General features: G+C 70.7%; 52 protein-coding genes and 1 pseudogene (1 of these 53 only partly in view). 35 read left to right on the forward strand and 18 right to left on the reverse strand.

Annotated features, from left to right (window positions below):
* Positions 1-1,012 carry the beginning of a DNA topoisomerase IV subunit A gene (locus tag PZ894_RS06360; protein ID WP_275743583.1) on the reverse strand. It extends 1,463 nt beyond the left edge of the window, so the window shows 1,012 of its 2,475 coding nt (coding positions 1-1,012); the start codon lies at positions 1,010-1,012; its stop codon lies beyond the left edge, outside the window.
* Between the two features lie 149 nt (positions 1,013-1,161).
* Between PZ894_RS06360 and PZ894_RS06365 the strand changes: the two genes are divergently transcribed.
* From PZ894_RS06365 to PZ894_RS06375, 3 genes are read left to right on the forward strand one after another with little or no spacing between them, the layout of a single operon-like run.
* Positions 1,162-3,858: a bifunctional GNAT family N-acetyltransferase/acetate--CoA ligase family protein gene (locus PZ894_RS06365; protein WP_275743585.1), complete on the forward strand. Its 2,697-nt coding sequence runs from the start codon at positions 1,162-1,164 to the stop codon at positions 3,856-3,858.
* Between the two features lie 26 nt (positions 3,859-3,884).
* Positions 3,885-4,472: a DUF5998 family protein gene (locus tag PZ894_RS06370; RefSeq protein WP_275743587.1), complete on the forward strand. Its 588-nt coding sequence runs from the start codon at positions 3,885-3,887 to the stop codon at positions 4,470-4,472.
* A gap of 10 nt (positions 4,473-4,482) precedes the next feature.
* Positions 4,483-5,595: a nucleotide pyrophosphatase/phosphodiesterase family protein gene (locus tag PZ894_RS06375; RefSeq protein ID WP_275743589.1), complete on the forward strand. Its 1,113-nt coding sequence runs from the start codon at positions 4,483-4,485 to the stop codon at positions 5,593-5,595.
* On the opposite strand, the gene PZ894_RS06380 is transcribed toward PZ894_RS06375, so the two are convergent.
* Complete coding sequence (locus PZ894_RS06380; protein ID WP_275743591.1) at positions 5,588-5,776, reverse strand: hypothetical protein; 189 nt, start codon at positions 5,774-5,776, stop codon at positions 5,588-5,590. The genes PZ894_RS06375 and PZ894_RS06380 overlap by 8 nt on opposite strands.
* 220 nt (positions 5,777-5,996) lie before the next feature.
* Between PZ894_RS06380 and PZ894_RS06385 the strand changes: the two genes are divergently transcribed.
* The 3 genes from PZ894_RS06385 to PZ894_RS06395 all read left to right on the forward strand — a co-directional run bounded on the left by PZ894_RS06385 (position 5,997) and on the right by PZ894_RS06395 (position 7,807).
* Positions 5,997-6,200 carry a cold-shock protein gene (locus PZ894_RS06385; RefSeq protein ID WP_275743593.1) on the forward strand — a complete coding sequence of 68 codons (204 nt, stop codon included), beginning with the start codon at positions 5,997-5,999 and terminating at the stop codon, positions 6,198-6,200.
* A 161-nt stretch (positions 6,201-6,361) separates the two neighbouring features.
* Positions 6,362-6,622 (forward strand): hypothetical protein, encoded by a 261-nt coding sequence (locus tag PZ894_RS06390; RefSeq protein WP_275743595.1) that lies wholly within the window; start codon positions 6,362-6,364, stop codon positions 6,620-6,622.
* A 243-nt stretch (positions 6,623-6,865) separates the two neighbouring features.
* Positions 6,866-7,807, forward strand: coding sequence for an HNH endonuclease signature motif containing protein (locus tag PZ894_RS06395; protein ID WP_275743597.1), 942 nt, complete (start codon positions 6,866-6,868; stop codon positions 7,805-7,807).
* A 67-nt stretch (positions 7,808-7,874) separates the two neighbouring features.
* Here PZ894_RS06395 and PZ894_RS06400 read toward each other — a convergent pair whose 3' ends face one another.
* Entirely contained in the window at positions 7,875-9,080 is a 1,206-nt protein-coding gene (locus PZ894_RS06400) for a hypothetical protein (RefSeq protein ID WP_275743599.1), read from the reverse strand.
* 59 nt (positions 9,081-9,139) lie between these two features.
* On the reverse strand, positions 9,140-9,793 hold the full coding sequence (locus PZ894_RS06405; protein ID WP_275743601.1) for a thymidine kinase: 654 nt from the start codon (positions 9,791-9,793) through the stop codon (positions 9,140-9,142).
* 16 nt (positions 9,794-9,809) lie between these two features.
* Between PZ894_RS06405 and PZ894_RS06410 the strand changes: the two genes are divergently transcribed.
* Complete coding sequence (locus PZ894_RS06410) at positions 9,810-10,613, forward strand: sulfurtransferase (protein ID WP_275743603.1); 804 nt, start codon at positions 9,810-9,812, stop codon at positions 10,611-10,613.
* On the opposite strand, the gene sepH is transcribed toward PZ894_RS06410, so the two are convergent.
* Positions 10,610-11,554 carry a septation protein SepH gene (gene sepH, locus PZ894_RS06415; RefSeq protein WP_275743605.1) on the reverse strand — a complete coding sequence of 315 codons (945 nt, stop codon included), beginning with the start codon at positions 11,552-11,554 and terminating at the stop codon, positions 10,610-10,612. The two genes, PZ894_RS06410 and sepH, sit on opposite strands and share 4 nt — an antisense overlap.
* 205 nt (positions 11,555-11,759) lie before the next feature.
* Between sepH and PZ894_RS06420 the strand changes: the two genes are divergently transcribed.
* The gene (locus PZ894_RS06420; RefSeq protein WP_275743606.1) at positions 11,760-12,395 is read left to right on the forward strand and encodes a trimeric intracellular cation channel family protein; all 636 of its coding nucleotides are present in this window, start codon (positions 11,760-11,762) and stop codon (positions 12,393-12,395) included.
* Here PZ894_RS06420 and PZ894_RS06425 read toward each other — a convergent pair.
* Together PZ894_RS06425 and PZ894_RS06430 are read right to left on the reverse strand one after the other, a co-directional pair.
* Positions 12,392-13,705 carry a D-arabinono-1,4-lactone oxidase gene (locus PZ894_RS06425; RefSeq protein ID WP_275743608.1) on the reverse strand — a complete coding sequence of 438 codons (1,314 nt, stop codon included), beginning with the start codon at positions 13,703-13,705 and terminating at the stop codon, positions 12,392-12,394. The genes PZ894_RS06420 and PZ894_RS06425 overlap by 4 nt on opposite strands.
* The gene (locus tag PZ894_RS06430) at positions 13,702-14,907 is read right to left on the reverse strand and encodes an MFS transporter (RefSeq protein WP_275743610.1); all 1,206 of its coding nucleotides are present in this window, start codon (positions 14,905-14,907) and stop codon (positions 13,702-13,704) included. The genes PZ894_RS06425 and PZ894_RS06430 overlap by 4 nt, the downstream gene beginning before the upstream one ends.
* A 70-nt stretch (positions 14,908-14,977) precedes the next feature.
* On the opposite strand from PZ894_RS06430, the gene PZ894_RS06435 reads away from it, so the two are divergent.
* From PZ894_RS06435 to PZ894_RS06445, 3 genes are all read left to right on the forward strand, one after another.
* Positions 14,978-16,081 (forward strand): ferrochelatase, encoded by a 1,104-nt coding sequence (locus tag PZ894_RS06435; RefSeq protein WP_275743612.1) that lies wholly within the window; start codon positions 14,978-14,980, stop codon positions 16,079-16,081.
* A complete protein-coding gene (locus PZ894_RS06440; protein ID WP_275743614.1) occupies positions 16,078-16,896 on the forward strand; it encodes an inositol monophosphatase family protein in 819 nt (272 codons plus the stop codon). Before PZ894_RS06435 ends, PZ894_RS06440 begins: the two co-directional genes overlap by 4 nt.
* Positions 16,897-17,057: 161 nt before the next feature.
* Positions 17,058-17,348, forward strand: a complete 291-nt coding sequence (locus PZ894_RS06445) for a DUF4193 domain-containing protein (protein WP_275743616.1) — start codon at positions 17,058-17,060, stop codon at positions 17,346-17,348.
* Between the two features lie 87 nt (positions 17,349-17,435).
* On the opposite strand, the gene PZ894_RS06450 is transcribed toward PZ894_RS06445, so the two are convergent.
* Positions 17,436-17,732, reverse strand: coding sequence for a DUF4235 domain-containing protein (locus PZ894_RS06450; RefSeq protein WP_275743618.1), 297 nt, complete (start codon positions 17,730-17,732; stop codon positions 17,436-17,438).
* Positions 17,733-17,770: 38 nt separating this feature from the next.
* Positions 17,771-18,238, reverse strand: a complete 468-nt coding sequence (locus PZ894_RS06455) for a DUF3093 domain-containing protein (protein WP_275743620.1) — start codon at positions 18,236-18,238, stop codon at positions 17,771-17,773.
* A gap of 55 nt (positions 18,239-18,293) precedes the next feature.
* Between PZ894_RS06455 and dut the strand changes: the two genes are divergently transcribed.
* From dut to PZ894_RS06475, 4 genes are read left to right on the forward strand one after another with little or no spacing between them, the layout of a single operon-like run.
* Positions 18,294-18,776: a dUTP diphosphatase gene (gene dut, locus PZ894_RS06460; RefSeq protein ID WP_275743694.1), complete on the forward strand. Its 483-nt coding sequence runs from the start codon at positions 18,294-18,296 to the stop codon at positions 18,774-18,776.
* Positions 18,777-18,782: 6 nt separating this feature from the next.
* Entirely contained in the window at positions 18,783-19,439 is a 657-nt protein-coding gene (locus tag PZ894_RS06465; RefSeq protein WP_275743622.1) for a DUF3710 domain-containing protein, read from the forward strand.
* A gap of 17 nt (positions 19,440-19,456) precedes the next feature.
* Entirely contained in the window at positions 19,457-19,819 is a 363-nt protein-coding gene (locus PZ894_RS06470) for an OB-fold nucleic acid binding domain-containing protein (RefSeq protein ID WP_275743624.1), read from the forward strand.
* A complete protein-coding gene (locus PZ894_RS06475; protein ID WP_275743626.1) occupies positions 19,816-20,541 on the forward strand; it encodes a DUF3159 domain-containing protein in 726 nt (241 codons plus the stop codon). The genes PZ894_RS06470 and PZ894_RS06475 overlap by 4 nt, the downstream gene beginning before the upstream one ends.
* 24 nt (positions 20,542-20,565) lie before the next feature.
* Here PZ894_RS06475 and PZ894_RS06480 read toward each other — a convergent pair whose 3' ends face one another.
* Both PZ894_RS06480 and PZ894_RS06485 read right to left on the reverse strand, forming a co-directional pair.
* Positions 20,566-21,237: a TrkA family potassium uptake protein gene (locus PZ894_RS06480; RefSeq protein WP_275743628.1), complete on the reverse strand. Its 672-nt coding sequence runs from the start codon at positions 21,235-21,237 to the stop codon at positions 20,566-20,568.
* A gap of 7 nt (positions 21,238-21,244) precedes the next feature.
* Positions 21,245-21,907 carry a TrkA family potassium uptake protein gene (locus PZ894_RS06485; RefSeq protein WP_275743630.1) on the reverse strand — a complete coding sequence of 221 codons (663 nt, stop codon included), beginning with the start codon at positions 21,905-21,907 and terminating at the stop codon, positions 21,245-21,247.
* Positions 21,908-21,988: 81 nt separating this feature from the next.
* On the opposite strand from PZ894_RS06485, the gene PZ894_RS06490 reads away from it, so the two are divergent.
* Positions 21,989-24,037: an APC family permease gene (locus PZ894_RS06490; RefSeq protein WP_275743632.1), complete on the forward strand. Its 2,049-nt coding sequence runs from the start codon at positions 21,989-21,991 to the stop codon at positions 24,035-24,037.
* Positions 24,034-25,155: a TRAM domain-containing protein gene (locus PZ894_RS06495; RefSeq protein ID WP_275743634.1), complete on the forward strand. Its 1,122-nt coding sequence runs from the start codon at positions 24,034-24,036 to the stop codon at positions 25,153-25,155. The genes PZ894_RS06490 and PZ894_RS06495 overlap by 4 nt, the downstream gene beginning before the upstream one ends.
* Before the next feature lie 310 nt (positions 25,156-25,465).
* Here PZ894_RS06495 and PZ894_RS06500 read toward each other — a convergent pair whose 3' ends face one another.
* Complete coding sequence (locus PZ894_RS06500) at positions 25,466-25,987, reverse strand: peroxiredoxin family protein (protein ID WP_275743636.1); 522 nt, start codon at positions 25,985-25,987, stop codon at positions 25,466-25,468.
* 591 nt (positions 25,988-26,578) lie between these two features.
* Between PZ894_RS06500 and PZ894_RS06505 the strand changes: the two genes are divergently transcribed.
* Positions 26,579-26,917, forward strand: coding sequence for a VOC family protein (locus PZ894_RS06505; protein WP_275743638.1), 339 nt, complete (start codon positions 26,579-26,581; stop codon positions 26,915-26,917).
* A 43-nt stretch (positions 26,918-26,960) separates the two neighbouring features.
* Here the strand turns inward: PZ894_RS06505 and ugpC are convergent, their stop codons facing one another.
* Positions 26,961-28,037, reverse strand: coding sequence for a sn-glycerol-3-phosphate ABC transporter ATP-binding protein UgpC (gene ugpC / locus PZ894_RS06510; protein ID WP_275743640.1), 1,077 nt, complete (start codon positions 28,035-28,037; stop codon positions 26,961-26,963).
* A 109-nt stretch (positions 28,038-28,146) separates the two neighbouring features.
* Between ugpC and PZ894_RS06515 the strand changes: the two genes are divergently transcribed.
* From PZ894_RS06515 to PZ894_RS06580, 14 genes and pseudogenes are all read left to right on the forward strand, one after another.
* Positions 28,147-29,118 (forward strand): SDR family oxidoreductase, encoded by a 972-nt coding sequence (locus PZ894_RS06515; protein WP_275743642.1) that lies wholly within the window; start codon positions 28,147-28,149, stop codon positions 29,116-29,118.
* A 1,223-nt stretch (positions 29,119-30,341) separates the two neighbouring features.
* Positions 30,342-31,724 (forward strand): FAD-dependent oxidoreductase, encoded by a 1,383-nt coding sequence (locus PZ894_RS06520; protein ID WP_275743644.1) that lies wholly within the window; start codon positions 30,342-30,344, stop codon positions 31,722-31,724.
* A 180-nt stretch (positions 31,725-31,904) separates the two neighbouring features.
* A complete protein-coding gene (locus PZ894_RS06525; RefSeq protein ID WP_275743646.1) occupies positions 31,905-33,863 on the forward strand; it encodes a Na+/H+ antiporter NhaA in 1,959 nt (652 codons plus the stop codon).
* Positions 33,864-34,060: 197 nt separating this feature from the next.
* Positions 34,061-35,746: an FAD-dependent oxidoreductase gene (locus PZ894_RS06530; RefSeq protein ID WP_275743648.1), complete on the forward strand. Its 1,686-nt coding sequence runs from the start codon at positions 34,061-34,063 to the stop codon at positions 35,744-35,746.
* Positions 35,746-37,173, forward strand: a complete 1,428-nt coding sequence (locus PZ894_RS06535) for an ATP-binding protein (RefSeq protein WP_275743650.1) — start codon at positions 35,746-35,748, stop codon at positions 37,171-37,173. The genes PZ894_RS06530 and PZ894_RS06535 overlap by 1 nt, the downstream gene beginning before the upstream one ends.
* A 251-nt stretch (positions 37,174-37,424) precedes the next feature.
* Positions 37,425-38,681, forward strand: coding sequence for a beta-propeller fold lactonase family protein (locus tag PZ894_RS06540; protein ID WP_345799140.1), 1,257 nt, complete (start codon positions 37,425-37,427; stop codon positions 38,679-38,681).
* An 88-nt stretch (positions 38,682-38,769) separates the two neighbouring features.
* Positions 38,770-39,072, forward strand: a complete 303-nt coding sequence (locus tag PZ894_RS06545; RefSeq protein WP_275743696.1) for an urease subunit gamma — start codon at positions 38,770-38,772, stop codon at positions 39,070-39,072.
* Positions 39,073-39,111: 39 nt separating this feature from the next.
* Positions 39,112-39,414: pseudogene (gene ureB / locus PZ894_RS06550) on the forward strand (urease subunit beta); the annotation flags it as partial.
* A 74-nt stretch (positions 39,415-39,488) separates the two neighbouring features.
* Positions 39,489-41,207, forward strand: a complete 1,719-nt coding sequence (gene ureC / locus PZ894_RS06555; protein ID WP_275743656.1) for an urease subunit alpha — start codon at positions 39,489-39,491, stop codon at positions 41,205-41,207.
* A gap of 7 nt (positions 41,208-41,214) precedes the next feature.
* Entirely contained in the window at positions 41,215-41,970 is a 756-nt protein-coding gene (locus tag PZ894_RS06560) for an urease accessory UreF family protein (protein ID WP_275743658.1), read from the forward strand.
* Between the two features lie 16 nt (positions 41,971-41,986).
* Positions 41,987-42,691: an urease accessory protein UreG gene (ureG, locus tag PZ894_RS06565; RefSeq protein WP_275743660.1), complete on the forward strand. Its 705-nt coding sequence runs from the start codon at positions 41,987-41,989 to the stop codon at positions 42,689-42,691.
* Entirely contained in the window at positions 42,688-43,632 is a 945-nt protein-coding gene (locus PZ894_RS06570) for an urease accessory protein UreD (RefSeq protein ID WP_275743662.1), read from the forward strand. Before ureG ends, PZ894_RS06570 begins: the two co-directional genes overlap by 4 nt.
* A gap of 212 nt (positions 43,633-43,844) precedes the next feature.
* Positions 43,845-44,435: a ferritin-like domain-containing protein gene (locus tag PZ894_RS06575; protein ID WP_275743663.1), complete on the forward strand. Its 591-nt coding sequence runs from the start codon at positions 43,845-43,847 to the stop codon at positions 44,433-44,435.
* 154 nt (positions 44,436-44,589) lie between these two features.
* On the forward strand, positions 44,590-45,246 hold the full coding sequence (locus PZ894_RS06580) for an FAD-binding oxidoreductase (protein ID WP_275743665.1): 657 nt from the start codon (positions 44,590-44,592) through the stop codon (positions 45,244-45,246).
* Positions 45,247-45,282: 36 nt separating this feature from the next.
* Here PZ894_RS06580 and PZ894_RS06585 read toward each other — a convergent pair whose 3' ends face one another.
* A complete protein-coding gene (locus tag PZ894_RS06585; protein ID WP_345799139.1) occupies positions 45,283-48,426 on the reverse strand; it encodes an AAA family ATPase in 3,144 nt (1,047 codons plus the stop codon).
* Between PZ894_RS06585 and folE the strand changes: the two genes are divergently transcribed.
* Complete coding sequence (folE, locus tag PZ894_RS06590; protein ID WP_275743698.1) at positions 48,425-49,024, forward strand: GTP cyclohydrolase I; 600 nt, start codon at positions 48,425-48,427, stop codon at positions 49,022-49,024. The two genes, PZ894_RS06585 and folE, sit on opposite strands and share 2 nt — an antisense overlap.
* On the opposite strand, the gene PZ894_RS06595 is transcribed toward folE, so the two are convergent.
* Positions 48,983-50,086, reverse strand: a complete 1,104-nt coding sequence (locus PZ894_RS06595; RefSeq protein WP_275743669.1) for a serine/threonine-protein kinase — start codon at positions 50,084-50,086, stop codon at positions 48,983-48,985. The genes folE and PZ894_RS06595 overlap by 42 nt on opposite strands.
* 294 nt (positions 50,087-50,380) lie before the next feature.
* Here PZ894_RS06595 and PZ894_RS06600 point away from each other — a divergent pair, with 294 nt between their 5' ends.
* Positions 50,381-53,107: a LuxR family transcriptional regulator gene (locus PZ894_RS06600; protein ID WP_275743671.1), complete on the forward strand. Its 2,727-nt coding sequence runs from the start codon at positions 50,381-50,383 to the stop codon at positions 53,105-53,107.
* Between the two features lie 205 nt (positions 53,108-53,312).
* The gene (locus tag PZ894_RS06605; protein ID WP_275743673.1) at positions 53,313-53,852 is read left to right on the forward strand and encodes a hypothetical protein; all 540 of its coding nucleotides are present in this window, start codon (positions 53,313-53,315) and stop codon (positions 53,850-53,852) included.
* A gap of 132 nt (positions 53,853-53,984) precedes the next feature.
* Here PZ894_RS06605 and PZ894_RS06610 read toward each other — a convergent pair whose 3' ends face one another.
* From PZ894_RS06610 to PZ894_RS06620, 3 genes are all read right to left on the reverse strand, one after another.
* A complete protein-coding gene (locus tag PZ894_RS06610; RefSeq protein WP_275743675.1) occupies positions 53,985-54,308 on the reverse strand; it encodes a hypothetical protein in 324 nt (107 codons plus the stop codon).
* 161 nt (positions 54,309-54,469) lie between these two features.
* The gene (locus PZ894_RS06615) at positions 54,470-54,664 is read right to left on the reverse strand and encodes a hypothetical protein (protein ID WP_275743676.1); all 195 of its coding nucleotides are present in this window, start codon (positions 54,662-54,664) and stop codon (positions 54,470-54,472) included.
* A gap of 219 nt (positions 54,665-54,883) precedes the next feature.
* Entirely contained in the window at positions 54,884-55,687 is an 804-nt protein-coding gene (locus PZ894_RS06620; protein WP_275743678.1) for a sigma-70 family RNA polymerase sigma factor, read from the reverse strand.
* Positions 55,688-55,902 lie beyond the last annotated feature (215 nt).

A 55,902-nucleotide genomic window follows, 5' to 3' on the forward strand; every position in this document is an offset into this window, starting at 1 on the left:
AGTCCTCCATGGGCGTGAGCTTGTAGAGCTGCTCGAGCAAGGCCTCGGGCACGAACCCGTTCTTGACCTCGATCACCAGGCGCAGCCCGTTGTCGCGATCGGTGAGGTCCTTGATGTCGGAGATCCCCTGGAGCTTCTTGCCCTGCACCAGCGTCTTGATGCGCTCGACGACCTTCTCGGTGCCGACGCCGTAGGGCAGCTCGGTCACCACGATGCCCTTGCGGCGGTTGGTGACGCTCTCGACGCGAGCCGTCGCGCGCATCCGGAACGTGCCGCGGCCGGTCTCGTAGGCGTCGCGGATGCCGTCGAGGCCGATGATCTTGCCGCCGGTCGGCAGGTCGGGCCCGGGGATGAAGCGCATCAGGTCGTCGACGTCGGACCGGGGGTGCTTGATCAGGTGCCGCAGCGCCTGGACGACCTCGACGAGGTTGTGCGGGGCGCAGTTGGTCGCCATGCCGACCGCGATGCCCGTCGTACCGTTGACGACCAGGTGGGGGATCGCGGCCGGCAGCACGCCCGGCTCGTACTCGCGGCTGTCGTAGTTGGGCTTGAAGTCGACGGTGTCCTCGTCGATCGAGGCCGTCATCGCGACCGCGGGCGGCGCCATCCGGCACTCGGTGTAGCGCATCGCCGCCGGAGAATCGTCGGGAGATCCGAAGTTCCCATGGCCGTCGACGGTCGGCAGCCGCATCGCCCAGGGCTGCGTCATCCTCACCAGCGCGTCGTAGATGGCGCCGTCGCCGTGCGGGTGCAGCCGGCCCATCACCTCGCCGACGACGCGTGCGCTCTTGACGTGCCCCCGGTCGGGGCGCAGGCCCATGTCGTTCATCGTGTAGAGGATCCGGCGCTGCACCGGCTTCAGCCCGTCGCGCGCGTCGGGCAGCGCGCGGGAGTAGATGACGGAGTAGGCGTACTCGAGGAACGAGGTCTCCATCTCCTGCTTGATGTCGGTGTCGAGGATGTGCTCCTCGAAGTCGTCGGGGAGATCGCTCTTCGTCGTACGCCGGGCCATGGGCGCCATTCTTCACGGTGCCTCCGACGATTCCGCGGAGGCTGCCCGATCTGGCCGGAGTGGCGACCGGCACCCGCGGCCGGCGTCCCGATCCGCCACCGGGGCCGGACCCGCGCTCCCCGGTCCGCGGCGGCCGGTAGATTTCTCGTGTGACCCAGCAGGACGTGCCCGCCGCCCCGGCCCACTGGGAGGCCGACGTCCTCTTGCGCGACGGCCGGACGGCCCACATCCGGCCGATCCGGCCCGACGACCGCGAGGTGTTCGTCGAGTTCTACGCGCGGGTGTCGGACCAGTCGAAGTACTACCGCTTCTTCTCGCCGATGCCCCGGCTCTCCGAGCGCGACGTCGACCGCTTCATCCACGTCGACCACGTCGAGAGGGTGGCGTTCGTGCTCACGCTCCAGGGCGGGATCATCGCGGTCGGCCGCTACGACGTGATCAAGCCGGGGGAGGCCGAGGTCGCCTTCCTGGTCGAGGACCGGCACCAGGGCCGCGGCATCGGCCAGCTGCTGCTCGAGCACCTCGCGCAGGCGGGCCGCGAGCGCGGGGTCGAGCGCTTCGTCGCCGAGGTCCTGCCCGACAACACGCGGATGATCCAGACCTTCCGCGACGCGGGCTACCGGGTGGCCAGCGAGTACGAGGAGGGCGTGCTCCAGCTCGAGTTCTCGATCGATCCCACCGACACCGCGATCGGGCTGATGTCGGCGCGTGAGCACCGGGCCGAGGCGGCCTCGATCGAGCGGTTCTTCAACCCGCGCTCGGTCGCGGTCATCGGCGCCAGCCGCCGTCAGGAGACCATCGGCCAGGCGCTGGTGCGCAACCTCGTGACCGGCGACTTCACCGGCCGCGTCTACGCCGTGAACCCGACGTCCAACGCCGTGTCGGGGCTCCCGACGTACAAGTCCGTCACCGACATCCCCGACGACGTCGACGTGGCGGTCGTCGCGGTGCCGGCCGAGTCGGTGCAGGACGTCGTCCTCGACTGCGCGGCCAAGGGCGTCCACGGCCTGGTGGTCGTGTCGGCCGGCTTCGCGGAGACCGGCGACGACGGTCGCGTCCGGCAGCGCAAGCTGGTCGGGCTCTCGCGGTCCTACGGGCTGCGCCTGATCGGCCCCAACTGCCTGGGCATCATCAACACCGACGGCCGGGTGTCGCTCAACGCCTCGCTGTCGCCGCTGATGCCGCCGCGCGGCCGCGCCGGCTTCTTCTGCCAGTCCGGTGCGCTCGGCACCGCGATCCTCGAGAAGGTCTACAACCGCGGACTCGGCCTCTCGACGTTCGTGAGCGCCGGCAACCGCGCCGACGTCTCCGGCAACGACCTCCTGCAGTACTGGGAGGAGGACGACTCCACCGAGGTCGTGCTGCTCTACCTCGAGTCGATCGGCAACCCGCGCAAGTTCTCCCGGATCGCGCGGCGGGTCTCGCTGCGCAAGCCGATCATCGCGGTCCGCTCGGGTCGCACGACCCAGGGCGTGCCGATGGGCCACGCCGTACGCCGCATCGCGGCACCGCCGGCCGCGGTCGACGCGATGTTCCGGCAGGCCGGCGTGATCCAGGTCGACACGCTCGACGAGATGTTCGACGTCGCCCAGCTGGTCGCCCACCAGCCGCTGCCGCGCGGCCGTCGGGTCGCGATCGTCGGCAACTCCGACGCGCTCGGCCTGCTCGCCGCCGACGCCGCCGCGGCCGTCGGCCTCGTCGTGAACAAGTCGACGGCCCTGGGCGCGGAGGCGAGCGGGGAGGACTTCGAGGACGCCCTCGACGACGCCATCGACGACCCCGAGATCGACTCGGTGATCGCCGTCTACGTGCCGCCGATCAACGTCTCGGGCGAGGACGTCGCCAACGTGCTCGCCGCGGTGGGCGAGCAGTCGGACAAGCCCCTGGTCTCCTCCTTCCTCGGGGCCGAGGGCGTGCCAGAGCTGCTGCGCGTCCCCGACGTCGCCGGCTCGACGGCCGGGCGCGGCTCGGTGCCGTCGTACCCCGGCGTGGAGGCCGCGGTCCGCGCGCTCGCCCACGTGGTGGAGTACGCCGTGTGGCTGCGCACGCCCGAGGGCGAGGCCGTCGGCCGCGAAAAGGTCGACGAGGCCGCCGCCAAGCGGCTGGTGACCCGGATCCTCGCCGAGCACCCGCAGGGCACCGAGCTCGGGCTCGCGGACCTCACCGAGCTGCTGGCCGCCTACGACATCGAGCTGTGGCAGACCCGGGCGGTCGACTCCCGCGACGAGGCGGTCCGCGCCGGGGAGGACCTCGAGTGGGACGTCGTGCTCAAGGCGACCGCCGAGCACCTGCGCGAGCGTCCGGACCAGGCCCACGTGTGGCGCAACATCGACGACGCCGAGGAGATGGCCGACGCCTGGGACACGCTCGGCAGCGTGATCTCCGAGCCGGAGCGGGCGGGATTCGTGGTGCAGAAGAACTCGCGGCCCGGCGTCCCCGTCGCGATCCGCAGCATCGAGGACCCGCTCTTCGGCCCCGTGGTGTCGTTCGGGATCGCCGGACCGCTCACCGAGCTGCTGGCCGACCGCTCCTACCGGATCCCGCCGCTGGGCGCCCGGGACGCGGCGGCGATGGTCCGCGAGATCAAGTCGTCGCCGATGCTCTTCGGCTACCGGGGCAGCGAGGTCGTCGACGTGGCGGAGATCGAGCGGCTGATCCAGCGGCTCGCCCAGCTGCAGAACGACCTGCCCCAGGTGAGCGCGCTGGAGTTGTCGCTGGTGCTCGCCGGCGCCGACGGGGCGACGGTCCTGACCGCGTCGGCACGCGTCGAGCCGGTCGTCGACCCCCGCTCGGACTGGTTCGTGCGGCGGCTCTCCCAGCCGGCTGGGGACACTCTGCCGTCGTGATCTCGGCTGCGTGACAGACTGCACGTATGCGCAGCACCAGGACCGAAGGTCGCGACCGCTCCGTCGAGCTGAGGGACGCCATCGACCGCACGGGCTACTACCCCGACGTGGTCACCGAGGGAGTGGAGAGCGCCGTCGCCGGTGAGGAGATCGTCTCCTTCTACGTCCACCACGAGCCGACGTTCGACCGCGACGAGGTGCGCCGGCACCTCTCCGTCGTCGTGCTCACGCCGAGCCGGCTGATCCTGGCGCACACCGACGAGCACGAGGGCGACGACCTGCTCCCGGAGCCCTACACCTCCACCTCCACCGAGGCGATCCGGCTGACCTCGGTCCGGTCCGTCGTCGTCACCCGGATGGTCGCCAACCCGACCGCCGGCCCCCGGCCGCCGGCCGAGGCCGTGATGACCATCGGGTGGGGTGGCGTCAGCCGGGTCGACCTCGAGCCCGCCGGATGCAGCGACCCGCAGTGCGACGCCGACCACGGCTACACCGGCGTGCTCGCCTCCGACGACTTCTCGCTGCGCGTCTCGGCCGCGGCCGACGGCACCGGCGCCGTGGACGGGCTGCTCGCCTTCGCGGAGTCGCTCTCAGCGCGCACCCACGCCCGCTAGCCTCTCGCGTGTGGGGGAGTTCCTCGAGCCGGCGTACGGCGAGCGCTCGCTGGGCGACGTCGTCCCCGCGGTCGCGGGTGCGCTCGGCCTGTTCATGCCCGACGCGCCGACCCGCCTGGTGCTGCCCGAGGCCGCGGCGTACGTCGTCTTCCTCGTCGACGGCCTCGGCTCCCGGCTGCTGCAGCGCTACGCGCACGCCGCCCCGTTCCTCGCCGGACTGACCGACACCCCGGCGACCGCCGGCGTGCCGTCGACGACCGCGACGAGCCTGACCTCGCTCGGCACCGGCCTCACCCCCGGAGCGCACGGGCTGGTCGGGTTCACCTCCCGGGTGCCCGGCACCGACCGGCTGCTCAACGCGCTGCTGTGGGACAAGGACGTCGACCCGGTCGAGTGGCAGCCGCACGACACGGCGTTCGCGCGGCTGCGCGGCCTCGGCGCGGCCGTCACGGTCGTCAACAAGCGCGAGTTCCGCGGTAGCGGGCTCACCGTCGCCGCTCACCGCGGGGCGGAGTACGTCGGCGCCGACCGGGTCGGCGAGCGGATCGCGGCCGCGGTCGCGGCCTCGGCGGAGCGCTCGTCGCTCACCTACCTCTATGACGGCGACCTCGACTGGACCGGGCACCGGTACGGCGTCGCCTCGAGCCCGTGGCTCCAGCAGCTGTCGATGGTCGACGCGGAGGCCGAGCAGCTGCGCGAGGCGCTACCGGGCGACGTACGCCTGCTCGTGATCGCCGACCACGGGATGATCGACTCCGCGCCCGGGAGCCGCGTCGACGTCGACGACCGCACCGAGCTGCGCGACGGCGTGGCGCTCCTCGGCGGCGAGGCGCGCTTCCGCCACCTCTACTGCCACCGGGGCGCGGTCGGCGACGTCGTCGCGACCTGGCGGGAGGTGCTCGCCGAGCGTGCGACCGTGCTCGCGCGCGGGGACGCCATCGCCCGCGGCTGGTTCGGGCCGGTGCTGCCGGGCGTGCTGCCACGGCTCGGCGACGTCGTGGTGGCCTGCCACGGCGACACGGCGATCCTGTCGACCACGGACTTCCCCTACGAGGCGACGCTCGTGGGCCTGCACGGGTCGCTGACGCCCGACGAGATGCTGATCCCGCTCCTCGTCAGCTGACGTCGCGGTCGCCGACGTGCTCCAGCACGGCGGCGGCGCTGCTGGTGAGCCGCTCCATCTCGGTGCCTCCGTCGCAGGTCAGCAGCGCGACGATGATCTCGTCGTCGGCGCGGTGCAGGACGCGCCACGCGCCGCCGGCGTTCTCCCACCGGAGCAGCCGCGCCAGGTCGGGATCGTCCATGCGCCCGATCGTAGGCGGCAGGCCGCGAAGATGCCGGTGCCGGCCGACGCCGGTGATAGCGTCATCGCTGCTGGAGGGAGCCCCTGCTCCTGGCCGCCTCGTCTTGGCGGCACATCTCTTGTCGTTCTTGGTCTTCGCGTCAGCTGGGCACCAACTTCACTGGATGCCTCCGGTTGGCAGCGGGCACGGTGTCCGCGCCGCAGAGATCGAGGATCAGATCATGGCTACTGGGACCGTCAAGTGGTTCAACTCCGAGAAGGGCTTCGGCTTCATCTCCCAGGACGAGGGTGGCGCCGACGTGTTCGTGCACTTCTCCGCGATCCAGGGACAGGGCTACAAGAGCCTGGACGAGAACCAGAAGGTCGAGTTCGACGTGACGCAGGGCCCGAAGGGCCCGCAGGCGGAGAGCGTTCGCGCCATCTGAGCGACGTCACCACGGCATGCTCGACGGTGCCCCGGCCGATCCCTCGGCCGGGGCACCGTTGCACGCGGCGGGCGACAACCGAGGCGCTGACCGGCTACTGTCGATGCCTGCGAGTGACGCCAGCGCATCCGGCGCCGGTCACGCGCAGGGTCGGAGACGAGATGCCCGAACCGCCGAGCAGCACGAGGGGGAGCGAGCTCCGGCTGCTCGAGCAGTGCACGCACGACCTCAATCTCGCGCGGAGCAGGCTCAGCGCCGGCCGTCATGCACGGGTGTCGCGCTGGGAGGAGCAGCAGCTGCGCGCCGACCTCGTCACCGCGCTGGAGAAGTACGCCGACGCGCTCGCCGCCGGCGGGCTGCCGTTGCCCTACCGGATCCGCGACGAGCTCGCGCTCTACCGCCGGATCGGCGAGCGCGGCTGAAGGTCACGGGGCGTTGGTGTCGGGAACCGGCGGCACGCCGGGCTTGCGCGCCGACAGGCAGCAACGACGGGGACGCGGACCTTGGGGTTCAGGTCCGCTGCCGGCTTGCGGGCTCACGGTGGTTGAGGAAGGCGCGCTAGCGCCTGTCTCGAAACCACCGACCCCGATGCCGGCTCGGGATGCCAGTTCTGATCGAAGATCGGCACCCCACAGAACGACGCCAGCGCGGCGGACCGGGCGGTCGTGGACGCCGAGCTCTGCGCCCCCGACCACGACGACGTCTACCCGTTCGAGGGGTGGGGCGACCGACGCCTGGCCGCGCAGGCCCAGCGGCTGGTCGCCACCATCGACGCCGCCGCGGTGGTCAACCGCCGCGCCCGGGCCGAGGGCGACCGCCACGTCACCCTCCGTCCCGCCCCGGACACCATGGCCCGGCTCTCGGTGCTGCTGCCCGCCGCCCAGGGCGTCGCGGTCTACGCCACCCTGACCCGGGCCGCCGATCAGGCCCGTGCCGCCGCAGACCCCCGCTCCCGCGGCCAGGTGATGGCCGACACCCTCCTCGCCCGCGTCGCCGGCCAGACCACCGCCGAGCCGGTCCCGGTCCCGGTCCCGGTCGCGGTCGCGGTCAACCTCATCGTCTCCGACCAGACCCTCCTCGCCGGCGGCCACGAGCCCGCCTGGCTCCACGGCTACGGACCCATCCCCGCAGAGGCCGCCCGCGACCTCACCGCCCGCGCCGTGGCCGAGGCCACCGCGACCCTGCGCCGCCTCTATGCCCGCCCCGACACCGGGACACTGGTCGCGATGGACTCCCACGCGCGGGCGTTCCCGAAGAACCTGGCCCTGTTCCTCGACCTGCGCGACCGCACCTGTCGCAACCCCTGGTGCGACGCCCCCATCCGCCACCACGACCACATCGAGGACCACGCGACAGGTGGACCCACGTCCGCGGCCAACGGCCAGGGCCTCTGCGAGCAGTGCAACCACCTCAAGCAGGCCCCCGGCTGGCGATCCCGCCCCACCACCGGTCCACCCGGCCAGCCTCACGTCGTCGAAACCCGGCTCCCGACCGGACACGTGATCAGGGCCACCGCACCACGCGCGCCCGCCCCCGCCCGGGCCGTGCCCCTCAGCCACGGAGAGCTCTACCTCGTCGACTTCATCCTCGACTACACCGCCGCCTGAGCACGCCTGCGCCCGTCGACGACCACCCACGCCGACCACCACGACGCGCGACGCCGGGCACGACCGCTCAGTGCAGCGACATCACCGGCTCGCCGTTCTGCAGCCCGGTGCCGGCGATGGTGCAGGTGCCACCGCGGGGGTCGCCGTCGTTCCACGCCTGCCGGACGCAGGACCGGGTGGCGAGCTGACCCCAGTAGTTGGGGTGGATCGACTCCTGGATGTAGTAGGGGCTGTCGGCGCAGCACGTGCTGATCGTCCGGATCTGGTTGACCCACTCGGTCTGGTCGACGGCGCCGGGCGAGGTCCAGTCCTCGATGCCGCGCTCCTCGTAGAGGCCGACGGAGCTCTCGCACAGCCGCCGGCCGTCGAACGCCGAGGCGAGGTCCAGCGTGCGGGTGTTGGTCAGTCCGCTGTCGATGACCGCACCGAGGACGGCGCCGTTGATGGTCGGCAGTGCGGTGTCGTTGGCCCAGTCCGCGTCGGCGTTCCAGAAGCCGCAGCCGCCGGTGAACTGCCGCGAGTAGCCGCTCTGGGAGTAGCGGAACCCGTCGCCGCGCGGGATCGGGCTCGGGTAGCTCTGCACGAGCAGCGTCCACTGAGCGTCGGCGTAGCCGGCGTCGCGCATCGCGGTCGCGACGTTCTGCAGCGCGCCGGCGATGCGGGCGCGCACGGCGGCGACGTTCGCGGGCGCGAACCGCGCCGTGACCGAGACGTCGTCGTGGCAGAAGTTCTTCGCCCAGGTCGGAGACGTCAGGAAGTCGACGACGCACGACTGGACGGTGTCGGCGAACCCGAAGTCGTTGCCCCCGATGCTGACGACCACCATCCCGACGTTGTGTCCGCCGGCGAACCGCTGCAGCATCGCCGCCTGCCCCAGGTGGCCCGCGCCGTCGTCGTGGAAGTCGAGGCCGGGCTTGAAGTGGTCGCCGCTCGTGGTAGCGGTCTGCGCGCCCGAGCACGCCAGGTTGAGCCCGCTCACGCCACCCCCGATGTAGGCCTCGGCGGAGCGGCTCCGGTGGCAGCGCTCGATCGCCTCGTGGTCGCCGGCGTCGTGGTACGCCGAGGGGCCGAGCGCGTCTGCCCGGGCGCTGTCGTCGTTGCTGCTGCCGGCCCAGCGCCCGGCCTCGCCGCTGATGTAGGAGTCGCCGAGCGTCACGACCCACGGCGTCCCCGAACCCGGCCCGTCCGCCTGCGCCGGCGGCGGCAGCGCCACCAGCAGTCCGGCCGCGGCGGCGACGGCGGTCAGGGCACCCGAGAGACGTGATCGCAGCACGCCTCGACGCTAGGCAGCGCGGCCGCTGGTGGGTAGCGGGGAAACCCTCGCCGTCGCGATCAGCCGAAGGGGAGGGGCTCCGGCGCCAGCGAGACGGCCTTGGCGCGCGCGGCGGTGAGCCGGCGGCGGTGGTGCTGGCGGCACAGCACCTCGTAGGCCACGTCGGCGGGCGGCTGGTCGACCTTGTCGACGTCGCCGACGACGATGACCTCGCCCTCGACGACCATCGCGCCGTTCTCGGTGCGGGCGTTGTGGGTGGCCCGTTTGCCGCACCAGCACAGCGCCTCGACCTGGAGGACGTTCATCCGGTCGGCCAGCTCGACGAGTCGCGCGCTGCCCTCGAAGAGCTGCGTGCGGAAGTCGGTGAGGATGCCGAACGCGAACACGTCGATCTGGAGCTCGTCGACGATCTTCGCGAGCTGGTCGATCTGGTCGCGGGTGTAGAACTGCGCCTCGTCGCAGATCAGGTAGTCGACCCGGCCGCCCTGGGTGAGCGTGCTGACGACGTAGCGCCAGAAGTCGAAGGCCGCGTCGACCTCGAGCGCCTCGTGGGTCAGACCGAGCCGGCTCGAGAGGGTGGCCTCGCCGGCGCGGTCGTGGGTGGTGAACAGCTTCCCGACCCGCCCGCGCGCCGCATGGTTGTGGTTGGTCTGGAGCGCCAGCGTGCTCTTGCCCGAGTCCATGGTGCCGGTGAAGAAGTGCAGTTCAGCCACGGGGCAGAATCCTCTCATGACCTCGCCGCTGATCTCCGTCACCGAGCTCCACGAGAGACTCCCCGAGGTGACCGTGCTCGACGTGCGCTACCGGACGGGCGGGCCGGGGGGTCGCGCCGAGCACGAGAAGGGGCACGTCCCGGGCGCGGCGTACGTCGACCTGGACGCCGATCTCGCCGCACCGCCCGGCGCCGGGGGCCGCCACCCGCTGCCGGCGACGGCGGACTTCGAGGCGGCGATGCGCCGGGCCGGGGTCCGCGACGACCGGGCCGTCGTCGTGTACGACGACTGGAGCGGGCTGGCCGCGGGCCGGGCGTGGTGGCTGCTGCGCTACCACGGTCACCGCGACGTGCGGGTGCTCGACGGCGCATGGCCGGCGTGGGTCGAGGCGGGCGGGCAGGTGCACTCCGGTGCGCTGCTGCCGGGCCGGGGTGACTTCACCGCGCGGCCCGGCCACTTGCCCGTCGTCGAGGCCGACGACGTGCTCGGCGTACCGGTGCTCGTGGACGCTCGCGCCCCCGAGCGCTACCGCGGCCGGACGGAGCCGATCGACCCCGTGGCCGGCCACATCCCGGGTGCGGTCAACGTGCCGACCACGACCAACCTGCGCGCCGACGGGCGGTTCCGCAGCGCCGAGGAGCTCCGGGCGCTGTACGCCGCCGCCGGGGTGGCGGGCGACGAGGCGGTGGCGGTCTACTGCGGGTCGGGCGTCACCGCCGTGCACGACATCCTCGCGCTCGAGGTGGCCGGGATCGCGGCCGCGCTCTACCCGGACAGCTGGTCGGGGTGGATCACCGACCCGGACCGGCCGATCGCCTAGCCGTCCGAGCCGCCCGAGCCGCCGAACATGATCTCGTCCCAGCTGGGGACCGAGGCGCGGCCGCGGCTCTTCTTGACCGGGCGCCGGGCCGGCGGCTCCTCGGGCCGGGGCTCGGCGGCGGCCGCCTCGGCCGCCTCCTCGCGCAGCTCGGCCTCCTCCTCGACGACCTCCGGGTCGGTCGGCGGCGTGTCGTCGAGGAACGCCTCGACCGGCTGCTCGGCGACCAGGTCGAGCGCGTCGTCCCCGAGCTGGTCCCCGAGCGGCAGCTGGTCCTCGAGCGGGAGCTGGTCCTCGACCGCGGTGAGCCGGCGCTCGCGCGCGGCCTGCAGGTCGTCGGGACGAGCGGGCGCCGCGGGGGTGATCGCCTCGCCGACCAGCCAACGGGCGTCCTCGTTGTCGAGGGTGACGTAGTTGCCCGGGACGTCGTAAGTGAAGGACGCCGCGCCGGAGCGCTCGGCGCTCGCGTAGTCCCCGGTCAGCGTCCAGCGGCCGTCCTCGCGACGCCACGCGTCCCACGACACGTTCTCGGGGGCGACGTTGAGGCCGCGCAGGTGGGCGGCGACGGCGTCGCCGAGGGTGCGGGCCCCGGCCGGGGCGGCGCCGTCGCTGCGGCGTACCGACGACCGCTGGGCGCGCTGCGCGACGTGCTCGCGCTCGGCGAGCACGGGGGCCGCGAACGCCATGATCTTCTCCACCGAGGTCTGCGCGGCCTGGGCGACGGCCTCCGGGGTCTCGCCGGCACGGATCCGGGCCTGGATGTCTCGAGGCCGGAGCATGCTCTCCATCGTCTTCTCCATTCCTCGGGCCGGGGGTGCGGGGGTCGGCACCACCGCCGCGCGCAGTCGGTCGTCGACCGCGAGCACGTGCTCGGCGCCCTCCTCGTCGACCAGGCGCAGCCGGTCGCCGTCCTCGCTCAGGCCGGCGAACCGGAGGAAGGACATGACGGGGGCTCCCGTCCCCGGGGCCGGCGCTGCGTCGTGCCCGGGGACGGGATCGTGCGTCTGGTGCTGGATGGGTGCAGTCATCGGTGGCGCCGAGCCTACGCCAGCCGCGGGCGCGAGTCGGGGACCACGACGGGCGCGCCTCCCCGTCACTCGCCGTCACTCCCGTCACACCGGCACCGGCCCGAGGGACTACCGTCCGGTCGTGGCCACCACCGATCCCTCGACCACCCAGATCGTGCTCGATCTCCTGGGCATCTTCGTGTTCGCGATCTCCGGCGCGCTCGTCGCCGTGCGCAAGGGACTCGACGTCTTCGGCGTGCTCGTGCTGGCGGGCACGACCGGCCTCGGCGGCGGGTTCATCCGCGACGTGCTCATCGACGCGACGCCGCCGGCGGCGCTTCAGGACTGGCGCTACCTGGTGGTTCCGGTCGCCGCGGGCGTGCTGGCCTTCGTCTACCACCCGGCGATCGGCCGCATGGAGCGATCGATCAACGTCCTGGACGCCTTCGGGCTCGGCCTGTTCTGCGTGACGGGCGCGCTCAAGGCGCTCGACTTCGGCCTCGGGGTCGCGCCCGCCGCGCTGATGGGGATGGTCACGGGCATCGGCGGCGGGATGCTGCGCGACCTGCTGGCCTCACGTGTGCCGGCGGTCTTCCGGGGTGAGCTCTACGCGACGCCGGCGCTGGCCGGCGCCATCGTCGTCGTCGCACTCGCGCACACCGAGCTGAGCTATTGGGTGGTGGCGCTGCTCGGCGGCGGCCTGTGCACCACCTGGCGGCTGCTGGCGCTCTGGAGGCACTGGCAGGCGCCGGTCCCGACCGGTCCCGCCTCCGTCTAGTCCCCGAGCACGCGCCGGAGGTAGGCGTTGGTGAAGACCCGGTCGGGGTCGAGCCGGTCGCGCAGGGCGACGAACTCCTCGAAGCGGGGGTACGCCGGCGCGAGGTCGCCCGCCGTGCGGGTGTGCACCTTGCCCCAGTGGGGGCGGCCGTCGTGGGCCCGCATGATCGGCTCGAGCAGCGCGAAGTACTCCAGGTGGTCGGCGTCGCGATGGGTGTGGAAGGCGAGGTACGTCGACGCGCGACCGGTGGAGGTCGACAGCGGGACGTCGTCGGCGGGCGTCACCCGGATCTCGACGGGGAAGGTGATGTTCAGGTGCGACGCCTCGATCGCCGCTCGCGCCTCGGTGAGCGCGGCGAGTCCGGCCTCGCGCGGCACGGCGTACTCCATCTCCCGGAAGACGACGGTCCGGGGCGAGACGAAGACCCTGTGCGCGAGGTCGCTGTAGGAACGGGCCGAGAGCAGCCGGCTCGACAGCTGGTTGAACCTCCGGATGGTGCCGGGGAAGCGGTTCGTGACGTGGTTGGCGGCGCCGAAGACCGTGTTGGAGAGGAACTCGTCGTCCCACCAGCCGCGCAGTCGCGACAGCGGCTCGGCCTCCTCGACGGACACGTCGAGCCGGTCGTTGGTCTTCACCATCAACCGGTCGGTGTGCGGGAACCAGTAGGTGTCGACGTGGTGGTGGCGCGCCACCCGCTCGTCGAAGCCCCCGAGGGCCTCGTCCCACCCCATCGGGGTCTCGTTCGCCTCGAGCACGAAGGCCGGCTCGACGCGGAAGGTGATCGTGGTGAGCACGCCGAGGGCGCCGAGGCCGACCCGCCCGAGGTCGAGGACGTCGGGGTTCTCCTCGGCGTTCGCCCGCAGGACCTCTCCCGTGCCGGTGACGAGCTCGAAGCCCGCGACCTGGGCGGAGAGCGAGGCCCAGGTGCCGCCGGTGCCGTGGGTGCCGGTCGAGGTGGCGCCGGCGAGGGTCTGCTCGTCGATGTCGCCCATGTTGTGGAGGCTGAGCCCGAGGGTCTCGAGCCCGGCGTTGAGGTCCCCGAGCCGGGTACCGGCCAGGGCGGTCACCGTCATCGCCTCGCGGTCGACCGAGACGATGCCGGTCATCCTGCCGGGCCGCAGCATGGTGTGCTCCGGCGCGGAGATCGAGGTGAAGCTGTGCCCGGTGCCGACCATCTTCAGCGTGGTGCCGTCCGACCGGGCGCGCGCGACCGCGGCGACGACGGCGGCGGTGTCCGCCGGCTCCTCCACGCGCGTCGGACGCGCCGACTCCAGGCCGGACCAGTTGCGCCACGCGCTCCGCTCGATCACGGCGCGATGGTAGACCCGGCGCCGACCTTCGGTGCGCGGGGGAGCGCCTGCGCGGCGAGGGCGGCGACGAGGCCGGCGGCCGCCGAGACGAGGTACGCCGCCGACGCGCCCTGGTGGTCCACGACGAGACCGCTGAGCGTCGCGCCGGGTGCGACGCCGGCGACCAGTCCGGTCTGCATGATCGCCATGCCCTCGGTCAGCCGCCCGGGCGGGACCACGGACTCGGTCAGCGACATCGAGGCGATCATCGTGGGCGCGATCGCGAAGCCGGCGACGAACAGCACCGCGCCCATCACCGGCAGCGAGCCGACGAACGAGAGCGGCAGCATCGCGCAGGCCATCGCGAGCGAGCCCCACCGGACCCGGGTCGCCGGGCCGCGGCGCCAGTGGATCGCGCCGGTGATCACGCCCGCGGAGAGGCTGCCGGCCGCCCACAGCGCGAGCAGCGCGCCCGAGACCGCCTTGTGGCCCTCCTCCTCGGCGAAGGCCACCGTCGTGACCTCGGCGCCACCGAAGAGGACGCCGAGCGCCGCGCACACGACGGCCAGCGGGACGACCGCACGCCACGGCATCGACGCTCGCGGCCCGGACGCGTCGTCGCGCGGGTGCGCCGGCGGCGCGGTCCCGGTCTGGGCCGTGAACGCCAGCGTGCCGAGCACGCAGGCGACGACGGCGATCGCGAGACCGGCGGCCGGGTGCCACGCCGTGGCGAGCACCGCGACCAGGATCGGGCCGAGGATGAAGACCGCCTCGTCGAGCACGGCCTCGAGCGCGAACGCCGTCTGCACGTCGGCCGGGCGCTCCAGCACGTGCGACCACCGGGCGCGCACCGCCGAGCCGACCTGGGGCAGGAGCGCCCCGCCGACCGCCGCGCAGGCGTACGTCGTCGCGATCGGCCAGTCGGCCTGCACCGACACGACGAGCAGCGCGACCGCGACACCGAATCCGAGGCCGGCGACGGTCAGCACCCTGCCCTGACCCAGCCGGTCGAGCAGCCGGCCCTGGAGGATCGCGAAGCCCGCGTTGGCGATCATGTACGCCGCCGAGATCGCGCCCGCGACGCCGTACCGTCCGGTCGCCGCCGAGACCAGCAGCACGATGCCGAGCCCGACCATGGAGATGGGCAGGCGCGCGACCAGGGCGGCCAGCGACATCTGGAGGGCCCCGGGCTCCGCGAGGATCCGGCGGTACGACGTGAGCATCAGCCGCGAACCTATCGGCGGTCTGCGGCCGCCCACCAATCATCATCACCGCCTTCCTAGGATTGGTGCCATGAGGCCTGACCCGAGCCCGTACGACGCGGTCCTGCTGGTGTCGTTCGGAGGTCCCGAGAAGCCCGCGGACGTCGTGCCGTTCCTCGAGAACGTCACGCGCGGCCGCGGCGTCCCCCGGGAGCGGCTCGAGGAGGTCGGACAGCACTACTACGGCTTCGGTGGGAGGTCGCCGATCAACGACCTCAACCGGGCCTTCCTCGACGCCCTGCGCGAGGACCTCTCCGGTGCCGGCATCGACCTCCCGGTCTACTGGGGCAACCGCAACTGGGACCCCTACCTGACCGACACGGTCCGGCAGATGGCGGCCGACGGGGTGACGCGCGCCGCGTGCTTCGTGACGAGCGCGTACTCGTCGTACTCCTCCTGCCGGCAGTACCGCGAGAACCTCTTCGACGCGCTGGCCGGGGCCGGGCAGGGAGGGGTGGAGGGAGCGCCGGTGCTCGACAAGCTGCGGGTCTACTTCAACCACCCCGGCTTCGTCGAGCCCGCCGTGGACGCGACGCTCGCCGCCCTCGCAGAGCTGCCCGAGGACGTCCGGGAGAGCGCGCACCTGGCGTTCGTGACCCACTCGATCCCGGACGCCATGAACGACGGGAGCGGCCCGGATGGCGAGGCGTACGTCGACCAGCACCAGAGCGTGGTCTCGGAGGTCGTGGAGCGGGTGCGGCAGGAGACCGGGCGACGGCACTCACACGCGCTCGTCTACTGCTCCCGCTCGGGCGCGCCGCAGGTCCCGTGGCTCGAGCCCGACGTCAACGACCACCTCGAGCAGCTGCACGCCGACGGGGTGCCCGCCGTGGTGATGGTGCCGATCGGCTTCGTCTCCGACCACATGGAGGTCGTCTACGACCTCGACACCGAGGCGCTCGCGACGGCCGAGAAGCTCGGCCTGCGCGCGGTCCGCGCGGCGACGGCGGGGATCGACCCGCGGTTCGTGGCGACGGTGCGCGACCTGCTGCTGGAGCGGGCCGCCGTCGAGCGCGGCGAGGAGGTCGTGCGCGCGAGCGTCGGGTCCTACCCCGCGTGCTGGGACCGGTGCCCGGTCGGCTGCTGCCCCAACCCGCGCGGCGACCGGCCGGCACTGGCGGGCGCGGACTCGTGAGCACCTCCCCGGGGGCGTTGGCGGGGCTGGCGCTGTCGGCCGCCCGCGAAGCTGCGGGCCTGGTCCGCGAGCGGGCCCGGGGCAACGTCACCGTCGCGGCGGTGAAGTCCAGCGACGTCGACGTCGTGACCGAGGCCGACCGGGACAGCGAGGCGTTGATCCGGGCGCGCCTGACGGCCGCCCGGCCCGACGACGCCTTCCTCGGCGAGGAGGGTGACGACGTCGCCGGCACGAGCGGGGTGCGGTGGATCGTCGACCCGATCGACGGGACCGTGAACTTCCTCTACGGCATCCCGCAGTACGCCGTGTCGGTCGCGGCCGAGCACGCGGGCGAGGTGGTCGCCGGCGTGGTGATCGACGTCCAGGGACGCACCGAGTACGTCGGCCACGCCGCCGACGACACCCGCCCGGCCTCGGTGACCCGCGACGGCGCGCCGATCGCGGTGCGCGGGCCGGCACCCCTGGCCGAGCGGCTGGTGGCCACCGGCTTCTCCTACGACCGGCGGGTGCGGGTGATCCAGGCCGAGGCGGTGACCCGGCTGCTGCCGCATGTGCGCGACGTACGCCGCCTCGGATCGTGCGCGCTGGACCTCTGCCTGGTAGCGGACGGCCGGCTCGACGGCTACGTCGAGGAGGGCGTCAACTACTGGGACCACGCGGCCGCCGGGCTGATCGCCCGCCTGGCGGGAGCCCGGACGAAGGTCACCCGCGGAGCCGGTGGTCTCGACCTGCTGGTGTGCGCGCCGGACCACGGATTCGAGGAGTTCCTGGAGGCGGTGCGGACCGCCGGATTCTCACCCGTTTCAGGGGAATAGCGGCTGGACACCTGATGTTCACCTGCACCGGCGGTGTTCGGGTGTGCCTTTTGGTCCCTTCATGGTGCACAATCTGGCGCCGACCCCGACGGGCCGACGACGAGACGAGACGAAGATTCACGAGGCGCGGGCCCAGCGCGCCTCTGAGAGTGGAGTGATCAATGGCGACCGACTACGACGCACCGCGCAAGACCGAAGAGGACCAGTCCGAAGAGAGCATCGAGGAGCTCAAGGCCCGTCGCCACGACAAGAACTCGGGGAAGGTCGACGAGGACGAGACCGAGGCGGCAGAGTCCTTCGAGCTCCCCGGCGCCGACCTCTCCCACGAGGAGCTGGCCGTCGAGGTGAAGCCGAAGCAGGAGGACGAGTTCACCTGCATGAGCTGCTTCCTGGTCCACCACCGCAGCCAGCTGGCTGACACGAAGAGGATGATCTGCAAGGACTGTGCCTGAGCACGCTCCGCAGACGACGAAGGGCCGCAACCCGGGGGGTTGCGGCCCTTCTGCATGTCACAGGTGTCCCAGGCGCCCCAGGACAGCTCAGGCGTGCTGCGCGTCCTTCTGGAGCTCCGGCGGCAGGTGCCCGGTCGAGCGGGCGTAGTACGACGCGGCGCGACGCTGGGCCAGCATCTTGGCCAGCCCGACCGCGACGCCGCTCGCGACGGCCCAGCTGACCGCCTCCCAGATCTCGACGTCGGGGTCGGCGGGATTCTCCGGCGGCTTCTTGCCGGTCGCCAGGGTCCACGACTTGTCGAGGGTCTTCTTCGCCACCGCCGCCGCGGTCAGCGCGGAGGCCAGCGAGAAGGCCGTCCAGATCTTCGATCCACCTTCAGCCATGGCCGAACAGTACCCAGCGCCCCGCGAGACCAGCGCGGTCAGGGGCGAACCGACTGCCCCAGCTCCGTCAGCGCCTTCGCGAGCTCCTCGGGCCGCCGGGTGGAGACCAGCCAGTAAGGCGCCGGGTCGGCCGGGTCGGTGATCTCGACCCGCACGGCGCGCTTGAGGTAGGGCCGGAGCACCAGGTGGGCACGGGCGTCGGCGTGGACGCCGGCGACCCGCCGCGTCTGGTCGGCGTCGAGGGCGGTCGCCGCGCCGACGTACGTCGCCTCGATGTGGGCCCGACCGGCGCGGAACACCTCGCCGTCGACGCAGACGCGGGTGTTGCCGTAGGACCACAGCCCCGCGAAGAGGGCCGCGAGCGCGACCGCCGTGACCACCCAGGCGACCGGTCCCGGGACCGCCACGACGACGGCCAGCCAGAGGGTCGCGACGAGCATCGTGCCCTGGACCCACCAGCGCAGCGGAACGCCGAGGCGCTCGGCGTAGGCGGGCTTCGCGGTCACGGCTGAATCCTGTCATTGGTCAGCGCCGGGACTGGCGGTAGGGTCCGGCGACGTGATCGACAGCCCGCTCGAGGTGCTGGTGCAGCGCCTCGACCCCGACCTGCCGCTGCCCGCCTACGCGCATCCCGGCGACGCCGGCGCCGACCTCCTGACCGCCGTCGACGTGACGCTGGCACCGGGGGAGCGGGCGATGGTGCCGACCGGCATCGCGCTCGCGCTGCCCGAAGGGTACGTCGCGCTCGTGCACCCGCGCTCGGGGCTCGCCGCCAGGCACGGGCTCTCGATCGTCAACACCCCGGGCACCATTGACGCCGGTTACCGCGGCGAGATCAAGGTGATGCTGATCAACCACGATCCGCGGGAGCCGATCGAGCTGCGCCGCGGGGACCGGATCGCCCAGCTGGTGCTCCAGAGGTGTGAGCGGGCCGCCTTCCTGGAGGTGGCGGCACTCCCGGCGTCGGTGCGTGGCGTCGGGGGCTACGGTTCTACTGGAGGTTTCCAGTCGTCCGTGAGGTCGACCGTCAGCGAGAGTGAGTAGGTCCGCGTGAAGTTCCGCCGCAAGTCCGCCGAGGCGCCGGTCGAGGTGACCCCCGACGACGGCTCGGACGACCTGGCCACGGACGAGGTGGCCCCGGTCGACGCGGCGACCGGGCCGTGGGACATCGACGACGTCGACGACCTCGACGCCGTCGAGCGCGTCGACCTCGGCTCGCTCGTGCTGACCCCGATCGACGGGCTGGAGGTCCGCCTCCAGGTCGACGAGTCCAGCGACCGCGTGCAGTCCGTGCTCCATGCCGGCCCCGAGGGTGCGGTCGAGCTGCGCGCCTTCGCGGCGCCCCGCAACGGCGACCTGTGGGACGAGGTCAGGCCCCGGATCGCGGCCGAGTACGCCCAGCGCGGCGGCACCGCCACCGAGCGGGAGGGCCGCTACGGCACCGAGCTGGACTGCCAGATCACCGTGCGCACCGAGGACGGCCGCACCGCGACCCAGCCCTCGCGCGTGATCGGCATCAACGGCCCGCGCTGGATGCTGCGCGCCACGTTCCTGGGCCGCCCCGCCGTCGAGCCGGAGACGGTGGGCCCGTGGGACACCGCGGTCGAGGCGACCGTCGTACGCCGTGGCGCGCAGGCCATGCCCGTCGGCGCCGAGCTGCCGCTCACCATGCCCCCGCGCGACCGCCTCGTCCGTCGCGGCTCCTAGTGCCTGGTGGGGATCCGATGACGGAGAAGAGCAGGCTGCGACGCACCATCAGCCGGTGGGCCGACTCCACCGACCAGGAGGTGCGCGACCTGCGCAAGACCCATGCCGAGCAGGGCTACCAGCAGATCGGCGAGGCCCCCGACCGTGAGCGCGTGCGGCTGCGCGGCACGCTGCAGACCGTGACGCTGCGCCCGCGCGGTGGGGTGCCGGCGCTGGAGGCGGAAATCACCGACGGCACCGGCATGCTCACGATCGTGTGGCTGGGCCGGCGCCGGATCACCGGCATCGCGCCGGGTCGCTCGATGTCGGTCGAGGGCCGGATCGGGCCGCAGGGCGGGCAGCGCATCCTCTTCAACCCCCGCTACGAGCTCATCCCATGAGCCAGCCGGAGGCCCCCCAGCCCGAGGTCCGGGAGCCCACCGCCGGCGTCGAGACCGTCGAGGCCGTCGTCCGGGCGCAGATGTCCAAGGCGCTCGGCGGCCGACGGGGCATGGTGGAGGCGGCCGTGCCGACGATCGCCTTCACGGTGCTGTGGCTGACGACCCGCGAGATGCGGCTCGCGCTGTCGGTGAGCGTGGCCGCCGCGGTGGTGCTGCTGGCGATCCGTCTCGTGCAGCGCTCGACGGTGCAGTTCGCGCTCAACGCGCTCTTCGGCATCGGCATCGGCTGGCTCTTCGTCACGATCTCCGCGAGCCGGGGCGGCACCGCGGACGACCAGGCCCTCGCCTACTTCCTGCCGGGCATCATCTACAACGCCGGCTACTCCGTCGTGCTGGCCGTGACCTGCCTGGTCGGCTGGCCGCTCGTCGGCTTCATGGTCGGCAGCGTCACCGGCGATCCGACGGCCTGGCACCAGGACCGGCAGATCGTGCGGCTGTGCGCCCTGCTGACGTGGCTGCTCGCCATCCCGTGCGTGCTGCGGGTGATCGTGCAGGGTCCGATCTGGCTGGCCGGCAAGTCGGCCACGATCGAGCCCGACTCGGCGGTCGCCGCGCTCGGGATCCTCAAGATCGCGATGGGCTGGCCGCTGCAGCTGCTCGCGCTGTTCGCGATGGTCTGGGTGCTGTCGCGCAACCACACGCCCGTCGCCGCCAACGGTTGAGTCGTAGCGTCCGGAGCCCCCGACTCAGCCTCCGTGGGCGGAGGGGGCGAGCAGCCGCTCGAGGTTCTCCTCGACGTCGGCGGGCACGACGAACAGCAGCTCGTCGCCCGCCTCGACCGGCTGGTCGTCGTCGGGCACGTAGACCTGGCCGTCCCGCAGGATCGTGACCAGCGCGCAGTTCTCGGGGAACGGGATGAGCCCGGCGGGCTTGCCGACGTACGGCGAGTCGGCGGGCAGCGTCATCTCGACGAGGTTGGCGTTGCCCTGGCGGAACGTGAACAGCCGGACCAGGTCGCCGACGGTGACGGCCTCCTCGACCAGCGCCGACATGATCCGCGGGGTCGAGACGTTGACGTCGACGCCCCACGCCTCGGTGAAGAGCCACTCGTTGTTGGGGTGGTTGACCCGCCCGACGGTCCGGGGCACGCCGAACTCGGTCTTGGCCAGCAGCGAGGTGACCAGGTTGACCTTGTCGTCGCCGGTCGCCGCGATCACGACGTCGCAGCGCTCCATCCGCGCCTCCTCGAGAGAGGAGAGCTCGCACGAGTCGGCCAGCAGCCACTCGGCGTCCGGCACCCGCTCGGGCTTGATCGAGTCGGGGTTCTTGTCGATCAGCAGCACCTCGTGGCCGTTGTGGATCAGCTCCCGGGCGATGGAGCGCCCCACGGCGCCGGCACCGGCGATGGCAACTCGCATGGCGTCCTCAGCTCTCGTCCGGTCCGGCCTCGATGACCTGGTAGGCGTGGGCGGCGTGCTCCTCGCGCATGGCGACGTGGAGGATGTCGCCCTCCTGGATCACGCTGTCGCGGCTGGGAAGCATGCCCTCGCCGAGGCGGTCGATCCAGGCGATCCGGCTCTTCGACTGCATCTGGAAGTCGACGGTCCGGTGGCCGATCCACGACTCGGGCGCCGGGATGTGGTCGACCCGGATGGTGCCGGAGGGGTCGCGGAAGTCCGGCTCGGCGCCCGCGGGCAGCAGCCGGCGGAGGATCTGGTCGGAGGTCCACTTCACCGTCGCGACCGTGGTGATGCCGAGCCGCTGGTAGACCTCGGCGCGGCCGGGGTCGTAGATGCGCGCCACGACCTGCTGGATCCCGAAGGTCTCGCGAGCCACCCGCGCCGCGATGATGTTGGAGTTGTCGCCGCTGGAGACAGCCGCGAACGCGTCGGCGCGCCGTACCCCGGCCTTCTCGAGCACCTCCTGGTCGAAGCCCTGGCCGGTGACCTTGTCGCCGTTGAAGCCCGGGCCCAGACGGCGGAACGCGTCCGGGTCGGCGTCGATGACCGACACGGTGTGGTTGCGGTCCTCGAGGCTGCGGGCGAGCGTCGAGCCGACCCGGCCACACCCCATGATCACGACGTGCACGAGGCAGACGCTACAACAGGTGGTACGCCGCACCCGCGTGGATGCACCGCCTGTCACGAGCAAGGTCTAGCCTTTCCCGTCGTGGGTATCGGCGACGTGTCGAAACGCGTGCTCCTCGGGCGCAAGCTGCGCAGCTCCCAGCTGGGGGAGACGCTGCTGCGGAAGCGCATCGCGCTGCCGGTCTTCGCCAGCGACGCGCTGTCGTCGGTCGCCTACGCGCCGGACGAGATCTTCATCATGCTGTCGCTCGCGGGCGCCTCGGCGTACGTCTGGTCCTGGCAGATCGGCATCGCGGTCGCGGTCGTGATGACCGCGGTCGTGGCGTCCTATCGACAGACCGTGCACGCCTACCCGAGCGGCGGCGGCGACTACGAGGTCGCGACGGTCAACCTCGGGGCGACGGCCGGGACCACGGTCGCGAGCGCCCTGCTCGTCGACTACGTGCTGACCGTCGCGGTGTCGATCTCCTCGGGAGCGCAGTACGCCGCGTCCGCGATCCCCGCCCTGTCGGAGCACGAGGTGACCGTGGCGAGCGTCGCGGTCCTGCTCCTGATGGCCATGAACCTGCGCGGCATCCGGGAGTCCGGGACGGTCTTCGCGGTCCCGACGTACGCCTTCATGGTCGCGATCCTGGGCATGGCCGCGTTCGGGCTCTTCCGCCTGGCCACCGGCGACCTGCCGAAGGTCACCAGCGCGAGCCTCGACCTCGTCCCCGAGCCCGGCTACGGCGACTCCATGACGACCCTCGCGCTGATGTTCCTGCTCGCACGCGCGTTCTCGTCCGGCTGCGCGGCGCTCACCGGCGTCGAGGCGATCTCGAACGGGGTGCCCGCCTTCCGGCGTCCCAAGAGCCGGAACGCCGCCACCACGCTGCTGCTGCTGGCGCTGATCGCGATCACGATGATGATGAGCGTCATCGTGCTGGCCAAGCAGATGGGCATGCAGCTCGTCGACCCCGACGACCTCGACCGGCTGACGCGCAACGGCGAGCCGTTGCCCGCGGGCTACGACCAGCACACCGCGATCTCCCAGATCGCCGACGCGCTCTTCCAGGACTTCCGCCCGGGCTTCTACCTCATCGTGACGGTCACCGGCGTCATCCTCGTGCTCGCGGCGAACACCGCGTTCAACGGGTTCCCGGTACTCGGCTCGATCCTCGCGCGCGACGGGTTCGCGCCCCGGGCACTCGGCTCGCGCGGCGACCGCCTCGCCTACAGCAACGGCATCGTCTTCCTCGCCGCGATGGCGATCGTCCTGATCGTCGCCTTCGGCGCCGAGCCGACCCGGCTGATCCAGCTCTACATCGTCGGCGTCTTCGTGTCGTTCAACCTCAGCCAGCTCGGCATGATCCGCCACTGGACCCGGCACCTGAAGACCGAGAGGGATCCGGCGGTACGCCGCCGCATGTTCCGCTCGCGGATCATCAACACCATCGGTCTCGCGCTCACGGCGGTCGTCCTCGTCGTCGTGCTGATCACCAAGTTCTTCGCCGGTGCGTGGATCACGATCCTGGCGATGCTGGCCTTCTTCATGCTCATGCGCGGCATCCACCGCCACTACGACAACGTCAACGACGAGCTCGCCGCCGACGAGGAGGACAAGGTCATGCCGACCCGGGTCCACGCGATCGTGCTGGTCTCGAAGCTGCACAAGCCGACGCTGCGGGCGCTCGCGTTCGCGAAGGCGACCCGTCCGAACGTGCTCGAGGGGGTCTACGTCTCCGTCGACGCCGCGGCCACCAACCGACTCCTCGAGGAGTGGGACGAGCGCAACATCGACATCCCGCTCAAGGTGCTGCACTCGCCCTACCGCGAGCTGGTGCGCCCGATCGTCGAGTACGCGATGGAGATCAAGAAGGCCAACCCGCGAGGCGTCGTCTCGGTCTACATCCCGGAGTACGTCGTGGGCCGCTGGTGGGAGCAGGTGCTGCACAACCAGACCGCGCTCCGCCTCAAGGGGCGGCTGCTGTTCGCGCCCGGCGTCATGGTGACCTCGGTGCCCTACCAGCTGCGCTCGTCCGAGCTCGTCCGGGAGCGGGAGGAGCGCGAGGGCGTGTGGGTGCGACCGACGGAGCTGCGGCTGGGCAACGTGCGCACCCGCCGGCCCAACGACCGCCAGATCCAGAAGTGACCGGCCAGCGAGGTCGCCGGCCGCGGGCGCGTCGGGCCCGCGGTGCCTCCCGGGTCGGCGAGCGGTTCGAAGTCGTCGTCGGCCCCGTCGCGCACGGCGGACACTGCGTGGCCCGGCTCGACGGCGGCCGCGTCGTCTTCGTCCGGCACGCGATCCCCGGCGAGCGAGTGGTCGTCGAGATCACCGAGGGCACAGACGGCGACCGCTTCTGGCGCGGCGACGCCGTCGAGGTGCTCCAGCCCTCACCCGACCGGGTCACGCCGCCGTGCCCGTACGCCGGGCCCGGGCGCTGCGGCGGCTGCGACCTTCAGCACGTCGACCTCGCACGCCAGCGCACGCTCAAGGCCGACGTCGTCCGCGAGCAGCTCGCCCGGCTGGCCGGCCTCGACCGCGACGTGGTCGTCGAGGCGGTCCCGGGCGACGACCACGGCCTGGGCTGGCGCACCCGGCAGCGCTACGTCGACCTGCCCGGCGGCGGCCGAGGGATGCGCAAGCACCGGTCGCACGACGTGGTCCGGGTCGAGACCTGCCTGATCGAGGCGCCCGAACCGGCCGGCCACCGCGCGCTCGGCCGCTCGTTCGAGGTCGCCGACGGTGGCTTCTGGCAGGTGCACCCCGGGGCACCCGACGCGCTGGTCACCGCGGTCCTCGAGATGCTGCGGCCCCGGTCGGGCGAGCGGTGCCTCGACCTCTACGCCGGCGTGGGGCTCTTCGCCGCGTTCCTGCTCGACGCCGTGGGGGAGTCGGGCCGCGTCGTCGCGATCGAGGGCGACCCGGCGGCGTCCGCGCTGTCGGCTGCCAACTGCCCGGGCGTGGAGGTGCGCGCCGGCGGCGTGGCCGAGGTGCTCGCCAGTGCGTACGACGAGTCGTTCGACCTCGTGGTGCTCGACCCGCCCCGCGAGGGCGCCCGACGCCCGGTCGTCGAGGCGGTCGCGGCCCGCGCGCCGAGGGCGGTCGCCTACGTCGCGTGCGACCCCGCCGCACTGGCGCGCGACCTGGCGACGTTCGCCGAGCTGGGCTACGAGCTGCGTGAGCTGCGCGCCTTCGACCTCTTCCCGATGACACATCATGTGGAGTGCGTGGCGCTGCTCGAGAAGAGCCGCTCTGACCTGCGGTGACGTGATTTGGCAGCGAGCTTCCAGACGTCCTCGAGTCCGCCTGAGGGCGCACTTTGTGTCACAGCACTCAACCCTTCACCATCGCTGCGCAATGTCGATGACCGCAGGCGACGAACCGGCGTCACCGGTTCGTCCTCGGCGCAGTCGACGACGCGACGCGTCAGTCTCCGCCAGGCATGCGTCGCCGCATGCAGTACATACCGACGAGCACTGGAGCCACGTTTCCATGCACCTGCTGAGAAGCTCTCCGCTAACCGCGGCGGTCGGGCCCAGTCCCCGTCAAACGCGTTGCGCGATTGGCGCAACGTCGTCAGTGACCTGCGGAGCCGCTGACGTAGCGGACCATACCCGTCACGTCGTCGGGCATGAGCCGTCCGATGGCTCCGCTGGAGTAGACGCTCACCACGACGTTCCCGGATGGGTCGAGGAGAAAGCCCGTTGACTGGAGGTAGGCCGGATCGGAGTTGACGAAGGCACCGGTTGCTGCCGACACGGCCGTCGGGTCGGCGCTGTGTCCGACAGGGAAGGTCAGTCCGAGGTCCGTGATCAGTGTTGCGGTCGCCGTCTCGTCGTCGCTCGAGAGCGCCGCGACCTTGACGCCGGCCTCCGCGAGGCGGTCGCTGCTCCGCTGGAATGCGCGCAGCTGCGTGTTGCAGTAGGGGCACCAGGAGCCGCGGAAGAACAGCACCACGGCGAAGCTTCCAGCGAACGCGTCTGGGAGGACCATGGACTTGCCACCTGGCTGGGTGAGAGTCAGCTTGGGGAATGCATCTCCCGCGTTCAGTAGTGTCACCACAGTCTCCTCGTTGTCGCCGAAGGGGTCCTCGGTCATAGGCCTGTCTGCGAGTTGGTGGCACGAAGCCACGGCGTCTTACCCGGGCTGCTCTCGAGCCACGCCGAGGCGGTGGCGGCCCTCCCGTTCTGGTCCGGCTGTCCAACCACCTGGTCCCGGGAGCCGACGGCCGTCGCCTCCGGACGGTCGCCCCACCCTGGGATCCCCCTCCTCGGCTGTCTGGTGCCGTCGAACGGCCAACGTCGACGACACGGTCAGCACCCTGTCTCGAAAGGCGAACCCGTGGGGCGTCACGGCCCGGCTGATCGCGATGAAGCCGGGTGAGGCGGCCCGGTGAAACCAATGACAGCGCTCCTCGATCCACTGGGAGTGTCGGTCGGACATCGTCGTTCCCACGAGCTGGGGGAGGGTGACCGCTACGAAGATGAGGGAAGAAGCGCCGGCTCGCCTGTCACGAACGCTCGGGGCGCCCGGCCTGCACAGGCGATCGACCTGGTCCGCGGCTGGATGACGCCGACCGCGACAGGACTGGTTCGCGGGTCGGGCGGACCAGTGAGCCACTCCCGACGCACGAAGGTGCTGCAGTGGAACCGGCTCAGCACGGCGAAACACGAGTCAGGAGAAGAAGAGATGACGGCAGACATCGCGGCAATCGTCTTCAGTTGCCGGGAACCCCGAAGGGTCGCCGAGTTCTGGGCGCACGTCCTGGGGCGCGACGTTGCGGCAACGGCAGGCGAAGAGTCCGCCGCGGTCCTGGCGCAGATCCCCCTGTTCTTCCGCCGGGCGGAGGCGGGATCGACGAACGCCGGCGGCGTCCACCTCGACCTCAGCACCGAGGACCTCGACGCCGAAGCAGCTCGTCTTCGTGGGCTCGGCGCCACCGAGGTCCGGCGCAACCAGTGGCACTCCACCGAATCGGTCACGTTCGTCGACATCGAGGGGAACCAGTTCGACCTGATCGCTGACTGAGCGAAGGGCCCAGTATTCGCGGGCCGAGGACGGGTGAACCCAGTCAGTGCAGTGCCGCACCGGACGTCGCGTCGAACAGGTGCACACTGGTGGGATCCGTCTGGACGTGCACGACGTCGCCAGGTACCTGCTTGCGGCGTCCGTCGACGCGGATCGTGATGTGCTCAGGAGTTCCCTCGACGTCGGACGAGCCGTAGATGAACGCGTCCGAACCCAGCTCCTCGACCACGTTCACCGTCACGGGGAGCCCCTCGCCGGGACCGACGACCCGCCACGCCTCGGGCCGCACGCCCACGGTGATCGGTCCTCGCGCGGAGGCCGCCAAGGAGCGTTCGACCGGCATGGTGGACCTGCCGATCCGAACGCCAGCCTCGGTCAACGTCGCCGACATCAGGTTCATCGCCGGCGAGCCGATGAAACCTGCGACGAAGACGTTGGCGGGCCTGTCGTAGAGAGCGAGCGGCGTGTCGGCCTGCTGGAGCACCCCGTCGTCGAGTACGACGACCCGGTCGCCCATCGTCATCGCCTCGACCTGATCGTGAGTGACGTAGACCGTCGTGATGCCGAGGCGATGTTGTAGTGCGGCGATCTGCGTGCGCGTGGACACCCGCAGCTTGGCGTCCAGGTTGGAGAGCGGTTCGTCCATGCAGAACACCTGTGGTTGGCGGACGATGGCACGTCCCATCGCGACGCGCTGACGCTGCCCCCCGGAAAGTGCCCTGGGCTTGCGGTCCAGGTACTCGGTCAGGTCGAGGAGCTTGGCCGCCTCGTGGACGCGCCTGTTGCGTTCGGTCGACCGCACCCCGGCCATCTTCAGTGCGAACTCCATGTTCTCGCCGACGCTCATATGGGGATAGAGCGCGTAGTTCTGAAAGACCATCGCGATGTCCCGGTCCTTGGGAGGCGCGTGCGTGACGTCGCTCTTGCCGATGAAGATCTTGCCGCTCGTGACCTCCTCCAGCCCCGCAAGCATGCGCAGGCAGGTGGACTTGCCGGACCCTGACGGGCCGACCAGGACGATGAACTCGCCATCCGCGACCTCAAGGCTGAAGTCGTTGACAGCGGGTGCGTCTGCCCCCGGATAGAGGTGCTCCGTGTGCTGATAAGTGACCGAAGCCATTTCACATCCTTTCGCCCTGCCGAGCCTTCGCCGAACCGCACCACCCGGTCACGCACATCCGTGCGCCGCCACGGAGTCGTACCGGACATCCATCGACTCATTCGGGTCGATGCCGCACGCCACGTGGTCCTGCACCTTCGTGTCAGCCGGGAGCCAAGGTCTTAGCAGAGAAGATCCGGGCGAGGTGCCGGCGCTCGCATGGGCCGCCTTGCTGCCGCTCCCAGTTCGGACGAGGGGCCCGGGTAAGGGATACGTGGCCGCGGGACACAGAGTCGATGTGTCCTCAGTTGAGCTATCACCGCTCCCTGACCTGACCGGTCGAACCGCACTCGTCACCGGAGCGAGTCGAGGCATCGGGCGCGCCGTTGCAGTCGACCTGGTGGTGGCCGGCGCCGTCGTCGCACTCGTCGCACGCAGTTCACGTCAGCTCGCCGAGACCCTCGTGGAGATCGAGGCGGAGAAGGGCGCTGCCGCGGCATTCGTCCGCGACCTCGCCGACGTCAAGGCGGCAGCGTCCGTTCTTCAGAACGTTGAACGAGAGCTCGGACCGGTCGACATCCTGATCAACAACGCCGCCACGGTGGCACCCCTGGGGCCCACGCAATCGGTCGAGCCGGCCGAGATCGAACACTCGCTGCGCCTCAATCTCATCTCGCCGGTGGTGCTGGGTACGAGTGCCATCCCGGGCATGCGCCAGCGCGGCTGGGGTCGCATCGTGAATGTCTCCAGCGGAGTCGTTGCCAGCCCCAGCGGCATGATCGGTGCCAACACGTACACCTTCTCGAAGGCGGCGCTCGAGTCGCACACGGTCAACCTGGCCGCCGAGCTCGAAGGCTCGGGGGTCACTGCCAACATCTACCGGCCCGGCCGGGTGGACACCTCCATGCAGGAATGGATCCGCGGCCAAGTCCCGCGGCTCGTCGGCGGTGGCCTGGTGGAGCGGTTCCGGTCGTTCCACGAGTCCGGAGCCCTGATCACACCGCGCGCGTCTGCCCGATCACTCGTAGTTCGGCTCACCAGCAATGAGACCGGTCGGGTCTGGGATGTCGCCGACGAGCTGACGAAAAGTCCGTCGTCCTGACGCCGACCCCTTGCCCAGGGGTCCTCACTGCCAAGACAGTCCCACCCTCGTCTCCGAGCCGGCAGGTCCCTGGTGCCCGGGTCGCTCCCCGAGCGACTGCTGTTCGCGGAGCGACTGTCGCGACGGATGCGCGTTCGTCTGGAAGGAGTGGATCGCCGACCGCGAAGACGTGATCCTGCTGGAGCGCGCCTGGGACCTCGAGGGCCGGGTGGCGTTCGCCTGGCGCGCGATGGATGCGTTCTTCGAGGAGGACGAGCGGATCCTCGGAGACGCGGCGGACCCGTACCACCGCATCGACATCCGGAAGACGTCGCGAAATTCTTCCCGTCCGCATAGCTCCGCAGTCTTCCGGACTCTGCGAAGCGGCGCCGGGCCGCTCCCTTCATCTCCCACCGTTGAGCGAGCACCGCTGACACACCGCGTGACTGTCGAACCCGGTGGAACGCTACACACGCCCCAGATCGCAGTTGGCCGGACCGACCGGTGGCGAGACCGGTGGTTCGACGGATGCCTGCGCTCCGCTCGCTTCGCAGACTGGGCCTTCGATCCACATCCAGGACCCCGAACCACGAGGGAGCGCGTCATGAACGGCCACCACCGACCGGCGCCGATGCTTCAGTTCGACTCGTTCGCGTCGGCGACCGAAGAGCGCACCACCACACGCAGGCGCTACCCGCCACCGGTCCCGAGACTGCCGTCGCCGAAGCCCTACGTCCGGCCCACACGCATGACGGAAGGCGACCTCACGGGATCCCCTGCTGAGGTGTGACCACCCGATTGCTCAACCTAAGGCCAGGGCGCGCCCCACCATCGAACCGACGTCGCGCACCGCCCGCGATCTGTTCTTCGTCGGCTGACAAAGCCGACGCGAAAGGCGGATCCGCGAGAGCCCTGCGGGGCGTCTCAAGAACGCAGCGCGGTCGACCTGCCTGCGCACGTCGACACTTCGAAATCAGCCAGTTCCCGGATCCGCACCAGTCACGCTGCGTCCGGCGACTGTCACCCGGAAGACCCACGACCAGCGACTGGCTTCGCACTGTCGCCGGTGTTCCTGTCGGGCTACGGCCAGCAGCAGCCTCGTGAGCGCAGCACGAAAGAACGACGGACCCGCGCGAAGCAATCAGGCCAAACAGGCCGTAGCGCGCGAGTTCGAAGAATTCCGTGCACTCCCGCCGAGGAAGGGCTGGGTGCCCGGTGGAACATGAAGAAGGAAGGCAGCCGCCATGTCAGACACGTATTCGATGAGCGCCGACGTCCTGATCGTTGGCTTTGGGAAGGGCGGCAAGACCGTCGCGCACGCGGCGGCGGACGCGGGCCACCGCGTGATCATGATCGAACAGTCGGCCGACATGTACGGCGGCACTTGCCCCAACGTCGGCTGTGTCCCGACGAAGATGCTCGTCCACTTCTCGGGCAACAAGCGCGCATCCGACGACGCCCAGGACTACTTCGAGAACTCCATCGAGTCGGTCAGAAAGCTGACCAGCGCCTTCCGCGCGGGCAACTATGAAGGCCTCGACAGCAAGGAGACCGCCACGGTGGTCACCGGGCGGGCGGTCTTCATGGACCCCCACACCGTCAGGGTCGGCGAAGGTGCGGAGGCAGTCGATCTCACCGCGCCGACGATCCTGGTCAACACGGGTTCGGAGCCGGTGATCCCTCCCATCCCCGGGCTGAAGTCCAGCTCTCACCTCGTCAGCAGCACGGAACTGACGCGCACCAACGCCCTGCCCGAGCGGCTGATCGTCCTGGGTGGCGGCTACCTGGGTCTGGAATTCGCATCGATGTACCAGAACTTCGGAACAGAGGTCACCGTCATCGAGGTGAACGAGCGATTGCTCCAAGGCGAGGACGAGGATGTGGCAGCGTCCGTCACGCACACCCTCGTAGGCGAGGGTGTGCAGGTCATCACGGGCGCGAGGATCACCGAGGTTCACGACAAGGGTGCGGTCTCGGCGGTCACCTATGTCAAGGACGGGGAGACCCGAACGGTCGAGGGGAGCGCGCTTCTGCCGGCCACTGGTCGACGGGCTGTGACGGCCGACCTACGGCTGGACGCTGCTGGCGTACAGACCACGACGACCGGCGCGATCGAGGTCGACGAGTACTTGCGCACTAGCCAACATCACATTTTCGCACTCGGTGACGTGAATGGCGGTCCGCAGTTCACCTACGTCGCGCTGGATGATGCGCGGATCGTGATCGACCAGCTGTTCGGGGACGGAAAGCGGACCACGACTGACCGCGTTGCCGTACCGCGCACCTTGTTCGTGTCGCCACCTCTGGCGACCGTCGGACTGAGCGAGAGCGAGGCCAGGGCCCGAGGCTTCGCCGTGACGGTCGCTCGCGAGAAGGTGGCCGACATCATTGCGATGCCACGCGCCTACGCGGTCGAGGAGACTCGAGGGCTCATGAAGTTCATCGTGGACGCCGACAGCGACCTGATCCTCGGTGCTGCCCTCCACAGCGTGGACTCCCAGGAGATCGTCAACACCGTGGCGTTGGCCATCCGGCACAACGTCACGGCGACCGAACTGAGGAATGCGATCTACACGCACCCGAGCTCGACCGAGGCCATGAACGAGGTCTTCGACATGGTCGTCTGACCCTGTCGAGCTTGGGCAAGGGCAATGTCGGATCCACTGATCGATCTCGCCTACATGCACGCGGCGTCCGCCTCGGCGACGAGGCGGGCCGACAGGCCTGCCATTGGAGCACCTAGGGGAACGGAGGTCCGGCTCCTGTCCGATGCTTCGGTCGGCCTCCCCTGCTCGGGCCGTCCCTTCATGACCGGCATCAGCCCTGGACGAGACCGGGGCAATCCCCTTCGGCGGTACGTGCGAACGGAGGCGGCGGGCGCGGCCATCCTCCTCGCAGCCGTCGCGGTTGCGGCACTGTGGGCGAACCTGACCCTGACCGGCTACGAGGCGTTCTGGAACTTCCCGGTGGCGTTCCGCCTGGGGCCCTGGGCCGGATCCGTGAGCGCCCGTGAGGCCATCAACGAGGGGCTGATGAGCGTGTTCTTCCTGGTGGTTGGCCTCGAGGCCCGTCGGGAGTTCGACCTGGGTGAGCTGCGGGAGCGCCGGAACACCGTCCTGCCCCTCGTGCTCGGCGTGGGCGGCATGGCGCTGCCGGCTGCGATCTACGTGGTGCTGACCCACGGCTCCGATGCCAGCCACGGCTGGGCGGCCGCTATGTCGACCGACACCGCTCTCGCCTTGGGGGCCGTGACGGTCCTGGGACGCTCGATGCCGGTCAGGGTGCGGACCTTCCTGCTGACCGTGCTGGTCGTCGACGACATCGCAGCACTGATCGTCGTCGCAGTCGTCTACAACAGCGGCCTGCGCCTACTGCCTCTGGCTGGCGCCGCCGTGGGCGTCGCGGGACTGGTCGCGATCCGCCGAGTCCGGCTGTCGTGGAGGCCCGGGATCGGCGGGGGCCTGGCGTTGTGCATCTGGGGCGGATTGGCGGCAGGTGGCGTCGATCCGGTCGTCGCCGGCCTCGTGGTCGGTCTCGCGACACCGGCTCACACCCCGGGCCGTGACGTGCTGGAGGAAGCAACCACGCGTGTGCGCCTGTTCCGGGAGCAACCGGTCCCCGAGCTTGCCAGCGCGGCCCGCACTGGCTTGCGGGCGGCGCTCTCAGCCAACACCCGTCTCCAGTACGCGTTGCATCCCTGGGCCAGCCGCGTTGTCGTCCCGCTGTTCGTGCTGGCGAACTCCGGTGTCCCGCTCAACTCAACGAGCCTGGCGCACGCGGCGACGTCGCCGGTCGGCATGGGGATCGCCCTCGGCTATCTGCTCGGCAAGCCGACTGCCTTGGTCGGTGGATCGTGGCTGGCCGCACGTCTCACACGCGGTGCACTCGCACCTCAGGTCGGATACGGCGCGCTGCTCGGTAGCGGCGTGACAGCCGCGATCGGCCTGACCGTGTCGCTCCTGGTCTCGAACCTCGCCTTCACCGGGGTGGAGCTTCAGGACGCGAAGGTGGCGGTGCTGACGTCGGCCGCGGTGGCCGCGCTGATCAGTGGACTGGTGTTCACCGCCATAGAAGGCATGCCAGAGGCTCGCAGGTCATCGGCGATACACGGCACCAGCCGCGAGCAGGTGGACCTGGTCGACCCGGTGGACGAGGAGCTCGACCATGTCCTGGGGCGCGGGAGCGCGACGTTGACCGTGGTCGAGTACGGGGACTTCGAGTGCCCCTGGACCGCCGAGAGCTTCGCGACCGGTCGTGACCTGATCGCCGCGAACTGCGACCTGCGGTACGTGTGGCGACACCTGCCGTTGACCGACGTGCATCCCCACGCCGACCTGGCTGCGCAGGCGGCGGAGGCCGCTGGCGCCCAGGGTGCCTTCTGGCCGATGCACCGGGCGTTGCTGACTCGGGATGGGGCACTCGAGGTCGAGGACCTGGCGGGGCACGCGGTCGACCTGGGGCTCGATCTGGAAGTGTTCCTTGACGATCTCCGGCAACGCCGGCACGCCATGCGCGTGGCCCGCGACATCGAGTCGGCGGAGGCCAGCGGCGTGGCGGGGACGCCGACCTTCTTCATCCAGGGACGGCGGCACGACGGGCCACCCGACTTCGCCTCCCTGATGTCGAAGATCTCCGAGGCTCGAGAGCACGCACTGGCAGTGGCTCGCAGCGAACCGGCCAAGTCGCCTGGCGGGTCTGGAGGTGCGGGAGGGTCGCGCGTCTCGCGCCTCCGAGGTGGCCACGCCCCGTCGACCGACGACGCATGACTGTCCGAAGCCGTCTCAGCAGCCCCGGGGCCGGACCCGGGGCCGGACAAGCAGAACGAAGCAAGAGGAGTCGATGTCATGGCGGCACCTGGACCCCGCGGCGTGGGAACCTGTCTCAGCGGCAACCCGAGGCATGGCGCAGGGAGATCGTCGAGCTCGGCTCCCTCCGCGGCCGGTTACCGATGTGAGGCGGAGCAGTGACCGAGCCACACCGGGCGTCCACGCCGCGGAGCGCCATCCTGACCGTCGACGACGATCCCGCGGTGCTGCGCGCGGTGGCCCGTGATCTGCGTCGACGGTATGGCGATGTACACCAGATCGTGCGCGCACCGTCGGGTGAGCGAGCCCTCGAGGCACTGCGAGAACTGAAGCTACGCGGCCACGAGGTGGCCGTCCTGCTGGTCGATCACCGGATGCCAGGCATGAGCGGTCTGGAGTTCCTCGAAGCCGCACTCGATCTGTACCCGTCGGCGCGTCGCGTCCTGCTCACCGCCTACGCCGACACGGCAGCGGCCATCGACGCCATCAATGTGGTGGATCTCGACTACTACCTCCTCAAGCCGTGGGGGCCCCCCGAGGAGAAGCTGTACCCGGTCATCGACGCGCAGCTCGAGGCCTGGGCCCGTGCTGATCACCGCTCCGTCCGGGAGACGAAGGTCGTCGGGCACCGTTGGTCGGCTCGCTCGTCGCAGGTGCGGGAGTTCCTGGCGCGCAACCAGGTGCCCTATCGCTGGTACACGGCAGAGTCGCCGGAGGGTCGAAGGCTCCTGGACGCAGCCGGCACCGGTGACCGGGACCTACCGCTCGTCGTCAGTCCGGATGGGGCGACGATGCTCGCCCCGAACGACCAGGACCTCGCCGCCAAGGTGGGCCTGGCGACGATTCCGGCCGAGGAGTTCTACGACCTGATCGTGGTCGGCGGCGGCCCAGCAGGCTTGGGCGCGGCCGTGTACGGCGCCTCCGAAGGCCTGCGCACGGTCCTCGCCGAACGCACCGCCACCGGCGGTCAGGCCGGACAGAGCTCCCTGATCGAGAACTACCTCGGCTTCCCGGACGGGGTGTCGGGTGCCCAGCTGACAGACCGCGCTCGCCGGCAGGCGACCAAGTTCGGCGCGGAGCTGATCACCACTCGGGAGGCCGTCCGCCTCGACGTAAGAGGCGCCGCTCGCCTGGTGCGTTTCGCCGACGGCGGGTCGGTGGCTGCGCAGGCCGTCATCCTGGCGACCGGTGTCGCGTACCGAGAGCTCGATGTACCCGGGATCGATCGGCTGACGGGACGGGGTGTCTACTACGGATCCGCGCTGACGGAGGCGGCCAGCTGCGCCGGCCAGGACGTCTACATCGTCGGCGGCGCCAACTCTGCGGGCCAGGCGGCCGTGTATCTCGCCCAGAGTGGTGCGCGATCCGTGACCCTGCTGGTGCGCGGCGATTCCCTGCAGCGGTCGATGTCCCACTACCTGATCCAGCAGATCGCCGGGCTGGACCGCATCCGCGTGAGAGTCTCCACCGAGGTCGTCGAGGTCGGCGGCGACCAGCACCTGGAGCGACTCACTCTGAGGGACACCTCGACCGGTCGATCACGGACCTTCGTCGCCGACCACCTCTTCGTGTTCATCGGCGCGCAACCACGGACCGAGTGGCTCGACGGTGTCATCACCCGGGACGAGCGCGGATTCATCCTCACCGGCCTCGACCTGTCGCCCGACGGTGAGCGGCTCTCCGGCTGGAAGCTCGATCGCCCGCCGTTCCACCTCGAGACGAACGTCGCAGGCGTGTTCGCCGCCGGTGATGTACGTGCAGAGTCGGCCAAGCGCGTGGCGTCCGCGGTCGGCGAGGGAGCACTCGCCGTGATGCTCGTGCATCGGTATCTCGGGGGACACTGATGCCGCCGAAACCCATCGGCGTCGAGGAGCTGCGGTCTCTGTTCTTGTTCCAGCAGCTGTCCGACGCACAGCTCGATTCACTGAACGAGTGCGGCTGGGTGGAGGGGTACGAGCCGGGAGTCGTCTTCAGCGAAGGTCAGGAAGCCGACCGGTTCTACGTGCTGCTGGAGGGGACGATCTCCCTGTCCCGTCGGGTAGGCGCCGACGAGGTCGAAATCACTCGCACGGACGAGCGCGGGTGCTACGCGGGCGCTTGGTCGGCGGCGCGTCCCGACGATGCAAGCGAGCGTCATCAGGTCACACTTCGAGCCGTCACCGCCGCACGGTTCTTCACGGTCGACGCGCGGGACTTCGCCGGGCTGATTGCCGATTGGTTCCCCATGGCCCTGCACCTGCTGGACGGCGTCTTCCGGGGCAACCGCACCGCCCAGCGTCTCGTCGGCGAACGCGAACACCTGTTGGCTCTGGGGTCCCTGTCTGCCGGGCTCGCCCACGAGCTGAACAACCCGGCGTCCGCGGCTGGGCGCGCGTCGGCCACGCTGCGTGCACACGCCGCCGATGCCAGGCAGGCGCTCGGGCTCCTTGCCGCCCGCGCAGGAGGTCGGGAGCACCTGGAGACACTGGTCAACCTGCTGGACCGGACGGTCGAACGACTCGGGACCACTGACGACCACACCCCGTTGGAGGCATCGGACCGCGAGGACGACGTGGTCGGCTGGCTGGACGATCACGCAGTCGACGATGCCTACGACCTCGCCCCGACCCTCGTCCAGGCCGGCCTGGACCGGCACTGGCTCGGCGAGGTGCACTCCGTGGTCGGCCAGGATCTTCTCGATCCGGCGATGCGCTGGTTGACCCACACCCTCGAAGCCGAGCTCCTCACCCGCGAGATCGAGGATTCCACCACTCGGCTCTCGGCCCTCGTGTCGGCCGTCAGGCACTACAGCCAGATGGACCGTGCGCCCCAGCAGGTGCTGGACGTGCACGAGCTGCTGGACAGCACGTTGACGATGTTGGGCGGCAAGCTGGCCGGCGTCCGGGTGGTGCGGGAGTACGACCGTTCCCTGGCCCCCATCCCGGTGTACGGAGCGGAGCTCAACCAGGTCTGGACGAACCTGGTCGACAACGCGGTCCAAGCGATGCGCGGGTCAGGCACCCTCACACTTCGCACCAGCCGCTTCGGCGAGTTCGTGCAGATCGAGGTCGCCGACACCGGACCAGGCATCCCGCCCGACGTAATCGGCCGGATCTTCGAACCCTTCTTCACGACCAAGCCGGTCGGACAGGGCACGGGGCTGGGCCTCGACATCTCCTGGCGGATCATCGTCAACAGGCACCACGGTGTGTTCTCGGTGACCTCCGTCCCGGGAGACACCCGATTCCAGGTCCGCCTGCACTCGCGAGGTCCGGCGGCCGCGCCCGCCTGAGGCCTCGCTTGCTGCGGGTCGCGGCCCCGGCGTCACACAGGTGCTGACCGGGTGGTCGGGCTGGGGGATTGCCGGGTCCGACGATCCGCGCGAGGTCGGAGTATCGGTGTGGTCGGCGGGCGACGCGATCGCGGGGCTCGGATCTGCGGTGCTTGCCCGGATCGACGTTTTTGCTGCCACCTGTATTGGAAGAGAGACGACGCATGCTGAGCGAGGAATCGATGTCGATGGACGCGGTGACGTCAACTGGGATGTCCACGGCTGGGGAGCCAGCCGGTGCGACGTCGGCGGGGGGCCACTTGTACGTGCAGACCAACGAGATCCGCAACGCGGTCATCCATTATGTGTGTGGAGCGGACGGGTCCCTGACCGAGGTCGAGCGGGTGTTGACCGGGGGAGCCGGGTCCGGGGTGTACAAGCCGATCAGTGGCCAGGCGAGTGCTCCCAACGCCTTCGAGGGCGCGGCGAGCGTGATCCTGTCTCCTGACCGACGTCTGTTGTTCGCCACCAACGGCGGGGACAACTCGGTGTCGAGCTTCCGGGTCGGTGACGCGGGAGAGCTCGAAGTGGTCGACGTCAAGCGGACCGGCAACGTGGTCGACGGTGCCAGCGGCACTGCGAAGTCACTGGCCTACGCTCCGACGTACAACACCTTGTACGTGCTGCACTCGTTCGGACCGGATCACCTGCGGATCATGTCGGTGGACGCCGACGGCAGGCTCACGCCGCGGCCGGATCGACACACGGCTGACACGCTCGACAAGGTCGGCCGCGTGCCGACGATGGCGGTGCTGACTCCCGACAGCAAGTACCTGATCGTGGGCACCACGTTCGACCAGGTGGCTACCGCCAACCCGGACGGCTCGCCCATCCTGTGGGTCCCCGGCCCCGATGGTGCGCCCAAGTCGATCGCGTCGAATGCACCGGACCCCGATGGTCTGGTGGTGTTCGCGGTGCACCACGACGGTGCGCTGGGTGAGGCGTGCTTCCAGGACGCTGGCTGTGGTTCGCCGTTCTACGTGGCGTTCCTGCACGATCGTCCCGACCACTTCGTCATCGGAGCGGCGGTCGGCGACGGGGTCGTGCTGGCGAGCATCGATGCGGACGGACAGGTAACCACTGGTCCGCTCGTGAAGATCGACACCAGTGCCGGGCAGCCCTCGGAGCTGTGCTGGCTGTCGGTCTCGCCAGATGACCGGTACGTGTATGCGACGAACTTCGGTTACAGCAACATCTGCAGCTTCCGCATCGACGGCAACGTGGTGACGTTGGCGCAGGACCCCGCGTGCGCGAGGGTGCCCGGCGATGGCACGTTCCGCGCCCTCAACGGCACCGTGAGCAGCGGTCCGAGCGACAGCTGGCTGTCCCCGGACGGCGCGTACCTGTACCAGATCTACGGGAACGCCTCGAAGCTCGTCGGCTACTCCACGCAGGCTGACGGCTCGCTGGAGGAAGTGACCAGCGCCGATATCCCCTACAACAGCCCCCAGGGCGTGGTCGGGTTCTGAGCCACGGCACCGATCAACCACTGCGAGCGGAGGATCCATGGCCGACGACGCCACTGCGGCTCCACGGATCGAGACCTCGATCTCGTCGCTGATGCTCACGCCTCGCGAGACCGAGAAGCTGGTCATCTATCAGGTGGCTGAGCTGGCTCGACGCCGCAAAAACCGCGGACTGCTGCTGAACTTCCCCGAGTCGATCTCCCTGATCAGCGAGGCCCTGCTCGAGGCCGCACGTGACGGCAAGTCCCTCGCGGAGGTCATCGAGCTCGGGCGTCACGTGCTGACACGGCGGGACGTCATGGACGGTGTGCCGGAGATCGTGACCCTCGTTCAGGTCGAGGCGACGTTCCGTACCGGGACGCAGTTGATCTCGGTCAGCAATCCGATCGCATGAGCGCCAACACATGCCGACCCGACAGAGGAGGCGGAACGCATGATCCCCGGTGAATGGATCCTGTGCGACGATCCGGTCGAGATCAACACCGGCAGGCGCACGATCGCTCTGTCCGTGCGGAACACGGGGGACCGTCCCGTCCAGGTGGGCTCGCACTTCCACTTCTTCGAAGTGAACCGTGCGCTCGGCTTCGATCGCTCGAAGGCGATCGGGATGCGACTGGATCTTCCGTCGGGGCAGTCGGTCCGGTTCGAAGCAGGTGACGAGCGCGAGGTCGAGCTGGTGGAGTTCGGCGGCATGGGGCGGGTGATCGGGTTCAGCGGACTGCTCGACGGGTCGCTGCGCGCCCCCGCGATGGTGGACAGGGCACTGGCGCTGGCGAGTGCTCGTGGATTCTCGAGCACTGGCGATGACGCATGAGCTGGGTGCCGCGGACGCAGTACGCCTCCCTCTACGGGCCCACGGTCGGAGACCGGTTCCGGCTCGCGGACACCGCCCTGATCGCCCAGGTCGAGCGAAGCCTGATCACGCCCGGCGAGGAGGCGGTGTACGGCGGTGGCAAGTCCCTGCGCGACGGTATGGGACAGATGCCAGGGATCAGGAACGCCGACGGCGCGCTCGACCTGGTGATCACCTCGGTGATCGTCATGGATGCCCTGATCGGCATCGTGAAGGCGGACATCGGCATCAGGGACGGTCGGGTCGTCGGCATCGGTCAGGCGGGCAACCCGCTGGTGCAGGACGGTGTGCATCCGGACCTGATCGTGGGGGCCGGCACGGAGGTCATCTCAGGAGAGGGCCTGGTCGCAACGGCCGGTGCGGTCGACAGCCATGCCCACTTCATCACTCCTGCCCAGGTGCCACACGCGCTGTCGAGCGGGGTGACGACGTTGCTCGGTGGAGGCACCGGCCCGGCGGACGGGTCGAAGGGCACCACCTGCACGCCCGGCCCGTGGAACCTGGCGCGGATGCTCGAGGCGAGTGCGGGACTGCCCGTCAACGTCGGCTTCTTCGGGAAGGGCAACAGCAGTCGCCCCGAGGTCCTGATCGAGCAGCTGGCCGCCGGTGCCTGCGGACTCAAGGTCCACGAGGACTGGGGAGCGACGCCGGCCACGATCGACTGCGCGCTGTCGGTCGCCGACGAGCACGACGTGCAGGTCGCCCTCCACGCGGACACCCTCAATGAGGGCGGGCACCTCGCGGACACGGTGGCGGCGATCGACGGCCGCGCGATCCACAGCTATCACACCGAGGGTGCCGGAGGCGGGCATGCCCCGGATGTCATGGCGATCGCAGAGCTGCCGAACGTGCTGCCGTCGTCGACCAACCCCACGCGGCCGTACACCACCGACACCACCGACAACCTCTTCGACATGATCGTGGTGACGCACCACCTCAACCCGAACAACCCGGAGGACGTCGCGTTCGCGCAGTCGCGGATCCGCGCGGAGACCGAGGCGGCCGAGGACGTGCTTCACGATCTCGGCGTCCTGAGCATGTACTCGTCGGACTCGCAGGCGATGGGTCGCGTCGGTGACACCGTGGCCACGTGCTGGCGGACTGCGGACAAGATGAAGAAGCTGACCGGCGCACTGGCCGCGGACCCGCCGGCCAACGACAACCAGCGGATCCTGCGATACCTCGCCAAGCTCACCATCAACCCCGCCCTCGCGCACGGGATCGGCCACCTGGTCGGATCGCTCGAGCCGGGCAAGGTCGCCGACATCGTCCTGTGGCCGACGTCCACGTTCGGCGTCAAGCCCAAGTACGTCATCAAGTCGGGGTTCGTCGCGTGGGCGGTCATGGGTGACGGGAACGCCTCGATCCCGACGCCCGAGCCCGTGTTGCTGGGCCCCATGTTCGGTGCACTGGGCTCGGCGGTAGCCCGTACCTCGATGACCTTCATGTCGAAGGCGGCGGTCGCGGCCGGGGTGCCCGAGCGCGTCGGCCTGGACCGCTGGGTCGAGCCGGTCCGCAACTGTCGCACCGTCGGCAAGGAGCAGATGGTCCGCAACAGTGCCATGCCGTCGATCACCGTCGATACCGAGACCTATCAGGTTCACCTCGACGGGGTGCCCGCGACCGTCCGAGCAGTCGACGAGGTGTCGATGGCCCAGCTGTACTACATCGTCTGAGGTGCGCATGATTCCGGTCCGGGGAGCACGGGGCACGCAGGACAGTGGTCGAGACGAGTACGACGGGCTCGCCGGCCAGCTCGCCGCGCTGCAGCTGGCCGACAGCGCCTTTCCCAGCGGTCGTTACACCCTGTCGCACGGCCTCGAGGCGCTCGCGCAGAGTGGTTGGCTGGATGGGCCGGACCTCTGGACGAAGCTGCTGGATGTCCTCGAGGGCTACCTCCGTTTCGGAGTCGCCACGTCGGACGGCGTGGCACTGGCCTGCGCGCACAGGGCTACGGGACGGGGGCCGGATGTCTCGTCGATCGTAGAAGCCGATCGTCGGCTCCACGCCGCCAAGCTCTCCCGCGAAGCGCGCGAGGCTTCGACTCGCACCGGACGGGCGCTCCTGCGCACTGCCGAGTCGGCGTTCCCGAACCCGCACCTCGCGGAGTACGCCGATCGCGTGCTTGCCGGGCGAACCCCCGGCAACCACGCCGTGGTCCTAGGCGTCCTCACCGCCTCGTTGTCGGTCCCGCGCCTGTTCGCGGTCGCGAGCGAGCTGCACGCCCTCGCCGCGGGCTGGGTCTCGGCCGCCACCAGGCTCGCCCTGATCGACCACCGGGCCGCGCAGGCGTTGCTTCACGAGGTTCACCCGGCCATCGCTCGGGCAAGTCGCGACGTGGCCGAGCGATCCGTCACCGAGATCGGCGGCTGCACCCCGCACCTGGACGTGATGTCCATGCAGCACGAGGAAGCCGAGCTGCGCCTGTTCGCCAGCTGACAAGGAGAGACGATCCATGACCCGAAGCCCCGCTCCGCATCACCATGACCACTCGCACGATCGCCACCGCGAGGATGACGGTCGGGCTCCGGGAGTCCCGCGCATCGGCATCGGAGGGCCCGTCGGTTCGGGGAAGACGGCGCTGATCGAGGCGCTCGTCCCGAGGCTGTTGTCGGCCGGACACCGGCCGCTCGTCGTCACGAACGACATCTTCACCTCCGAGGACGCCAAGCACGTGCGCGCCACGCTCGACGGCATGCTGCCGGGGGACCGTGTCGTCGGAGTGGAGACCGGCTCGTGCCCCCACACCGCCGTACGCGACGACCCGACCATGAACCTGGAGGCGATCGACGAGCTCGCGGCAAGGCATCCGGACGGTGACGTCGTGCTGGTCGAGTCGGGCGGCGACAACCTGACACTGACGTTCAGCAGCGCGCTCGCGGACTACTTCATCTTCGTGATCGACGTCGCCGAGGGCGACAAGATCCCGCGCAAGCGTGGTCCCGGGGTGACGGGTTCCGACCTGCTCGTCATCAACAAGATCGACCTCGCGCCGCACGTGCGAGCCGACCTCTCGGTCATGGACCGGGACGCGCGGGCGGTGCGTGACGGTCGGCCCTTCGTGTTCACCAACTGCTTCACCGGCGACGGGCTCGACGACGTGGTCGCGCGGATCCGAGCCGTCCTCGCCGAGTCGCACGCGGGTGCGGAGGCGACGTGATCGCAGGCGTCGAGAGCGCCGGCCGGTTCGCCCCTGGCCACTACACGCCGGACAACCTCCCGGCCGAGGTCAGCGCGATGGCGGGAGGTCTGAGGTGCGGCCTGGACGTCGGCGCGGCGGGAAAGGTCGGGCTGCTCGAGCTGAGCCTGGCGCGCTCCGGTCCCGCGACGCGGGTGGTGGCGCAGTACCAGCGGGCGCCCCTCTACCTGTACCGGCCGATCTACGTCGACCCGGCGAGGCCGGACATGCCGTTCGTCTACGTGCAGCAGTCCGGTGACGGCCTCGTGCAGGGCGACCGGTACCGCATCGACATCACGTGTGCATCGGGCGCGGCAGCGCACATCACGACGCAGGCGCCCACCAAGGTCTTCGCTGCGAGGAGCGACCTCGTGACGCAGATGGTGAACCTGCACGCCGGCGCCGGAGCGTTCCTGGAGTACCTGCCGGATCCGATGATTCCCTGCCGAGGCTCGCGACTCTTCCAGCGCCTGCGCATCACCGCTGAGTCCACGGCCACGATCATCTTCGGGGAGACGTTGATGCCCGGAAGGGTCGCCCACGGCGAGTCGCATGTCTACGACACGTACTGGGCGGAGACCGCGGTCCTTCGTCCGGACGAGACCCTGCTCTTCACCGATCGACTCCGGCTCCGTCCCTTGCTGGAAGGTGTCGGATCGCTCGGCGGCTATGACGTCATCGCGTCGCTGTACCTGGTCACGGCCGTTGTCGACCCGGCGGCACTGGTCTCCGAGCTGCGGGCACGTGACGTGGAGCGTCCCGATGTCATGGTCGGCTTCACCGAGCTGCCCAACGGGTGCGGCGTGGCCGTGCGAGTCCTGGCGCGGACGTCGGCGACAGCACGCCACGCAATGCGCGAGCTGTGGAACGCCGCCCGGCTGACACTGATGGGCCTTCCCGCTCCGGATCTCCGGAAGGGCTAGATGGTGGCGTTGGTCCGAGGGCGATTGTCGAGTGATCGCGGGCCGGCTGTTCATCAGCCCCCGGGCGGTCGAATGGCACCTGGGCAACATCTTCGTCAAGCTCCAGATCACCTCGCCGAGGCAGCTGCAGAAGCGCCGGCACGAGACGTAGGTGACGCCCTCGCGGTGGGGTGGGCCGCCCGGGGACTGGTTGGGAACCGGGGGTCACCCTGATGCGAGACGCCGGCGAGGATCGGAGGGTGGGTCCTGCACAACTGCCCGGCGACAGGCCGGCGCGAACGCTCACCAGCGAGGAGATCAACGTGATGGAGTCCATGGCCACAACCAGCTACCTGCCCGCCCTCAGCGAGCCGCACGAGCGTGACGGCGTGGGCCAGGAGCTGGCGAACGTGCTGCAGGACCTGGTGTCACTGGCCCTGACGGGCAAGCAGCTGCACTGGATGTGTGTGGGACGCCTGGCCCATTCCTTGCACCTGCAGCTCGATGAGCTCGTCGAGTCGTGGCGCACGCTTGCCGACACGGTTGCCGAGCGCGCCGTGGCGCTCGGCCACATGGTGAACGGTCAGGCGGACGCGGTCGCGGCCGGCTCCGAGCTGACATCGGTCGCGCCCGCGGCGATCGAGGACCATCTGGTCATCCATGAGATGACGCGACGGGTCGCGTCGACGGCGGAGCGGATCAGGGGACGGCTGCGCCCGATCGGGGAGCTCGATCCAGTGTCCCAGGAGGTCCTGATCGACGTGGTACGTGAGCTCGAGAAGCAGCAGTGGCTGCTGCGGGTGCAGGTGCGAGGAACTGGGTGACGGGTGAGTCGAGCTGCACCCTGGGGACCGCGAAGGTGAGCGGGTCGAGTCGGCGATGGGTCTAACAACATCACCTCGACGCCCGGACTGGCAGGTCGCCACCGTCGTCGGACTCGAGCTCGAGACACCTCGGACGCAGACGATCGCCTTGGACGTGCCCGACTGGGATGGGCACCGAGCAGGCCAGCATCTCGATCTGCGACTCACAGCGGTCGACGGCCACCAGTCGGAACGGCCCTACTCGATCGCCTCGGGTCCCGCGGACGAGCTGGTCGAGGTGACGGTCGAGCGGCTGCCGGGTGCTGGGGTGTCACGGTACCTGGTCGACAAGCTGCGCGAGGGAGACCGTCTGGAGGTGCGCGGCCCGGTCGGCGGCTACTTCGTCTGGCAGGAGTCCTTCGGGGGGCCGCTGCTCGTGATAGCAGGAGGACCCGGGATCGCCCCGCTGCGCTCGATCCTGCGGTACCACCGGTCGGTCCGCAGCGCTGTGCCGGTGCGGCTGCTGTATGCCGCCCGCGACCTCGACGACCTCGTCTACCGCGACGAGCTCATGCGGTTCGCCACCTTCGACCAGTTCGACGTGAGTATCACCCTCACGGACGATCAACCGCCGGGATGGCACGGCTACCGCGGGCGGATCGACTCGGCGATGCTCGCGGAGGTGGGTTGGCCGTCCGGTGAGCGGCCGCTCGTCTACCTGTGCGGTCCGTCGGCCTTCGTCGAATCTGCGGAGGAGCTGCTGGTCGTGGCACATCACGACCGGGCGCGAATCCGCGCCGAGCGCTTCGGTCGGTCGGGACTCTCCGCATGAGAGGTAAGTCCGCTCCATCGCCCGACGGCCCAGCAATCAGTGACCCGGTGATCCGTGACCGGGCCCGACCTTGCCGAGAGCATCGCCCCCAGGCCTGAGCACGAGGTGCAGCTCTGTCCTCGAGGTGATCCCGAGCTTGGCGAAGACCTTGTGAAGGTGGTACTCGACAGTTCGCGGGCTCACGAAGAGGCGAGCTCCGATCTGGGAGTTGGTCAACCCGTCCTTGGCCAGGTAGCCGATCCGGGACTCCTGCGGGGTGAGCTGGCGGTCGGTCCCGACGGTCCGACTGCGGGCGCGCTCGCCGGTGGCCAGCAGCTCGGCACGCGCTCGCGCCGCAAAGCCAGCGGCGCCGATCGTCGAGAACGTCTGCTGGGCCGCACGCAACGGGACGCGAGCGTCGATGCGTCGGTTCTGTCTCCGGAGCCACTCGCCGTAGAGGAGCTGGGCCCTTGCGAGGTGAACCCGGATGCCGGTCTGGGACAACCAGTCGATCGCGTCCTGGTAAAGCGCCGCGGCGGCCGGTCCGTCGGCGAGCAGGGCCTGTGCCGTTGCCCGCACACCACGTGCCCAGGGGGTGGCCGCGTGATCGGCGTCGTCGCCGAGCCGCGCAAGGCTCGCGGCCGCGAGGTCGAGGCGTCCGCAGCGCACCGCAGCCTCGATGAGCTCCGCGGCCGCCCACCTGGAGAGTGCAAGCTGATCGGACTCGGTGGCGCGGCGGGCGGCGGCCATCGCCTGCTCGTAGTGACCCATACCGTTGTGCAGGACCGCCTCGGCCAGGTGGGTCGCAGCCACTGTCAGCGGGTCGCCGTGCTCCCGAGCCTCCTGCCGCACTCGCGGCAGTGCTCCGTGCAGGACCTCGAGCCGTCCTTGCCAGGCCGCCAGCAGCAGAGACGCGGAGGTCGCGGGCGCCGCACCCGCTGCGGCGGCGTCGAAGCGGCCACGATGAACCTCCAGGAGCGTCGACTGCACGGCCGCCCATCCGGAGGCCAAGAAGTCGTGGCCGTCGCCGTCGTTGTTGCCCGTTGGGTGCGGGTCCGGTGACGTGAGCGCTGCCCATGCCGGCTCGTTCCACGCGTCGGCAGCGACCCAGCCGGCCAGCCAGGACCATCCGCGGGTGGCGGAGTCCACGCCGTCGCCGGCGAACCGGGCGACCACGCGGCCCAGCTCGTCGGCGGCCCTGTCGCGTCCGTCGAGGACCCTGGTGGCCAGCGCGTCGAGCAGCAGGTCGATCGGCTCGACCGATGCCGGTTCCACGCTCTCACGTGCCGCCCGGGCGGCCTCCCGCAGATTGGCCGCAGCCAGCGTCGGACACGACAGCATGCCCGCCACGAGGGCCTCGAGGTGCGCGGTCCGGGCCAGGGCGGAGGAGTGAGGGCGGATGCGTCGCGCCGCCCGCAGCAACAGTCGCGTCGGTGTGTCGTCGCGGCGGGTGCCGAAGGCGATGCGCGCTCGCTGCAGCTCGATCCGGGCCTCGATCTCGGCGTTCGGCGGACCACTCTCCGCGATGGTGAGCAACCGCTGCGCAGCGTCGACGTCACCCGTCGTGTGCTTGGCACCTGCTGCGACGAGCGCCCTTCGCGCGCGTATCGCCGGGTCGGAGGTCAGGAGGGCGGCGCGTTCCATGAAGGCCGCGCGTGCTGCAACGCCTCCGCGCCTCTGAGCCGTGGTCGCGCTCGTCTCCAGGTCGTCAGCGATCCGATCGTCGAGCCCGCTCGTCGACAGTGCCAGGTGCCACGCCCTGCGATCGGCGTGAGCATCGCCGGCGACCGCCCCGGCAAGTGCCCGGTGGACCTGGCGCACCTCCGCACGCGTCGCGCCGGAGTACAAAGCCGCTCGGAGCCGGGTGCAGCCGAGCACGACTCGCGGACCGAAGGTCAGTAGATCCTCGGTCTCGAGCACCTCTGCGGCGTGCGGGCCGATCCCGAGACGTCCGGCCGCTCGCCACACCAGGGCAGGGTCTCCCGTGGGTTCGGCGGCGACCAGCAGCAGCAGTCGACGTGCCTCGACTGTCATCCGCCCGGCACGTCGCTCGCAGTCGTGATCACGGTCCCGGGCGTCGGGACGTGGCACCGGAACGGCGTAGCCGCCGGCGAGCTCGGCAGCCGTGGTGCCGTCGACCGCCTGGAGGAGGGCCCGCGGATTGCCACGTGCCTCGAGCAGCATCCGCTCGGTCACCGCAGTGTCGATGTCCGCCGGCGCGGCGGCAGACAGGACCGCGAGCGCCTCGTCGCGGTCCAGGGCTTCCAGGCGCGTCGCGGGAAGGCCGTCCAGCTCGGCCCGGCTCGCCTGCTCGAGCTCGCCGAAGACGATCACCAGCGGGCTGCGCTCGGCGCGACGGGCCACGAACGCCAGGACCAGCAGCGACGCGTGGTCGACCAGGTGCGCATCATCCACAACGCAGCACAATGGCTTGCGCTGGGCAACGCCGGTGAGCAGGTTCAAGGCGGCGACACTCACGAGGAAGCGGTCCGGCGGCGCACTCCCGCTGAGCCCGATCGCTGCGGAGAGCGCTTCGCGCTGAGCCGGTTCGAGACCCACCAGGTCGTCGACGAGCGGCGCACACAACAGCTGCAGGCCGGCGTACGGCAGCTCGCGCTCTTCCGAAACGCCTCGCACCCGGAGCACCTGGCTCCCCTCAGCTCGCGCAGCCACGTGGTCGAGCAGGGTGCTCTTGCCGATCCCTCGGCCCCCGATCACTCGTAGCGCCCCAGCGGCCCGTCCGCTCGTCGAGTCCTCGAGGAGTCGCTCCACCCGGGCGCATTGCGCGGAACGTCCGTGCAGTCGCGGCCGGGCGCCACGGACTTCTGTTGTCTGGTCGGGATCGCAGAGGGAGGCCGTCACACCGACAACGGTGGCGTGGTCCATCCGATCTGGGACCCGGGTCGGACACTGGTGGACCCCCGGGGTTCGGGCCCGTGGACCCCGGGGTGCCCGGGGGTGCTCCGGTCCGACCGGCCACGACCGGCACCCGCGGAGGTCGTCTACCTCGGCAGTCCACGGACGCGACGGCGCCGAGGCGTGGCTGACGATCGGGCCCGAGCGACGCACCGTCGCCGAGCGTGGCCTCTTCCAAACCTCGGGAGAGGCGCGCCGGACGGGGTGGCAGACGAGAGAGGGAACGATGCGACTTCTGGGTGAACAGACGGATCTCGCGGTGGCGGGCGAGCCCGCCGTCCGCATGGGGTGCGCGGGGGAGGAGGGGGAGGCGCACCTGCGTGGTCAGGCTGAGGCCGGCCTCCGCGCGCTCATCCGGCTCATGGGCGACGACCCCGACCGGCCCGGCGTGACCGAAACCCCGGCGCGTGTCGTGCAGGCGTATCTCGAGCTCGCCGAACAACCTGGTGATCCCGCGGTGCTCCTGGGGACGGTCTTCGACGATGTGGAGTATCCCAGCGACGAGATGATCGCCGTCGGCCCCATCGACTTCGTGTCGATCTGCGAGCACCATCTCCTCCCGTTCACGGGTCAGGCGTGGGTCGGATACGTGCCCGGCGGGGCCGGAGTGGTGGGCTTGTCCAAGCTGGCCCGGCTTGTTGACCACTACGCCCGCCGCCCACAGGTGCAGGAGCGATTGACGACGCAGATCGTCCAGGCCCTGGTGGACCATCTCGACCCGCAAGGTGCCGGTTGTGTGGTCCGGTCCTCGCATGCCTGCATGGGGCTGCGTGGGGTCCGGAAGCCGGGGGCTGTGATGGTGACCTCAGTGCTCCGAGGCTTGATGCGGCGTGACCCGGCCTCACGGGCGGAGTTCATGGCGCTCACCAACGGCGGGCGCTGAGGGCGCCGGATCGAGGGCGACTCCCCCTTCCGGGGGCGGCCCGTCGCCGGACACGAGCGGCCGGTCGGCCGGGCGGTGCGCCCGAAGATGGGTCCGGGCCCTAGCCGCCGTCCACCTGTCGTCCGGGTCGGACTGGAGAAGTCCCGTGATCACCGGCTCCAGCCACCCGGCCCGTCGAGCAAGCGGCGGAGCCGGGGCGGTCATGGCGTGCTCGATCAGATCCTCGACCGAACGCACCGCGAATGCCGGCGCGCCTTCGATCGCAAACCAGAGTGCGGCGCCGAGCCCGTACATGTCGCTGCGAGCCGAGTAGTCGCCGCTCACCACGCTCTCTGGTGCGATGTAGCCCAGCGTTCCCGTGAGGAGGTCGTCCCGCGACCCGCTGCGGCCCAGCGGGGCGGCGATCCCGAGATCCGTGAGCACGACCCGCCCGTCCGTTCCCAGGTGGATGTTGCTCGGCTTGACGTCGCGATGCACCAGGCCGCCGGCGTGCAGCGAATCGAGTGCGGCAACCATGGTCTCGGCGACCTGATGCACCAGACTGACGGGCAGCCCGCCGTGGCGACTGACCTGGTCGGCCAGCGTGCTGCCCTGCAACGCCTGCATGACGATCCAGGCCTGCTCGTCTCGATCGACGACGACGTCGTGGACGACCACGATGTTCGGGTGTGCGACGCGAACAGTGGCACGCGCCTCCTGCAGCGCTCTCCGAGCGCCGGACGTGCCAGAGGCATCGAGGCGTTTGACCGCGACCCGGCGGCCCAGGACGGTGTCCTGTGCGAGCCACACCGATCCGGTGCCTCCCGCCCCGAGAGGTTCGAGCAGTCGATAGCGCTGGACGACCAGCGTCCCCGGCCGCGTCCGCGCCGAATCGGGTCCCTTGCCCGGAGCCGAGGGGGCTGCACGGAGGGTCGGCGGCGAGGTGCGCAGACCGGTCGCGGCCCGGCGGAGTGCGGACTGGACACCTGCGGTGGCTCCGCGCGCGGCGATCACGTCGGCCTCCGCGCCCACCTGTGCTGCAGGTTGCATCATCACCTCGCCGGTCCCCGCTCGGACCGCCACGGTGCCGCTTCCTGGTCGCGATCGCCCCCGGGGTCAGCCCAGGCGAATCCCCAGCCTCGTGGTGGCGGGGCTGTCGCGAGGTGCTCCTGGACCGTGGCCCAGCAGCGCGGTTGGTCGCCGCCGAGCTCTGCCGTTGCGACGTACCAGGCGTCCGGCATCTGCCTTCGTCCCCGTAGGATGGCCGCGTGGACTGCCGAGGCAACGCCGGGGGGCTGGCGGCGGACTCGTTGCCACGGCCGGGCGCCGTGCTGGCTGGCGAGCCGACTGCGCCGCCCCGTCGGGGACGGTAGGTCGGTGCTGCGGTTCCGGCGCGGCGAGTGTGACCTCCTCGACCGCCTCCTCGATGACGTGGGATCGGGAGAGAGCCGTGCCCTGGTCCTCCGAGGCGAAGCCGGGATCGGGAAGACCGTGCTGCTGGAGTATGCGTTCGAGCGTGCCGCGGAGTGGCGTTCGGTGCGCGCCAGCGGCGTAGAGTCCGAGAGGGAGCTGGCGTTCGCGGGCTTGCACCAGGTCTGCGCGCCGGCACTCGACTCACTTGGCGCGCTGCCCGCGCCTCAGCAGCAGGCTCTGCGGACCGCCTTCGGCCTGGCCCCCGGCACGCCACCCGACCGGTTCGTCGTCGGTCTCGCCGTCCTGGGCCTGCTGGGCGAGAGAGCGCGCGACCGCCCGTTGCTGTGCCTGATCGACGATGCGCAGTGGCTGGACCGGGCGTCCGCACAGGTCCTCGGCTTCGTAGCCCGGCGGTTGCGCGCCGAGTCCGTGGCCATGATCTTCGCGGTGCGAGAGCCGACAGCCGGCGGCGAGGTCACCGAGCTGAGCGGTCTCCCCGATGTCTGGGTCGGCGGACTCTCCGACGAGCACGCACGGATGTTGCTGGCGTCGGCCTACCCAGGGCCCGCCGACCGAGGCGTGCTGGATCGCGTCGTGGCCGAGAGCCGCGGGAACCCGCTGGCTCTGCTCGAGCTGCCGCGTGGCTTTACCCGGGCTGAGCTGGAGGGCTGGTTCGGATCGTTCAGCCAGGTCGTGCTGCCGGGGCGGATCGAGGAGAGCTTCCTACGCCAGATCGGCACCCTATCGCCCGTCACGCGGCAGGTGCTCCTGGTCGCGGCGGCCGAACCCGTCGGCGACCCCGTACTCGTGTGGCGAGCTGTCGATCGCCTCGGGGTCACGGTGGACGTCGAACTGGCATCGCGCGAGGCGGCGGGACGCTTCGTGGACTTCGGGGCCCGGGTGCGATTCCGGCATCCGCTGCTCCGGTCGGCGATCTATCGCGCGGCCACGGCCGAGGAGCGACGCCGCGCGCACTGGGCCCTGGGTCAGGTGACCGATCCCGTCGCGGACCCCGATCGTCGGGCCTGGCATCGTGCACAGGCCACCGAGGCGCCCGACGAGGAAGTCGCCGCAGAGTTGGATGAGTGCGCCCGGGGAGCGTTCGCCCGTGGCGCAGCGGCGGCGGCAGCGGCGTTTCTCGAGCGGGCTGCCGAGTTGACCCCGACCGCCAAGCGGCGCGGCCAGCGGTTCCTGGCGGCAGCGCACGCGACCTACGAGGGTGGCATGCCAGCTGCGGCACCTCGCCTGATCGCGCTGGCCGAGGCCAGCCCGCTGAGCGCCCTCGAAGAGGCGCAGGCCGACGTTCTGTACGCCCGGAGCGCCTTCGCCCTCGGACGCGGCCGCGATGCGACAGAATCGCTCTTCCAAGCGGCGACGCGACTCCAGGCGATTGACGCACGGACCGCCCGAAACACACATCTGGAGGCCATCCGGGCGAGCTGGTTCCTCGCCGACCACGCGCCAGGGCTCACCCTGCGCGAGATGGCCGAGGCGGCGCACAGGTCGCCTCGGCCGGGTCCGGAATCGACTTCAGACGTCCTCATTCACGGGCTTGCGATCCGATATCGGGACGGCTACGAGGCGGGTGCCGCGGTCCTGAAGAAGGCCGTGGCCGAGTTCTGCGTCACGGCGCCCACCGGTGAGATCGGCGTGCTCCTGGAGTGGTTCGCCGGCTCCATCGCCGTGGACCTGCTCGACGACGAATCCTGGGACCTGATCAGCCGCCGCTACGAGCAGCGCGCGCGGGACGAGGAACGTGCATCGCTCCCGATCGCGCTGACCATGCAGATCGTCAATCTCGTGATGCAGGGTGCCCTGGCCGCGGCAGAGTCATTGCTGGAGGACTTCGACGCCGTTCGTCAAGCGACCGGCATCTACGATGCCCCCTACGCAGGCCTGCTGTGGGCGGTCTGGCGCGGGCGCGACAAGCAGGCGACCGAGATGCTCGATGCCATGACCAACGATGCCGTCGAGCGCGGTGAGGGTGTCACGCTGATCGCCGCGGAGTGGTTGCGCGCCACACTGCTCAACAGCCTCGGTCGCTACCGAGAGGCGGCAACCGCCGGGCTCCGGGCGACCGAGTCCGAGCGTGAGATGGGCTTCACCACGCTGTACGCCCTGGTCGAGTTGGTCACGGCAGCCGCCCACACGGGCCAGTCCGGTACGGCCGCGCGGGCGCTGGCACGGCTGACCACCATGACGGAGGCGAGCGGCACTGACTGGGCACACGGTGTGACGGCCCGCTGTCGCGCGATGGTCGCGGACCACGACTCCGCCGAGCTCGACTTCCACGAAGCGCTCACGCGACTCGGTCGCACGCGGATCCGCGCTGAGCTGGCCCGCACCCACCTCCACTACGGGGAGTGGTTGCGGCGGCGCGGCAGAAGCAAGGACGCGCGCCGGGAGTTGCGCACCGCGCACTCCATGCTCACCGATATGGGGATGGCCAGCTTCGCTGCGCTCGCCGCACGGGAGCTGCGCGCGACCGGCGAGAAGGTTCGCGAAGGCCCGATTGCCCCGTCCAGCACGCTGACGCCCCAGGAGACACAGATCGTGCGGTTGGTGCGCGAAGGCCTGTCGAACGCCGAGATCGCCGATCGGTTGTTCATCAGTCCCCGGACGGTCGAGTGGCACCTCGGCAAGGTCTTCGGGAAGCTGGGCGTCACGTCCAGGCGTCAGTTGCGCCGCTGAGGTGCCGAGGTGACGGCGCATCGGCGCCTCGTGACCGGCTCCGATCCGTTTGCCTGCCGGCCGCTGAGCTCGCCAGCGGTTCGGGACGTCGTCCGTCGCGAACCTGCCTAGTCGGATCGAGGAAAGCGCCCTGCTCCACAACAGCGCCGGCCGGTACGCCGACGCCCTGGTCGCCGCCGTACGAGCCACGGCGCAGCCGCCGGTCATGGGCGTCGAGCCCTGGCAGGCCCTGGTCGAGATGGTCGAGGCCGGGACCCGGAGCCGGCACCGCGACCTCGCCGCGGATGCGTTCGAACGACTCCGCGCGACCACCGATGCCGCCGGCACCGACTGGGCACTGGGTGTGGAGGCGCAGAGCCGTGCCCTGCTCAGCAACGGGAACGACGCCCGCTGCGGCTACCTCGAGGCGATCGAGTTCCTCGACCGCACGCGCATCCGTGGCGCGCTCGCACGTGCCCACCTGCTCTACGGAGAGTGGCTGCGACGCGCGGGCCAGCGGGCCGAGGCTCGGCATCATCTGCGCAGCGCGCATGAGATGTTCCGCGCGATGGGCATGCGGGCCTTCGCGCGCCGCGCCTCCACCGAGCTGCTCACGGTGGGAGGGACCATCCGCGATGCTGGCCGTCCCGCGAGCGTCCAGCTCACTGCGCAGGAGGAGCAGATCGTTCGGCTGGTCCAGAGCGGACTGTCCAACACGTGGCCGCCCGGCTGTTCGTCAGCCCGCGTACCGTCGAGTGGCATCTGAGGAAGGCGTTCAGCAAGCTCGGCATCACGTCACGGCGTCAGCTCCGCGGTCGCTGACCGTCCGCGGACTGGCCCGCACGTCCGATTCGCGACGTCGGGCGGCACCAGGTCGACGTGCGCAATGAGCACTCCACTAGCGCGTGGAAGGGTCGGGCCCGCCGCTCGCGTGCCTCTTCGCCTCGACCGTGAACCCCAGGCTCCGGAGCACCTTGACGGCGCCAGCCTTGCCACCCTCGAAGTCCGCCGAGGCGAGGCGCTCGCCCGTCGCTAGCTCGTAGGCCCTGCCCAGGATGCCTTTGGGCGGGTAGCTCCGCTCCGCCCAGAGCAACTCGTACGTCGTGGTCGGCGCGAAGCCGTGTACGGCGAAGAATCGCTCGGGGCCGAGGCGGTCGTATTCGGCCAGCGCACGGTGCACATCGGCATCACGCACCTCGCTCCAAGGCAGCGAACGGGTCATCGGTCCTCCTGGCGAATTCGGGGGCATCACGAGCTGGTGCTGATCCGGGTCGCGTCGGCGCTCCGTCGGGTCCGTGCGGACAAGCGGCGAGTAGCCACGTAAGTTGGTGTCTGCGTCGCGGCGTTCCTTCCATCGCGGTTGGACGCGGTCGTCCCAGCGCGTCAGCCGACGTGCCTGCGCGTATGTGCCAGGAAGGTGTCGAAGTCGCAGAGCACCAGCTCGCACCGGGCACAGAACCAGATGCCCGTGGGTGGACGCAGCCCGAGCTGGTGGCAGGTGTCGCGGGCGCACGCGAGCCAGTAGGCACGGAGCAGACGACCCCGCAGGAGCTGGAGTCTCCCGACAGCGGACCGCATCGAGGCTCGGCGTCTCATCGCGGCCCAAGGCCAAGCCCGAGGTCGAGGGTCGCGGCCCGAGACCAGACGACGTGCTCGCTGACGTAGCACCCACCGGGGTGGCGGCGAGGCATCGCGGTCTCCCTTCTGTCGCTTCGTCTGTTCAGACTCCCTGAGCCGGTCCGCGCCCGCCCGTCCACGGGTGCACCCGGACACCTGCGTCGGCAGGGTGTGCACGAGTCACGCCGGCGCACGGACCTCGCCGGCCGCGTGGGTTACGAATCCGCCCGCGGTCAAGCCGTCCCGAAGCTTCCGGCGGGCGTCGAACATCACCTTGTACACGGCGTTGGGATTCGACCCGAGGTCGTTGGCGACCTGCCTGACCGAGCGCCCGCGCACCGTGATCGCCTCGAACGCATGCTGCTGGCGGGCGCTGAGGTCCTCACGAACGATCTGGGTGACGGCGTCCAGCATGTCGTGGGCCTCGGCGTGCGTCTCCGGCGAGTCATCGGGATCGGTTGCGAGCGCGCCCCACTCCTCGTCATCGAGGGAGACTCGGGGTCGGTTCCAGACATGACGGTTGACCTTGGACGACACCTCGAAGGCCACGAACCGGTAGGCCCACGTCGTGAACCTGCACTCACCGCGGAACGTCCGCACCTTGCGGCAGATGGACAGGGCGGCGTCGCCGGCCGCCTGGTGGGCGACGTCGTCCAGCTCCGGGCCGCTGAGCTGGACGTACGACGCTCGGCGTCGCAGCTCCACGAAGGCGATCTTCACCAGCCACAGGTACAGCTCTGTGGTCGCCCGCTCGTACTGGTCGCCTCGTGACGTCAACGCGCGCACCCACTCGGCGTTGTCCCCATTCACGTGGTCGGCGACGTCCGGCTCCGGAACCGACTCCTGACCGCTCCGCATTCCGACGGACCCCCGACCCGCTCCGTGCACATTCCGAAACTCCTGCTGTGCGACTGACACGGCCGCCACCTCCTCAACGATCGCCCGACACCGATCTCGGATGGGCTCGGTACCGCCGGCGTGCATGCGCCCACCCTGTGGCAGCGCCGGCTCACTCGAACCGGGATGTCGCCTAGCCGGGGACCCCGGCTTCCGCGGCCGGGTGGGAGTGGTGACACGGCCGCGGAAGCCGCTGATCGGGCCGGGTGGTCGGGCCGGGTGGTCGGGCCAGGTGGTCGGGCCAGGTGGTCGGGCCGGGTGGTCGGGCCGGGTGGTCGGGCCGGGTGGTCGGGCCGGGTGGT

It is taken from the genome of Nocardioides sp. YIM 152315, from assembly GCF_029210375.1.
GTDB lineage: Bacteria > Actinomycetota > Actinomycetes > Propionibacteriales > Nocardioidaceae > Nocardioides.

Coding starts and splice junctions, on each gene's coding strand:
- PZ894_RS06370 (WP_275743587.1), top strand. CDS start 3,885: ATGCGCAGCACCAGGACCGAAGGTCGCGACCGCTCCGTCGAGCTGAGG.
- PZ894_RS06380 (WP_275743591.1), bottom strand. CDS start 5,776: ATGGACGATCCCGACCTGGCGCGGCTGCTCCGGTGGGAGAACGCCGGC.
- PZ894_RS06385 (WP_275743593.1), top strand. CDS start 5,997: ATGGCTACTGGGACCGTCAAGTGGTTCAACTCCGAGAAGGGCTTCGGC.
- PZ894_RS06390 (WP_275743595.1), top strand. CDS start 6,362: ATGCCCGAACCGCCGAGCAGCACGAGGGGGAGCGAGCTCCGGCTGCTC.
- PZ894_RS06410 (WP_275743603.1), top strand. CDS start 9,810: ATGACCTCGCCGCTGATCTCCGTCACCGAGCTCCACGAGAGACTCCCC.
- sepH (WP_275743605.1), bottom strand. CDS start 11,554: ATGTCCTTCCTCCGGTTCGCCGGCCTGAGCGAGGACGGCGACCGGCTG.
- PZ894_RS06430 (WP_275743610.1), bottom strand. CDS start 14,907: ATGCTCACGTCGTACCGCCGGATCCTCGCGGAGCCCGGGGCCCTCCAG.
- PZ894_RS06435 (WP_275743612.1), top strand. CDS start 14,978: ATGAGGCCTGACCCGAGCCCGTACGACGCGGTCCTGCTGGTGTCGTTC.
- PZ894_RS06445 (WP_275743616.1), top strand. CDS start 17,058: ATGGCGACCGACTACGACGCACCGCGCAAGACCGAAGAGGACCAGTCC.
- PZ894_RS06450 (WP_275743618.1), bottom strand. CDS start 17,732: ATGGCTGAAGGTGGATCGAAGATCTGGACGGCCTTCTCGCTGGCCTCC.
- PZ894_RS06470 (WP_275743624.1), top strand. CDS start 19,457: ATGACGGAGAAGAGCAGGCTGCGACGCACCATCAGCCGGTGGGCCGAC.
- PZ894_RS06475 (WP_275743626.1), top strand. CDS start 19,816: ATGAGCCAGCCGGAGGCCCCCCAGCCCGAGGTCCGGGAGCCCACCGCC.
- PZ894_RS06480 (WP_275743628.1), bottom strand. CDS start 21,237: ATGCGAGTTGCCATCGCCGGTGCCGGCGCCGTGGGGCGCTCCATCGCC.
- PZ894_RS06500 (WP_275743636.1), bottom strand. CDS start 25,987: ATGACCGAGGACCCCTTCGGCGACAACGAGGAGACTGTGGTGACACTA.
- PZ894_RS06505 (WP_275743638.1), top strand. CDS start 26,579: ATGACGGCAGACATCGCGGCAATCGTCTTCAGTTGCCGGGAACCCCGA.
- ugpC (WP_275743640.1), bottom strand. CDS start 28,037: ATGGCTTCGGTCACTTATCAGCACACGGAGCACCTCTATCCGGGGGCA.
- PZ894_RS06515 (WP_275743642.1), top strand. CDS start 28,147: ATGCCGCACGCCACGTGGTCCTGCACCTTCGTGTCAGCCGGGAGCCAA.
- PZ894_RS06520 (WP_275743644.1), top strand. CDS start 30,342: ATGTCAGACACGTATTCGATGAGCGCCGACGTCCTGATCGTTGGCTTT.
- PZ894_RS06525 (WP_275743646.1), top strand. CDS start 31,905: ATGACCGGCATCAGCCCTGGACGAGACCGGGGCAATCCCCTTCGGCGG.
- PZ894_RS06535 (WP_275743650.1), top strand. CDS start 35,746: ATGCCGCCGAAACCCATCGGCGTCGAGGAGCTGCGGTCTCTGTTCTTG.
- PZ894_RS06540 (WP_345799140.1), top strand. CDS start 37,425: ATGTCCACGGCTGGGGAGCCAGCCGGTGCGACGTCGGCGGGGGGCCAC.
- ureC (WP_275743656.1), top strand. CDS start 39,489: ATGAGCTGGGTGCCGCGGACGCAGTACGCCTCCCTCTACGGGCCCACG.
- PZ894_RS06560 (WP_275743658.1), top strand. CDS start 41,215: ATGATTCCGGTCCGGGGAGCACGGGGCACGCAGGACAGTGGTCGAGAC.
- ureG (WP_275743660.1), top strand. CDS start 41,987: ATGACCCGAAGCCCCGCTCCGCATCACCATGACCACTCGCACGATCGC.
- PZ894_RS06575 (WP_275743663.1), top strand. CDS start 43,845: ATGCGAGACGCCGGCGAGGATCGGAGGGTGGGTCCTGCACAACTGCCC.
- folE (WP_275743698.1), top strand. CDS start 48,425: ATGGGGTGCGCGGGGGAGGAGGGGGAGGCGCACCTGCGTGGTCAGGCT.
- PZ894_RS06585 (WP_345799139.1), bottom strand. CDS start 48,426: ATGCGGACGGCGGGCTCGCCCGCCACCGCGAGATCCGTCTGTTCACCC.
- PZ894_RS06605 (WP_275743673.1), top strand. CDS start 53,313: ATGGGCGTCGAGCCCTGGCAGGCCCTGGTCGAGATGGTCGAGGCCGGG.
- PZ894_RS06610 (WP_275743675.1), bottom strand. CDS start 54,308: ATGACCCGTTCGCTGCCTTGGAGCGAGGTGCGTGATGCCGATGTGCAC.
- PZ894_RS06615 (WP_275743676.1), bottom strand. CDS start 54,664: ATGCGGTCCGCTGTCGGGAGACTCCAGCTCCTGCGGGGTCGTCTGCTC.
- PZ894_RS06620 (WP_275743678.1), bottom strand. CDS start 55,687: ATGCACGCCGGCGGTACCGAGCCCATCCGAGATCGGTGTCGGGCGATC.